A 54213-nucleotide genomic window follows, 5' to 3' on the forward strand; every position below is an offset into this window, starting at 1 on the left:
GCGCTTTTGCAAACCAATATTTTGCCGGCTAATTACACCAACAACACACAATACGTTGATAGAATTTATGCCAAGATTTTAAACGGCAGCGATTGTTACGGCATCAAGACGGTAGATTTGTATGTCAACAGCAATACGCCACCTAATTTCGGAGACGAAGAAGTGTTTATCTGCGACGGTGTTCCTTATCCGGTATCGATTGCCACCAACTTTTATTCCTACCTCTGGAGCAATGGCGATCTTGACAATGCCACGACCTTCAGTACGGCAGGATTATACACCGTAACCGTGACCAATCGCGATGGTTGCGAGGCTACGAAACAATATACCGTTACGGCTTCTCAGACGCCCATTATTACGAGTGTTGATGTGAATGACTTTCAGGGTGACACCAATTCCGTTTTTGTTAATGTGACTGGTTCGGGAGATTATGAATATTCTTTGGACAGCGTCCATTTTCAAAGCAGTCCGTTTTTTGCCAACGTGCGCTCAGGTGAGTATATGGTGCACGTTAAGCATCCGCTTTGTGGTGAAGATTTCTATAAAATTTACGTCTTGAATTATCCGCAGTATTTCACCCCAAATGATGACGGTTACAATGACTTATGGCAAATCAAAAATCTGGATTCCCATACGATGGCTACGGTACGGGTTTTCGACCGTTATGGCAAACTTTTGAAACAGTTCGATGCCCTGGAAAAAGGCTGGGACGGAACCTTCAACGAAATGCGACTGCCTGCCGATGATTACTGGTTTGTGCTTGAACTCGAAAACAACAGAACCATCAAAGGGCATTTTTCACTCAAACGATAATAATTGTATTTTATTTGCTAATTTTATCGAATGAAAAAACAATACCTACTATTTTTTCTACTTTTTACTATGGGTTGTTTCGCCCAATTTAGTAAGATTCATTACATTCCGCCATTATCGGGAACCAACGATAGTTCAGGCAGCGCGCAGGAACAATACCTTTACATTTCTACCCCAACGGTTACTCCGGTAAACTTCAGGATTATACAACTTGGGGGTGCCATCATCAATGCGACGGTTTCTAAAAGCACGCCTTATGTTTTTGATTGCGGATTTGGCACCAGCACCCAACTGATGGTTGAAAAAACCGATGTCAATGCTATACTTTCCAACAAAGGATATATGATTGATGCCGATGATTTAGTCTACGTATCGGTGCGTGTCATAGCAGGGAACGGCAACCAGTCTGGAGCGGTAATTTCCAAAGGATTGGCAGCCTTGGGAACGGAATTCAGGATTGGGTCGTTGCTCAATACCGATGTGGGACTTTCTTTCGGTTTAAGGCATTATACTTTTGTGTCCATTTTGGCTACGGAAAACAATACAAGGGTTGATTTCAGTGCTATCAAACCCGGTGTGATTTTAATCAACAATGCTGTTGCCGGCAATACCCCATCATCCATCAATTTAAATAGCGGCCAGAGTTTTGTGATGGCCGTCGAAGGCCCAAATAGTCCGTTCGATCCGGATCAACTGGTTCCCAACAGAGATGGACTTATAGGGGCATTAATAAAATCAGACAAACCCATTGCCGTCAATTGCGGCTCTTTCGCAGGAACTAATGCCGATAACAATCTTGACTTAGGGTTCGATCAGATTGTTTCTGTGGAAAAAACCGGAAAGAATTATATTTTCATCAAAAGTACCGGTGCCAATGTTGTCGAAAAAGTACTACTTGTAGGGCATACCAACGGAACCGAAGTCCGCCTCAACGGCAACACAGGAGCTTACGATTATTTACTGAATGCCGGTCAATACCTAGCGCTCGATGGCAGCCGTTTTAATGCGCAGGGCAATCTATACGTAGAAACTACCGAAAACGTATTTGCCTACCAGACCATAGGCGACGACAGCAGAGTTGATTACGCCAACCAGGAACTTTTCTTTGTTCCGCCACTGAGTTGTGAAACGCCAAGAATCATCGATAATATTCCGTTGATCAATAAAATCGGTAGCAGGACTTATTCGATAGGACGTGTCACAATGATTACGGAATCCGGGGCTACGGTCAATTTTGAAATTAATGGTGTTCCATACACTTTGGCCGCACTTAATTCGATTCCGGGTGTAATTGTCATTGGCCCTACGATTGTTCCTACAGCCTTACAGAATTATGATACTTATGTCATTACAGGATTGTCGGGAAATGTGAGCGCTTATTCTACGGGGGAACTTTACTTAGCGGCTTATGCTACTGACGGAGCTGCGACTTTTGGTGGGTTTTATTCCGGCTTTATATTCAAACCTGAAATCACGTTCAACCTGCTCAATGTCACGCAAAACAATTGTATTCCGAATGCGGAACTCAGAGTCAGTTCGTTGAGTTCTTTCGATTTATTTCAATGGTATTTCAACGGAAATCCTATAGCCGGAGCCAATCAGAATTTTTACAATCCGTTACAACCCGGTAAATATTTTGTCAAAGCAGCCATTTCCAATTGCGGGACTAATAATATTTCCTCCGATGAAATCCCAATCAGTTCCTGTCCAACCAACTCCGACAATGACCTCGCCAACGACAACGTTGATACGGATTTTGATAATGACGGCATCTCGAATTGTAATGAATCCTTAGGAGATCAACCCATAGATTTATCAAATGCAACTTCCATTACCGTTACTACATCCGGCAGTGTATCGCCACAACCCGTTCCTTTTTCAGGCGCGAGCAATGGCAATTTCATTACACGGACGCCTATCGGCAAGAATAACGCAGTTACTTTTCAAAAAACATTTTCAGTACCTACGAATATCTCTTTAGAATATGTAAATACTGCGCTGGCATCTGATTTACCAAACTCGAATGCAGAATTCATAGTCACTTCCGACATCAATAAAACGATCACGTTGCTCAATCCGAATGACCAATTGTTAGTCGATACGAATTATGATGATATCTATGAAAGTGGCGTCACGAGTTATTCATCTTATGAAATCCGTTTCAGGATGAACAGTGCGATACCTTTAGTACCCGGTGCGGGAACCTTCCGATTCAAATCAGCAGCGACCTCTAACATTACATTCACACACACGAATTTATCCGATGCCACAGACAATAATGCTACCTTCAGGATTGTAGAGACTTGCGTTTCAAAAGATTCCGACCTCGATGGCGTTGCGGATGCTTTTGATCTCGACAGCGACAACGACGGTATTCCGGATCAAGTCGAAGCTATTGGAAACAACACCATCATACTTTCAAATACCGACGCCAACCAAGACGGAATGGATGATGCTTTCGGGAGCGGAATAACGATAGCCGATTTCGATGGTGATGGTGTATCCAATTTCTTAGATCTGGACAGTGATAATGACGGAATATTCGATCTAACAGAATCTGGGAATACAAGTAGTGATGCCAATGTGGATGGAATTATCGACGGCCTTCCGTCATCGTTCGGAGCCAACGGATTGAACAATGCGCTTGAAACGGCACCGAATTCAGGAACTTTAAATTATTCCATCACCGATACTAATGCAGATGGTATTAGAAACTACCTCGCTTTAGACAGCGATGCAGACGGCTGTAACGATGTCATCGAAGCGGGTTACTTAGACCCCAATGGCGATGGCGTTTTAGGCAATACTCCAGCGGTCACCAATACGAAAGGTTTGGTGACTTCTGCTATAGGTTATACTGTGTTGCCTAATAATAACTACATCACCAGTGCGCCAATAACCATTACTGCTCAGCCAGCCGTAGCGACATTCTGTACTTTGCAAAGTTCGTCCATTGTCATTGAAAGTACACAGGTGGATTCTTATCAGTGGCAAATACTGACCACTAGCGGATGGACCAACATTGTCGACAATGCCAATTACGCCCAAAGCAACACGCATGAACTGCAGGTTATAGCGGCACCGGCCAGCTGGAATGGCAACAAATACCGGGTCATCCTTCAAAAAAATGGCAACAGCTGTAATTTGATTTCTGCCGATGTGACGCTTTCTTTGTATCCGCTTCCTGTGGTGGCTTCTCCTACTACTTTGGTGCAATGCGACGACAATAATGATGGTTTTACGAGAGTCAATTTAAGGGAAAAAGAAAGTGCCATCGCCAATGTAGCCAATCGTGTTTTTACTTATTACAAATCCTATAGCGCTGCCAATGCCGGAGATGAAACGAGTCCGGATTTCATCAACAATCCTCTAGGTTATTTTACCAATTCGACTGTAATTTGGGTAAGAGTTGTTGATCAGCTTCATGGCTGTTTCAATGTGGCGGAACTTCTTGTTTCCGTTTCTTCCACTCAGGTACCGTCGAATTTTAACCGAAAATTTTACAAATGCGATGATTATTTGGATCGGTTCGGAAACAACAATGCCAACAACGATGACCATGATGGCATTGCTACTTTCAATTTCAGCAGTGTCACCGCCGATATCATTGCGATACTTCCTGCTGCTACGGGTTACAGGGTCAAGTATTATAAAAACTATCAGGACGCCGCCATGGAAGTAGATGCTTTAGGCAACAATCTAGAAATATCCCAAAACCCTTCGAGTGCAGAAAATATCTATCATTACAGGAACATCGATTATCCGAGTCAGCAGCAGATTTGGGTGCGTATTGAAAGTATAGGAGATAACGCCTGCTACGGGCTTGGGCCGTTTGTGAATTTATATGTTGAGGCGCTTCCGATTGCCCATCCCTACAACGACGATAATATCATCAGAAAATGCGATGACGATCATGACGGTATTTTTGCGTTTGACACCTCGATACTCGAAGCCGTAATTTTGGACGGACAAACCAATGTGGTGGTGACCTATTTCGATGACGCCGGAAGCCCATTGCCTAGCCCATTGCCAAATCCTTTCGTTGTTAATACTACCAAAACCATCACGGTTAAGGTTTCTAACGCCTCAACTTTTGATCCCAACGGCCCTTGCTTTGACGAGGAAACCCTACAGTTCATTGTTGACGATTTGCCGCAGGCTTTCCCTGTAAACACGAGTTTATTTTCAGTTTGTGACGACGAAGCCGATCCGGTTTTGCAGGATGGCATGTACGGTTTTGATACAGCTACCATCGAATCGCAAATCCTCAATGGCCAGACGGGTATGGCAGTCAAATATTTTAACGGAAGCGGACAACCTCTGCAAAGCCCGTTGCCAAATCCTTTCATCACGAATTCACAAAATGTGACCGCGGTAGTCGAAAATCCGATCAACAAAACCTGTCCGGCGAGCCTTGTGCTTCCTTTTGTAGTCAAAGCGACGCCTAAAATAAAACTAATCGGGCGCGACCTCATTTGTTCGAATAATCCTGCCTTTTATACGGAAATCAATGCGGCCATAGTAGATGGAAGTTCGATTTCCAATTATACTTTCCAATGGTATCTTAATGGAGCGCTCATTCCCGGAGCTACAAACTATACCCTCGATGTGAATGTTGCCGGAACCTATACCGTAGACGTCACAACGGTTTTAGGTTGTATGAAAACACGAATCATCGATGTAGTCGCTTCAGATATCGCCCATATTGACGCTATTAATATTATTGATTTGACGGATTCCAATTCCGTGGAGATTATCGCTAGCGGTAGTGGGATTTTGGTGTATAGCCTTGATGATCCGGAAAATTTTCAAGGCTCGAATCTGTTTGCGGATGTGCCTTCGGGAATCCATCAGGTATACGTAAAAGACATTAACGGTTGTGGCGTTGTCGGACCTATAGAAATTTATGTGTTGGGCATTCCAACCTTCTTCACGCCCGATGGCAATGGCATCAACGATACTTGGAACCTGAGAGGCAGCAGCGACAATTTTAATAAGAATGCCAGAATACGCATATTTGACCGCAACGGAAAATTCATCAAAGAATTTTTCGGCGCTGACAATGGTTGGGACGGAACTTATCACGGGCGTCAATTGCCTTCGGAAGATTATTGGTATGAGATTGTGCTTGAAGATCAACGGGTGTTCCGAGGCCATTTCAGTTTAACGCGATAGGTTAGTTTTTATGAAAAAATATTTCGCCTTATTGCTCATGACCTTTACATCCATCAATGCACAAGAAGTGAAAGTGACTACCGGTAAAGTAGTGCGTTTCGCGAATTTCAAATCGCAATTTGTGGATGCCCGAAATGTGGATGTTTGGCTGCCCGACGGTTATTCTGAAAACAACAAATATGCGGTTTTGTATATGCATGACGGGCAAATGCTGTTTGATCCTGAAACCACCTGGAACAAACAAGCCTGGCAAGTGGATGCCATTGCCGGGAAATTGATTGCTGAAAAACAAATTCAAAAGTGTATTGTTGTCGGTATTTGGAATAATGATAAAAAAAGGCATCCGGAATATTTCCCGCAGAAGGTTTATGCTACTTTCTCCGTCGAACAGAAAAAATTCATCTCCGATGTGTTAATCAAAAGAAAAAAAATAGACAGCGAGTTCCATCCTATTTCCGATAACTATCTAAAATTTATTGTCACCGAACTCAAACCCTATATTGACAAAACCTACTCCACTTTCACCAGTCGCAAACACACTTTTATCGCGGGTTCAAGCATGGGCGGATTGCTTTCGTTTTACGCTATTTGCGAATATCCGGAAGTGTTCGGCGGGGCTGGTTGTCTTTCTACGCATTGGACCGGAATATACCAGAACAATGACAATCCGATTCCAGATTCGATTATTTCCTATTTGAAAGTTCACTTACCCAATCCAAAAAGCCACAAGATTTATTTTGACCACGGAGATAGAACCTTAGATAGTTTGTATCGCCCATGGCAGGAGAAAGTGGATGTTGTGATGAAGGCAAAAGGGTTTGCATCTAAAAATTGGTCGACACAATTCTTCTCTGGAAAAGACCATTCGGAGCAATCTTGGAGAGAACGTCTGGACATTCCTTTACAGTTTTTGTTAGGGAAGTCGCTGCCCTAGCCCGGATGGTAATAGCATCCTTGGTTTGCGGGGTTCGCAAACCAAGATATCATGGACAGCCGGAATAGCTTCTGAAAATAAAAAAACCCACTCTTTCGAATGGGTTTCTTGTTTACATGATGAAAGTTTCTAGTTCTTAATGATTTTAAAAGTTTCATTGGAATGGCCCACAAAAACTTTGACCAAATAGATTCCTGCAGTATAGCCTGACATATCGATGATGGCATCGGTGGAATTAATCGTTCGTTGTTGTATATGTTGCCCAACGATATTGGTAATTTCTATGCTTTTAATTACTTCAGTGTTGGTAATGTTTAACAGCGAAGATGTTGGATTTGGAAAAACCTGCAAACCTTCAATCTGGTTTTCATCTACCGAAAGTGCGGTGGTACATTTGACGGATTTGCTTCTGAAATTGTTGTCCGTTCCGCAAGTGGCATTTTTGTGCGCAAAGAAACGAACGGTTCCCGAATTGGTTCCCGAAGACCAGACCAGTGGCGTTACTCCGCTAGCTAAGACCGTCGTATTGGTAGCGTTGGCAATAGTGATGAAATCGGTCGCAATGGAACTTGTGAAAGTATATTGCTTATTGCTTTGAATGGCAACATTGGCGTATTGGGAAGCCCCGTTGAAATCATCAATCAATTGATTGGTGTTGTTGCAATTGGGCACGAAAGTATTATCCGGATACAATCCGAACGTGGCTTGGTTGCAACTGGTTACACTACTCGTCGTGAAACTACCTCCAACAGCCCAAGTACTTTTGGTACTGCCACAATTGCTTCTAACCCACCAATAGTAAGTCGCATTTGGTTGTGTATTGGGTGGTACTACCAAAATCGAAGTAGCGCTTTGGGTGCCACTTGGAATAGAAACCGCAGTAGGCGCTACGTTATTGGCTCTTACTAAATAATCAAAATCCTGAATAGGTAAAAAGGAAGGTGTCCAATTTAACCTTACCGTCAAGGGTGCTATTTGATCCACAAACAAATTAGTGGGCGCCGAACAAGTAGTAGTCGCAGCATTGCAAGTGATGGATCGGGTTCGTTCCAGTTGTTCGTTCCCACAGGAAGTATCGGTATGAAAGTAATACCGAATGACCCCAGCATTGGTTCCTGATAACCAAACCAAAGGCGAAATGCCACTCGTGTAAACCACGGTTGCGGCTTCATTAGTGATGGTGATATGATCAGTGGCTACAGCACTGGTAAAAGTGTATTGTTTGCCAGCCAGTATGTTGACCAATGAATATTCTCCCGCATAAGCATCGGTTACAATGGTTTCTGCAGTTCCTGAACAAGCAGGTGTGAAAGTGGTTGATGGATAAAGTCCGTAAACGGCATCGGTGCATTCGCCCTGAATAGTTGTAGTGAAACTGCCTCCCGAAACCCAAGCACTTTTGGTAGTCCCGCAATTGGAACGTACCCAAAAATAGTAAGTGGTGTTCGCAGTCAGGTTGATTAATGATGCCGAAGTTTGGGCGATACTGCCTACTGGAGTTGTAGATGCAGTTGGAGCTGTACTTGTAGTCGCAAAATAAACATCGTATTGCGAAGGAGCAGGCACCGCGGCAATCCAATAAAGGTCTGCAGAATTGTCGCCAATGTTAGAACTTGACGGACTAGAAGGAGGCGTACATGATGCCGCAAGCGTAGTAAAACTTCCTCCCGAGATCCAAACACTGTTGGAAGTCTCACAACTCGAACGCACCCAAACATAATAAGTCGTTGAAGCGCTCAAGCCGCTAATATTGACGTTGTTGCTCAGCGTACTTCCTGAGGGAGTAGTCGCATTGATCGGAGCCGTATTAAGGGTACTGTAATAATACTGATAGCCATAACTTGGCGTGGTACTCAACGCCTGCCAATTGATCTGAGCCGCATTACTACTGATGTTGGAAGTGGTCACATTCGATGGCGCATTGCATACCGCAACGGCCGTAGTCATGAAAGTAAATCCTCCAACCCAAGGGCTCTGCAATGATCCGCAATTAGAACGCACCCAAAAATAATAGGTCGTGTTGCTGTTCAACCCTGCTACATCAATGCTCGTAACTGCCGAATACTGAGTGGGTGCTGTTGTAGTTGATGGTTGTATACTACTAGTACTGTAATATACCTGATAACCATTGCTAGGTGCCGGATTGGCCGCAATCCAGGCTAAAGTAGCGGAGGAACTCGTCACTGAATTGACCGATAACGAATTCGGGGTGGAACAGGTCGGCGTTGGTGTGCAAGAAATCGATCTCGTCCTGCTGGTGATATCAAAACCACAATTGGAAGAAGTATGAAAATAGTATTTGATCTCTGTTGTATTCGCTCCCGAGGACCAAACCAAAGGCGTTAATCCGCTGGCATAAATAAAATCAGTAATATCGTCTTGAATGGTGATATAATCTGTGGCTACGGAACTTGAAAAAGTATAAGTTCGATTAGGCAAAATGGAAACAACGGAGAATTCGCCAGCACGACCAAGCGGCGTAATGACTTCCGGAGTGCCTGTGCAGTTCGGCGTAAAGGTCGCAGCAGGGTCTTGTCCGTAAATAGCAACAAAACAGCCCGTAGGATTTGAAGGTAAGGTGCTAAAACTACCGCCAAAGGTCCATTGACTTAAATTTACGTCGCATTGCTTTCTTAGCCAGTAATAGTAAGTCGTGTTTGCCGTTAAACCCGTAATAGTCGTATAAGTAAAACTTGTTCCTCCATTAGGAGCGGCGTTGATGCTTGGCGTAGCACTACTAGTACTGTAATAATATTGATAATTCCCATCAACCGATGGCGAACTATCGGTCCAACTCAAATTGATTTGATTGGCTTCTACGGATGAAGCAACTATTGAAACGGGAGCACCACAATCTGACGCCGGTAATCGCGCAGTTATCGAGCGAACACGATTGATCTGCTGCGTATCGCACGACGAATTCGAAGAAATATAATACCTGATTTCACCATTGTATCCGTTTGAATTCCATGTTAGTGGCGTGGGGCCATACGCTAATATCGTATTTAAGGATTGATTGGTAATCGTAATATAGTCAAAAGTAGCCGAGGTTGAAAAAACATATTCTCGATTGGCAAGCACATTGACTTTAGAATATTCGCCGGCAAAGGCATCCGAGTTGATGATTTCCGGATTCCCTGTATAAAGTGGTGTAAACGCAGTGGCCGGATACAATCCGTATGGCGCTACCGGACAACCGGTTCCGGGACTTAGCGTTCTAAAAGTCACAGAACTTCCCCATTGACTGTATAAATTTCCGGTGACCGTGCCGCATTTTGAACGAACATAGAAAAAATAAGTCACATTGGATTGGAGCCCGGGCAATGTGACCGAATTGCCATTGACAGATCCAGTCGGTGTCGTGCTTGCACTTGGCGGAAATACACTACCCGTTAGATAATACTCATAACCATACCATGGTCCCGGACTTGGTGAGGTCCAGGTGATTGTTGCGCTATTCGAAGACAAAGACTGAATCGCACGATTCGTCGGACCTCCGCATGGCGTTTGGGCATAAAGCGACACGTTTAAAAATAATATGAGCGCCCACAAAACTCGAAATTCAAATTTTGGCCTGCTGCTACTTGACTTTTGTAAATTGTATTTTTTTTTCATTTTAGTGTTTATTTAGTCATTTTTTATCCTAATTCATTAAACATTTGACCCTAAAATTAAAGAACAAATACAGCGTAAACTTATCGACTTGAAATGCGTAGCCGATTACTTTAAATGTGCGGCAAAATCAATGGTAACTGCAAGAAAAATATACCTGAACCCTTTTGTAAACATTTCTTAGTGTTCTGCTATTTCTTTTATTTTAAAAGCGTTCGCCAAGATTAAGGCGTTTTCAAAAAATGACTCGTAGGACACCTAAAATGCGCAAATTAGCAAATGAATAAAATCGTAGATATATTTGTCTGTCAATCAAAATAAAAATGAGTTTAAGACTATTTATATTTATTGTTTTAACATGCTCCTTCATCAGTTGTCAGAATAATACCGTTGTTTTGAATAACAAAAAAAATGACGATTTGAACCGGCTGTTTTTTCATAAAGGAAAATGTAGTACAGCATACTATCATAAAAAGGTAGCATCACTTTTATATCAATACAAAGGCAATGCGGATCCACTCATAAACGCCAAATTATATTACTACCAAGCAAAATATAATTATGAGAAAGGGAATGATTCGTTAGCAGCATGCTATCTAAAAAAGAGTATGCCAACGCTGTCACAATACGAAAGTGATAATTATCTGATGCTCATTGACGGTATTAGCATTCAAGGTTATTTAGAATACACTGCCGGTAATTATAATACCGCAAAACAATATTATAAACAAGCGGTTTATTTTGGCGAAAAGTACTTTACAACCGATACCACCAGTCAAAAATATTCATTGGCGGCTTTTGAAGGTTATGGTGCTGTAAATCGGATTTTGAATGATTATAAAACAGCAACAAAGTATATTCATAAAACCATTGAGCTAGCGGAAAAATACCATGATTACGAAAGAATCATTACGGCCAATTCAGACTTAGCGCTAGTGTATACAGACACCAAAAAGTATGACCTTGCTTTGTTTCATATTAAGAAAGCGGAAAGCCTGGCTTTGACCAAAAGAAAAGACTTATTACCCTTGGTTTACAATCATTTTGCTTCGGTGTATCATGCTAAAAAGGACCTCAACCAAACACTGTTTTATTTCAAAAAAGAACACGAGGCTGATCCTGAAACTTCTGAAACCGATAAAGCGATCAATCTTTCGTTAGTGTATTTGGAGCTTCACGAACTGGCACTTGCCAAACCGTTAGTGGTCTTTCTGGAAAAAGAATATTTGAACAATCATCTTTTAGACTATGATAGAATTCAAACTTTGGAGCGCTTAGTAAAATATTACACCCAAACAAGAGATTTTAAAAAAGTAGCTTTTTACTTTGATCTTTACGGTGAAGAACTTGATGCGTTTACGAGGGATGAGCAGCAGGCCACTACAGAAGATTTTATCAAAAAATATGATTTGAAAGCCAAGGAAGACCACATCAATCTTTTGAATCAAAAGAACCAATTGGCAGAAAATCAATTGTCGCAAAAAAATATTGCGATACTCATTATCGTGCTGGCTTTGCTGCTCATCGTGGCGATTGGACTATCCTTATATCTTCAGCAGCGCAATAAAAACCTGAAAGTAGAAAAACAGCTGCTGATTATGGAAGACACTTTGCTCAGAAGCCAGATGGAACCGCATTTTGTGTTCAATGCTTTGTCGTCGTTGCAGGGTTTGATTTATGAAAAACAGAACCAGCTCGCGGTGAAATATTTGTCGAAGTTTGCGCAGCTCTTGCGTTTGAGTTTGGAACACAGCCGCATGAAATTTGTGCCTTTCAAATCCGAAATCGAATCGGTTGAAAATTATCTGGAATTGCAAAGCTTGCGTTTCAGCAATCATTTCAACTATACCATTTCCGGCAATCTGGAAGCTGTAGGAAGTGTGTCAATTCCGCCGCTGATGATTCAGCCGTTTGTTGAGAATGCGATTTATCACGGTTTTGCCAATCTTGATTATCAGGGCGAATTAACAATAACTTTCGAAAAGCATTCGGATTACGTTAGTTTTACGATTGCCGACAATGGTTCTGGAATAGAAGCTTCTAAAAACAATACTGATAAAACCAAAACTTCGCTTTCTACGACCATCACGATGGAGCGTTTGAAATCGCTTGTTCATACAAAAAACAAAATCGATTTTCTCGAAATAAAAGACAATCCTGACGCGCCATCAGGAACCGTTGTCTTGCTGAGATTGCCTTATGTCCAAACCTTTTAACCCGAAATTATGCTAAGAACCATCGTCATAGAAGATGAAGATTTGATCCGGAAAATGATCGTCAACATGGTCAAAAACATAGACGCAGTCAATTTTATCGGCGAAGCGGGTTCGGTGCACGAAGGCGTCATTCTCGCCGAAGCCACACAACCTGATTTGATTTTATTAGACATTCAGCTCAGGGATGGCAGTGGTTTTACTTTACTCGAAAAACTCATGACCAAGCCCAAAGTCATTTTCATCACTGCTTACGATGAATATGCCATCAAAGCGATCCGATTGGGTGCGCTGGACTATCTCTTAAAACCGATTGATGAAGAAGAACTCGAAAAAGCCATCCGGAAAGTTTTTCAGCAAAGCCAATATGCCGAACCGTTTTCAGAAACCGCTGCAATGCTGAGTGAAAACGCCAATAAATTATTGCTCCGCACGCAGGAAGGATTGCATATCCTTCGAATGGAAACGATTTTGTATTGTCATGGCGAAGGTTCCTATACGCAGTTCCACCTCAAGGACGGCAGCAAAATCATGGTGTCAAAACCGCTAAAAGAATACGATTCTTTGTTGCCGGAAAATCAGTTTGCACGTTGCCATCAGAGTTATATCGTGAATCTGAATGAAGTGAACCGCATCGATAAATCGGACTTGATCATCATGACGAACCGTGATGAAATTCCGTTGTCGTCTCGCAAAAAAAAATGGTTTATCGATAGTTTCTTTTCGTCTTAAAGCAACTTTTGAATGCGAATGCCCTAACCCTGATAATTTGATATTAAGAGGAGGAAGTCCAGTGGACTTCAGGTATTATTTTAGCTTATTTGAAAACATAATGTCTTTATTTAACTAAACCCCAGCCCGGATGGTAATAGCATCCTTTGTTTGCGGGGTTCGCAAGCAAAGATATCATGAACAGCCGGAACAGCTTCTAAAAACAAAAAACCCACTCTTTCGAATGGGTTTCCTTATCAATATAACTTTCAAATTAGATTTTGAAACGTTTTCTGTCGTTCTCTGTCAAATAGATTTTTCTCAAACGAATCGATTTTGGTGTCACCTCAACATATTCGTCTTTTTGAATGTATTCTAAAGCTTCTTCCAAAGAGAAAATGATTGGCGGGATGATTCTGGCTTTTTCATCATTTCCTGACGAACGTACATTCGATTGTTTTTTGGCTTTCGTCACGTTGATGCTCATATCGTCGCTGCGGGAATTTTCTCCGATGACTTGTCCTTCGTAGATTTCATCATTTGGATTCACGAAGAATTTACCACGATCTTGTAATTTATCGATAGAATATGGGATTGCTTTTCCGTTTTCCATAGAGATTAACGAACCGTTGTTTCTTCCAGGAATTTCACCTTTGTAAGGTTCGTAACCGATGTAACGGTGCGACATGATCGCTTCTCCAGCAGTTGCAGTCAAAAGTTGATTTCTCAAACCGATAATTCCGCGTGACGGAATGTTGAATTTGACGATCATACGTTCTCCTTTGGCTTCCATGCTGAGCATTTCTCCTTTACGGATTGACACGAATTCTACGGCACGGCCTGAAAGGCTTTCTGGTAAATCGATGGTTAGTTCTTCAATCGGCTCACATTTTTTACCGTCAATTTCTTTGATGATTACTTGTGGTTGTCCGATTTGTAATTCGTAACCTTCTCTTCTCATCGTTTCAATAAGTACCGACAAGTGAAGAACACCACGACCGAATACCATGAATTTATCGGCTGAATCGGTTTCGCCCAATTTCATCGCGAGGTTTTTCTCGAGCTCTTTGGTCAGACGATCTCTAATATGACGAGACGTTACAAATTTCCCTTCTTTTCCGAAGAAAGGCGAATCGTTGATTGTAAACAACATACTCATCGTTGGTTCGTCGATGGCGATGGTTTGTAAGGCTTCTGGGTTTTCGAAGTCGGCGATCGTGTCTCCAATTTCAAAACCTTCAACACCTACAATCGCACAGATATCTCCGGCGATCACGCTTTCTACTTTTTTACGGCCTAAACCTTCAAAAGTGTGTAATTCTTTAATTCTTGATTTTATGATTTTGCCATCTCTTTTTACCAAAGAAATCGGCATACCTTCTTTTAATTCGCCTCTTTCCAAACGACCAATCGCGATACGACCGGTGAACGAAGAGAAATCTAAAGACGTGATTAACATTTGTGGTGTTCCTTCAGAAACTTTTGGCGCTGGTACGTTTTTGATGACCATGTCCAACAAAGGTTCGATGTTTTCGGTTTGGTTTTTCCAGTCGTCCGACATCCAGTTGTTTTTGGCAGAACCGTAAACTGTTGGGAAATCGAGTTGCCATTCTTCAGCACCCAATTCGAACATTAAGTCGAATACTTTTTCGTGCACTTCTTCCGGAGTACAGTTTTCCTTATCTACTTTATTAATAACCACGCAAGGCTTCAAACCCAAGTCAAGTGCTTTTTGCAGTACGAAACGGGTTTGTGGCATTGGCCCTTCAAAGGCATCTACTAGCAAACAAACGCCATCAGCCATGTTCAACACACGCTCTACTTCGCCCCCAAAATCGGCGTGACCCGGAGTATCGATGATGTTGATTTTGGTTCCTTTATAGACTACGGAAACGTTTTTGGAAGTAATCGTAATTCCTCTTTCGCGTTCGAGATCGTTGTTGTCTAGGATCAAATCTCCTGTGTTTTCGTTGTCGCGAAATAGCTGACAATGGTACATGATTTTATCCACCAAAGTTGTTTTACCGTGGTCGACGTGGGCAATAATTGCAATGTTTCTAATAGATTCCATCTGTGATTTTTAATGGGCGCAAAGGTACACTTTATTTTTAGATAAAAAATCTTTATTTCCCAGTTTACCTTTTGTTAACTTTCTGTGCAATAATTTGTTCAAAACTATAGCGAACTTTACCGGGACATTTTATAAATAATCAATAAATTATTTATATTTGAGTAATGAAAAATAAGGCCAATAAAATTACCCTGCTGTACATTCTTTTTTCCATGCTGTTGGCAGTAGTAAGTTATTACGGCTTCAATAGTTTTCATACTACACAAGATCAGGTTTTACTTGATTTCAGTTTCATCAAAGACATTGTTTTCATTATTATTTCCGGAATCATTTTTAAAGTCGTATTGACAAAAAACGATTACCGCAACAGCCGTACTTTTGAAAAACTTCAGGCGATTAACGAAGAAATCAAAGCTTCGAACGAACGCTATGATATTGTAGCCAAAGCGACAAGCGACACGATTTGGGACTGGAAAATTCAGGAAGATGATTTCATCTGGAACAAAGGAATTCAAGGCGTTTTTGGGTATAAGAAGGAAGACGTCGGCAAGACTTCGAAATGGTGGTTTGACCGAATTCATCCTGAAGACAGTATTAAGATGTCGATTAAGCTGTATTCATTCATCGAACAGAAAACCGAAAAATGGCAGGATGAATACCGTTTCAAATGCGCGGACGGAACTTATAAATATGTTTTTGACAGGGGATTTCTTGTGAAGGATGACGCTGGTAATGCGATTCGTATGATTGGAGCGATTCAGGATGTCACCAAACAGAAAGAGGAAGAACAGCGACTTAAATTGCTCGAAACCGTGATTACGCAAACCAAAGATGCCGTAATCATTACCGAATCGGAAAAACAAAGCAAGACGATTCCTAAAATTGTATTCGTCAATCCTGCTTTTTCGGAAATGACCGGCTACAAACCTGCGGAAGTGATTGGAAAAACGCCGACGGTTTTTATGGGACGGAAAGCAGTGAAAAATGATATCGCTAAATTATCCAAAGCTTTAAAAGGGAAGGAAGAATTTAAATTCGAGACTTTGAACCACACCAAAACTGGTGTTGAATATTGGGTCAATTTTTCAATGATTCCGATCACGAACCAGGAAGGCGAACATTCACACTGGATTTCGATACAGCGTGACATTACCGAAGAAAAGAAACAGGAAAAAGAGAAAGAACAGCTGATTCGGGAACTGACGCAGAACAATAAGGATTTGAAACAATTCTCATACATCACTTCGCACAACCTTAGAGCGCCATTATCGAATTTGACAGGCTTGTTGAATCTGATGCATGAAATTCCGGTTGAAAATCAGGAATTGCGCGAGATTATCAATGGTTTTTCGACCTCGACAAATTTGCTCAACGAGACCATTAATGACTTGGTGAAAGTGGTGATCATTAAGGACAATCCATCAATCAACAAGGAAGAAGTTTTAATAAAGGATGTGTTTGAGAATGTTTTCAACCAATTGAGTTACCTGATTAGCTTACACAAACCTATTCTGAAGATTGAGCTTGAAAGAGTGACCATCCTCAACATCAACAAGGCGTATCTGGAAAGCATCCTATTGAATCTGTTTACCAATGCCATCAAATACCGATCGCCCAAAAGAACTTTGCGAATTTTTGTTTCTTCGAAAGAAATCGACAACCAGATTGTTTTGATTTTTAAAGACAACGGAATTGGAATTGACCTGGAACGCAATGGCGATAAAATCTTCGGGCTTTACCAAAGATTTCACAATTATTCCGACAGTAAAGGTTTGGGATTGTATCTCGTAAAATCGCAGGTGGAATCGATGGGCGGAACCATCAGCGTGGAAAGCGAAGTGGACAAAGGCACTACATTCACCATAACATTTAAAAAATAAACCAGTATGCTTGATTTAATTTTGTGTGTAGACGACGACCCTATTACACTGATGCTTTGTAAAATGGTGATCAACCGGTCCGATTTTGCGAAGGAACTGATTACAGCGCAGGATGGCGAACAAGCATTGAATTATTTTGACGAATTGAAATTAAACAATTTAGGCACGGAAATAAAGCGTTATCCCGAATTGATTTTCCTTGACCTCAATATGCCGGTCATGGGCGGTTGGGAGTTTTTGGATTATTTTGCGAAACAAGAATATCGCACACAGTTTCCTAATTGCAAGGTGATTGTTTTGTCTTCAACCATAGATCCTGAAGACATCAGTAAAGCAAAGACTTATCCTATGGTTCTCGACTTTTTATCAAAGCCCATTTCAAAGGAAATGCTTGAGGATTTAAAGAAAACATTGGTATAAAAAAAACGCTCCAAATATTTGGAGCGTTTTTTTATAGATTCAAAATACGATTACAATTTTGCAACGTGTTTTGTTAGCTTAGATTTCAAGTTAGAAGCTTTGTTATCGTGGATCACATTTTTCTTAGCCAATTTGTCGATCATAGAAATTACGCCAGACAATTTAGCCGAAGCATCTGATTTATCGGTAGCCATACGCAAAGCTTTAATAGCGTTACGAGTGGTTTTATGCTGATAACGATTAAGAACTCTTCTTTTCTCGTTACTTCTGATTCTTTTTAAAGCTGACTTATGATTTGCCATTTTGTTTTTTTCTTAAAATTTATTTTTTTGTAGCCCGTAGGGGAATCGAACCCCTCTTACCAGGATGAAAACCTGGCGTCCTAACCGATAGACGAACGGGCCATACTTCTGTAATGCGGATGCAAAAATACAACTATTTTCTATTCGCACAATAGCTAAAGTAATTTTTTTTATTTTTTTTTAGTAGGCCTTGGCGAACAGTACTCTGCCTGAGGATTTTGCGCCTGAAAAAACACAATTCCCAGCCTCATTTTTTCCATTTAAAGGGATACAACGGATGGTTGCTTTGGTCAAATCCTTGATTTTTTCTTCGGTTTCTGCAGTTCCATCCCAATGTGCAGAGATGAATCCGCCTTTGTTTTCAAGAACGCTTTGAAATTCCTCAAACGAATTGACTTCGGTAATATGTGATTCTCTGTAATTTAAAGCCTTGTCAAAAAGGTCTGTTTGGATTTTTTCGAGCAATTCACTGACATAATTTACGATACTGTCTTTGGCAACGATTTCTTTGGACAGAGTATCACGGCGCGCGACTTCAAAAGTTCCGTTTTCCAAATCTTTTGGCCCTACGGCGATTCTGATCGGCACGCCTTTCAATTCCCATTCTGCAAATTTGAATCCTGGTTTTTGGGTCGTACGATCGTCGTATTTCACAGAAATCCTGAGCTTTTTCAATTGGACTGTCAGTTCATTGACTGCTGAAGTAATTTCATTGAGCTGTTCGTCAGATTTGTATATCGGGACAATAACCACCTGAATCGGCGCTAAATTTGGAGGCAATACCAATCCCTGATCATCAGAATGCGTCATTACTAAAGCGCCCATCAAACGCGTTGAAACGCCCCATGAAGTTCCCCATACATATTCTTGTTTCCCTTCCGCATTGGCAAATTTGACATCGAAGGCTTTGGCAAAATTCTGTCCTAAAAAGTGCGAGGTTCCGGCTTGTAATGCTTTTCCGTCCTGCATTAAAGCTTCAATACAATACGTTTCTTCGGCCCCTGCAAAACGTTCGGTTTCAGTTTTTAACCCTTTAATCACGGGAATAGCCATGAAGTTCTCTACGAACTCGGCGTATACATTCATCATTTTCTCCGATTCTTCAATGGCTTCTGACTTAGTGGCATGCGCGGTATGTCCTTCCTGCCATAGAAATTCAGCCGTACGCAAAAACAAACGTGTACGCATTTCCCAACGTACTACATTCGCCCATTGGTTGATTAGTAAAGGTAAATCTCTGTAAGACTGCACCCAGTTTTTATAGGTTGACCAGATAATTGCCTCACTTGTCGGACGCACAATCAGTTCTTCTTCTAATTTGGCATTCGGATCGACCATTAATTTACCTGGTTTGTCCGGATCGTTCTTCAATCTGTAATGTGTAACGATAGCGCACTCTTTAGCAAAACCTTCTGCATTTTTCTCTTCCGCTTCAAACATGCTCTTCGGAACAAACAAAGGAAAATAGGCATTGCTGTGTCCGGTTTCTTTAAACATACGGTCGAGTTCAGCCTGCATTTTTTCCCAAATGGCATAACCGTATGGCTTGATGACCATACAACCTCTGACGCCGGAATTTTCGGCAAGATCGGCTTTCACAACCAGTTCGTTGTACCATTTTGAATAATCTTCAGATCTTGTAGTAAGGTTCTTGCTCATAGCTGTGTATTGGCATAAAAATTGTTTAACTTTTTTTAACTAAATAGTTTGGCAAAACTAACTAATTTTGTGTTGTCCGACAATAAAAAAAACGGTTGACTATGAAAACTAAATATTTCTCAGCACAAAAAAATTCCGCCTATTTCATCCTTGGAATTTTGACCATATTAGCGACTTCCTGTGGGACTTACCAAAACACTTCCTATTATGACCGTGATGGTATATACGGAAGTTCAGAACCCCAAAACAGAACCGCTTCGGCTTCTAAAAATGATGTCGAGAACAGCCATTACAAAGATTATTTCAGTTCCTTACAAGATAATCAGGGAAAAGAGGAGATTTTCAGTGACGTAGAAAGTTACAGTTCCAATAATTATAATGATGACAACAGCAATCAGGGATACACCTCAAGCTATTCGGATTGGGGCTCTTCTGCTGACAATATAAATGTCAACATTTACGGTAATAATTGGGGATGGAACTTAGGCTGGGGATGGAACTTAGGCTGGGGATGGAATTCTTGGTATGGCCCAGCATATTACGGTTGGGGATATAACCCATGGTATAATCCTTATTATGGATGGGGTTACGGATGGAGCTCTTACGGAAATTATTATTCAGGATATCACAGCCCCTATTATCAGCCTTATTCTCATGGTATCAGAAATTACTCAGGACCGGGTCGGACTTATTCGACTAATCCACAAGGCGGTATCAGAACCAATAATTCGAACAGTAACGGCACTAGAAACTATAGCTCAGGCACCCGAAATTATAATTCCGGAGTGCGAACCAATACAGGTAATAACAGTAATACCCAATACGGAACCCGACCAACCAGAACCATCACAAGAAATCCGAATACTGTAAACAACAATAATTACAACAATGGCAATACCACGCGTTCATACAATAATGCCTCAACCAGAACACCGTCGAATCCGCCAAGAAACAATAATTACAATTCGACACCCACAAGGTCTTACAGTTCGCCATCGCCAAGTTACAGTGGAAGTTCCAGTCCTTCAAGATCTGCAGGTGGAAGAAGATAAAACCAATAATAATTTTACCTACGCTTTTGAGCACCATCAATCGCGTAGTTTTTTTTTGAAAAAATAATGATGAAAAAATATTTTGCCCTACTGATTGCCGGATTGAGTTTTGTTAATTTACAAGCCCAAACTATTGCAGACGCCTTGTTGTATTCTCAAGACCAACTGACCGGAACTGCCCGTTTCGGAGCTATGAGCGGTGCTTTTGGTGCTTTAGGGGGAGATTTTTCTTCCATCAATGTAAACCCTGCTGGAAGTGCCGTGTTCTCTAACAATCAAGCTGCCATTACTTTTACCAACTACAACAAAAAAAATAATTCGGAGTATTTCGGATCAAAAATAAGCACCAGTAATACTGCATTTGATATTAATCAAGCTGGTGGTGCGCTGGTTTTTATAAATTCCGATGAAAAAAATCCGTGGAAAAAATTTGTGCTTTCTGTAGATTATGAAAACACTTCCAATTTTGACAATGCTATCACAACCTTCGGAACCAATCCAAACCAATCCGTAACAGATTATTTTTTAAGTTATGCAAATCCGGGATTGTATAATTCAAATATTTCGGAAACTATGATTAGCGGCACCAATAACTTTTATGAATTTTTACCAGATTTCAGAACACAACAAGCTTTTTTAGGTTATCAAGCTTATGCGATCAATCCTATAACCCCAGATAACAATACCTATGAGGCGAATGTTACCGCAGGAAATTTTTATCAAGAAAACTACATTGACTCTAAAGGTTATAATGGTAAAGTGGCGTTTAATGTTGCAGCACAATATACCGACCGATTTTATTTCGGTTTAAACCTGAATAGCCATTTTACAGATTATGAAAAATCAACACTTTTCTTTGAAGAAAATGACAACAACCAAACTAGCGGAATCAGGAATTTACAATTTGAAAACTACACGCACACCTACGGAAATGGATTTTCATTCCAATTGGGTGCTTTAGCAAAACTGACTTCTTCTTTAAGAGCCGGTTTGGCTTATGAATCACCCACTTGGTATCAGTTGACCGATGAGCGAATACAAATTTTATCAAGTATACGATATACTCCTACTGCCATTGGTGCAACGATAAGTTCAGATCTTTTTAGCACTCCAACTTACAAACTCCAAACAGCAAGCAAATGGACTGGAAGTTTGGCTTATGTTTTTGGAAAGAAAGGATTAATCAGTGTTGATTACAATATCAAAAATTATAGTAACATTGCTTTTAAAACCCGTGGTTATTATTTTAATACTATCAATGCGAACGGTGATAATGTATTACACGCCGCAAGTGAACTGCGCATCGGTGGTGAATACCGCATCAAGGAATGGAGCTTGCGCGGCGGGTATCGTTACGAACAAAGCCCATATAAAGACAAGAGAATCATGGGCGACTTGGCCGGATTCTCTACCGGATTCGGGTATCATTTTGGCACCACAAGATTGGATTTATCGTACGCCTATTCCCAAAGAAAATCTCAGGAACCGTTTTTCACGCAAGGGTTTACAGCGGCTCCGAAAATAAAAACCGAAAACAACAATTTCGCCTTGACTTTGGTTTTTGAGTTGTAACTTTTCAAATCAGCCATAATAAAACGACCGTCACGATTTCATGATGGTCGTTTTTTTAGCCCTGATGGCAGCGGTTATCCTTTTGTGCCGGCTTTCGGCGCAAAAGATAGTAGCGGACAGCAGGTTCCCGGCTCCTTAAAATTTAACTTCATATTAGGCGATAAGGAATAAAAAAGCGTAATTTTGCACGCCTTCCGAACAATCAAGGTACAAATCCATGAGAACCAAGTCGTTAAAAAAGAATAAGATCAATGTCATCACTTTAGGATGTTCGAAAAATGTTTATGACAGCGAAGTGCTGATGGGGCAATTGCGCGCCAACGGAAAAGACGTCGAACATGAAGCGCCTGCCGAACGCGAAGGCAACATCATCGTGATCAACACTTGCGGATTTATTGACAACGCCAAAGCCGAATCGGTCAATATGATTTTGGAATATGCCGATAAGAAAGAACGCGGTTTGGTCGATAAAGTTTTTGTGACCGGATGTTTGTCGGAACGCTACAGACCTGATTTGGAGAAAGAAATTCCGAACGTAGACCAGTTTTTCGGAACGACCGAATTGCCTCAATTACTTAAAGCTTTGGGCGCCGATTATAAACATGAATTGTTGGGCGAACGCTTGACGACGACGCCGAAAAATTACGCTTACCTCAAAATTGCAGAAGGTTGCGACCGACCTTGCAGTTTCTGTGCAATTCCACTCATGCGAGGCAAACACGTTTCCCAACCGATTGAAAAACTGGTCAAAGAAGCCCAAGGTTTGGCGCGTGATGGCGTGAAAGAATTGATTTTGATTGCTCAGGATTTGACCTATTACGGTTTAGATATTTACAAAAAAAGAAACCTTGCCGAATTGCTCGAAAACTTAGTCAAAGTCGAAGGCATTGAATGGATTCGTTTGCATTACGCTTTTCCTACAGGTTTCCCAATGGATGTGTTGGAATTGATGAAACGCGAGCCTAAAATCTGTAATTACATCGATATTCCGTTACAGCATATTTCAGATTCTATTTTGAAATCGATGCGACGCGGAACCACACAAGCTAAAACGACTAAACTGCTCAAAGATTTCCGTGATGCCGTTCCGGGTATGGCAATCCGCACGACTTTGATTGTGGGTTATCCAGGAGAAACCGAAGAAGATTTCAACATTTTGAAGGACTTTGTTCAGGAAATGAAATTCGATCGAATGGGCTGTTTCGCTTATTCACATGAAGAAAACACACACGCCTATTTACTTGAAGACGATGTTCCCGATGCTGTGAAACAAGCCCGCGCCGAAGAAATCATGGAACTGCAATCGCAAATCTCATGGGATTTGAACCAAGAGAAAATCGGACAGACTTTTAAATGCATCATCGACAGGAAAGAAGGCGCTCATTTTGTAGGCCGCACCGAATTTGACAGTCCCGATGTGGATAATGAAGTACTAATCGATGCGTCGAAACACTATTTAAAAACTGGTGATTTTGCGATGATTAAAATTACCGAAGCTACTGAATTCGACTTATACGGCGAGCCTGTGTAATTATTCGTAATTGAAAGTAATTCCGGCCACCAGAAAATTTTTCCCAAAAACTTCCGTGTTTTTTGTCGTCGCATTGTGGATGTAATTCAACGATAAAGGCATCGAAATTCGCTTGTTCAACTGGAATTCGCGAATGGCTTTCAAACTCAGATTCACCAAAGAAGGTTTGTCATAATCGCCCGCCGTATAATATTCCGCCTGATTGTTCAGCACCGCTCCTGCTGTGGCTTCTAGGGTTATTTTACGATACAATTCTTCAAAACTGTATAGCGCTTCAAAATAAGTCGTGTAGTTCTGCTTTGGGTGTTCTCCGTTGTCGTCATAGCGATAATCATTTCCTGCAACCAAGGTACTTAACGTCAGATTCAAGGGTAATTTGTAATCCGTAAAATCAAACAACAACGTAGCATCGACGGTTTTGACGCCATCATTGCCATAATTGAAAAAGCCATTATCAATCCCTTCCACCCTTTCCACTGACGGCCAATAATAATCCCAAACCTGAACGGTCAAAAAGGAATTGATCTGGTAGCTTAAATTGAAATCGATTTCCTGATAGCCTTTGCCGGGAATTCCGTCATCGTAAAAAAAATCTTGCTTAAAATTGGTGGTTGCCCAAAAACCCGCCGTCCATTTACGCGTGAGTTTATAATTGATGGTTGGCTGCGCCACCACATAATCGCCACCCCAAGACTGACCGCGCCATAAATACCGGCTGGCCAGATCAAGATTGATTTCAAGTCTTTTGCTTTTGACAGGAATACTATCTTGCTTCGTTTTGGTTTCCTGACCCAATGCCTGAACACACATCAGTAATAACGCCATGCAAGACCCCAGTTTTACCATAAGACTAAGTTTTGTTTTTGATGAATTCGTCAATCGTCGCATAAAGATTTTCGCGGTTGATCGGTTTGGTCAGATAACCATAGAAACCGGCTTTCATAATTCTTTCCTCATCTTCTGCCGAGGCATAAGCGGTTTGCGCAATCACCACAAGTTCAGGGCGAATCGCCTTAATTTTTTCCATGGCTTCGAATCCATTCATCACCGGCATTTTGATGTCCATGAGTACGAGATCAATATTAGGATTGCTCAAGCTGATTTCAACCGCTTCCAGACCATTGACCGCGCGGATGATCTCGTAATGCTTCATCTGGATAATCTTCTGGAACAAAAGGAAATTGATGTTGTCATCCTCTGCAATCAAGATCGTAATGCCATGCGGCGCTTGCGGAATTGCATTGATTTTGACGGGCTGCACAGTAATTCTATGCACCTCGTCATATTGCAGCGGAATCGTAAAAGTGAATATTGATCCTTTCTCGACTTCCGATGATAATGAAATCGTGCCTCCGAGCATTTCAACGTAAGCTTTTGAAATCGCCAGACCTAAACCTAAACCGCCGGCTTTGATTGTCGCATCGTTCTCGACCCTTTTGAAACGATCAAAAATATAGGCCTGATTGGCTTTGTCAATGCCTGGCCCAGTGTCTTTAATGGTAAACAAAATTTGCTGCTTTTTGTCATCGACTTCGTAGCCAAAAGCCACAAGACCTTCGCTCGTAAACTTGATGGCATTGGTCACCAAATTGACAATGACCTGTTTGAGTTTGACTTCGTCGGTGATGATGTTGTATTCCGCAGGGTGTTGGTTTGGAATGATCTGGAAATCGATATTCTTGGTTTTCGGAATCGTGATTTTGATGGTTTCGTACAATTCATTGAGGCAAGATTCCAAATTGATATGCGTGTAATTCGGCGAAATCTGGTTTGAATCGATTTTGGACATTTCAATCAAATCATCAATAATAGAAACCAGGTTTTTCCCGCTTTTATCTACGACTTTGAGATATTCTAACTGCTCATCCTTCTCGAGTTTGGTATTCAGAAGCAAATCGGTAAACCCATTAATGGCGTTCATCGGTGTCCGGATTTCATGCGAAAGGTTCGCCAAAAATGATGCTTTGAGCCGCTCGCCTTCCTCCGCTTTGAGTTTCGATTTAACGAGTTCAATTTTCTGATTGCTGTTTTCTTCAAACAAAATCCCGATGTGGCTGAACTCGCCGGTAGTTTCTTTGAGCTTCTTGATGGCTTTCTTGTTTCCGGTTTCGAGCGCCCGCGTTATAAGGTCTAACGGTGCATACACTAATTTCCTCGTGTAAAATAAGTTGATGATCAGATTGACGAAAAAAGCAAAAAAGATGACATAGAGAATCGTCAGCATATTCTCAAAATAGACTTCAAACTTTCTTTTAAACAACAATTTCTCGACTGTTCTACCCTCAAAATCCTGTAAGGCGACCGTCGCAAAAATCTTATGGTTTGATTCCACATCATGATGCGCCTGATCTATAGTATGAATTCGTGATTCTGAAACTCTTTCCAGTTCTTTGATAAAATCATCATCGAGCAGCCGGGCCACAAAAAAATATCCGGAAGCTTTGGTTTTAATTTTTAAAGGATCGTTAGAAGGATGAATCGATGCTCCGGTGACTTCGACCAAACCTTCAGGAATTCTCATATAAAACTTATTCGACCCAAGACGATCCAGGGCAGCCATAGCCTTTTCAGGGATCATATCTTTCGATTTGATTTTAGGAGAAGCCGTCCGGATAATGAACTTTTTGTTGATATCATAAGCGCCCATATAATCGGCTTTGTAGATATTGAGTTCGTTGGCTATCGTCTCATTATACCAAGTCGAATCTTTTGTTTTGGTGAAAGTGACAAACTCATCCCAATTGGTGTCGTTGTTGATGGCCACCTGAATCGGCTTGTGGTCTAGATCAAGCAGCTTGTTGACTTCGCTGTTAAATTGGACTTTAGAATTGATACGCACCTGTCTTTCAACCTGTTTGGTGTAATAATATAAAAAGAAAAAGAGCAGCATGAAAAACATACTCGACGAAAAAATCAGCAGTAATATTTTAGGATACGTTTTTTTGACTTCCATTTTTGGTGGGTTCATTATTGATTTCTCGAAATTAAAACATTAAAAATGCAGTTTGTCGTGCGAAAGAAATATTAAACCAAAAGTTTTTAACAAATCAGCAATAATGATTGTAATTTACTTAAAATTCTTCAATAGTAAGACATAAAAAAACTCCAAACTTTCGCTTGGAGTTGATCACGCAACTAAGGCTTCAATTTATATCACCGTTCCTTTAAATGACAAAACTTTGGGAGCGTCTTCGGCATTGGTGGTTACGGTAACGGTTTTAGAAAAAGCCCCTTTTGCGGCCGCGTTGTAAGTTGCTTTTACGGTTGCCGTTTCTCCGGGCTGGATGGGCGTTTTGGTGTAATCTGTAGCGGTACAACCACAAGAAGCTTTTACATTAGTGATAATCACCGCAGTTTTTCCGGTGTTTTTGAATTCGAAATCGACTTCTTTGGGTTTGTTTTGTGGGATTTCGCCTAAATCAATCGATTCACTTTTCCAGGCGATTGGCGAAGTTGCAGTTGCGATGTGGTGGATTTTGCTTGTCGTCGGCAATACTGTAAATGACATTAACCCAAGGATGCTTGCTAAAATGGAGATTTTGATAGTTTTCATAATGAAAGATTTAATGGTTATTTTTTGGTTTGTTGTTTTTGAACATTCCAAAAGTAGTGGGCTTGTGCTTCGGGGCTTGTTAAGCGGTTTCTAATCTTTGTTAACGAGTTGTTAATGGTAAAATGGTTCCCGAATTTTGCCTAATATTGTACGGAGCGTTTCAGAAAATCTGTGGCCTAGCCCTGATAGCAGCGATATCCTTTTGTGACGGCGTTCGGCACAAAAGATTTAGCGTATAGCAGGTTCCCGGCTCCTAAAAAAGCAACCAAAAACAATGAACAAACTCAACAGCATCATCGTTCTAGGACTTCTCGCCATTATCGGTATTCTGGTCGCGCAACTGCTCTGGACCAAACAGGCGTTTACTTTAGAGGAGAAAAAGTTCAGCCAGAAAGTGCATATCGCGTTGCTCGAAGTGGCCAAGAAACTTTATGAAGGCACGAACCACGAGTTGCCTGCTGAGAATCCGGTGCAGAAGATTTCGAATGATTATTATATCGTCAACATCGACAATGATTTTGAACCGAAGATTTTGGAATTTTATTTGAAATCCGAATTTGAGAAAATGAACATTTCAACTGATTACGAATATGCGATGTACAACTGCCAAAGCGACGAAATGGTTTACGGCAATTACGTTTCGACTTCTTCAAATAATGATGCGCAGCGTTCGGTTTACTTTCCGAAACATAAAAATCTGGTGTATTATTTTGCGATCCGTTTTCCTAATGAAACGAGTTATTTGTTCAGTTCGCTGAAGTTCTGGTTTGTGCTTTCGTTTGCTTTGGTGATTATTCTTTTGGTGTATGTCTATTCGATTTTTACGATTCTGCAGCAGAAAAAATATTCGGAACTGCAGCGCGATTTCATCAACAATATGACGCATGAATTCAAGACGCCGCTGTCGTCGATCTTGATTGCGTCGAATTATCTCAAACAGCAGAACGTAATCAAAAACGATGAAAAACTCGAGAAATACACGAACATCATCATCAGCCAGAGCAACAAACTCAACACGCATATCGAAACGATTCTGAACAGCGCCAAATCGGACAATTCGCCTTTGACTTTGGATCAGAAGGAAATTTCGGTGATTCCGATTCTGAATGATGTGATTGAGAATATTCAGTTGAAATATCCTCAGAGTAAGATTCAGATTCAAAGTGTCGAAGCTGAGATTTTAATGAATGCTGATGCGTTCCATTTTACGAATATTGCCTACAATTTGCTTGACAACGCGATTAAGTATTGTGAAAACCAACCTGAAATCACGATTAGCATTTTCAAAAAATCGGACCAGATACAAATCGATTTTTCGGACAATGGCATTGGAATTTCAAGTAAAAATCTTCCGTTCATTTTTGATAAGTTTTACAGGATTCCTAGCACGAAAAGCAACGAAGTCAATGGTTTCGGCTTGGGTTTATATTATGTGAAGAAAATCTGCACTTTGCACCATTGGAAAATAGCCGCCAAAAACAACACAGAAAGTGGCATCACCATTTCGATCTTAATTCCGACAACTCATGACGCACTATAAAATCCTATACGCCGAAGACGACGAAACTTTAGCGTTCCTGACCAAAGACAATCTCGAGCAAAATGGTTATGAAGTGACGCATTGCGCCGATGGCAATATTTGTCTGGAACAATTCAAAACTACAAACTTCGACATTTGCATCTTCGATATCATGCTGCCAAAAATGGATGGTTTCGATCTCGCCACGGAAGTCAGAAAACGCAACGCCGACATTCCGATCATTTTCCTTTCGGCCAAAACGCTCAAGGAAGACCGCATTAAAGGATTGCGTCTGGGCGCCGATGATTACCTAGTGAAACCTTTCAGCATTGAGGAATTGCTGTTGAAAATCGAAATCTTTTTAAAGCGTTCGCAGAAAAACAAAGCGCTTGAAAAACCGATGTATCATGTCGGAAAATATACGTTCGATCCTGCGAATTTTATCGTATCGACTGCAGCGGAAAAAATCAGCTTAACGCAACGCGAATCGGAACTGCTCAAGCTTTTCCTTGACAATAAGAATGTCGTGCTCAAACGCGAGGAAATCCTCAAATCGCTTTGGGGCGATGACGATTATTTTATGGGAAGGAGTCTTGATGTTTTCATCTCAAGATTGCGCAAAATCCTAGCGAACGAATCAGGCATCAGCATTGAAAATTTGCATGGAATTGGGTTTAGGTTTAAATGTGAGTGATTTATGGCACGCGGATAAGACGGATTTCGCAGATCAGCACGGATAAAAGAAAAGCACAAAGTCATTCAATCACTATATCTTCTGGCAATTTTAAATCCTGAGGATATTTTAAAATCAGCGGAAATCCGTCAAATCAGTGTCATCCGCGTGCCATTTTTCAATCTGAAATTTTTCAAATCCATCAAATTCTAAATCAAACCTACCGAATTCTAATTGCGGTTATGGGTTTGTACAATCTTCAAGTATATTTGTGCTGTTAATGATAACCGATTCATTTTGAAAAATACAAGCATTCACCCCAACATCTTTTTACTGCTGTTTTTCTTTGGTGTCGTTTCATGGTCGCAAAATGTAGTGGTGGATAGTTTAAAAAAAGAACTCAAAACCACCCGAATAGATTCCGCAAAAGTCAACCTACTTAATGCTTTAGCGAACGAATTTAAAGAAGTCGATCCTGATTCTACCGCTCATTACGCAGACAAAGCCACAGCCATTGCCAGAAAAATCAATTTTGGTTTCGGTCTGGCCAATGCGGCGATGAACAAAGGAAACGCCAACATCATCTTCAGCAATTACAAACAAGCCCTCAAGCACTTTAATGAAGCTGAAACCTATTACAGCAACCTGTTAAAAGCGGCCCCCGGTGCCGATCTGAAGAAAGTCAAGAACGGACTTGCGCGTGCTTATGCCAGTGCCGGCGTGGTATATTCAGAAGTCAACAACTACTCGATCGCTTTGCATTATTACCTCAAAGCGTTGAAAATCTATCAGGAAATCGACAACAAGAACAGCATTTCCAAAGCCTACAACAACATTGCGGTCGTTTACAAATCGGAAGGCAACCTCAGCAAAGCTTTGTTCTATCTACAGAAAGCCTTACAAATCCAGAAACAGATTAAAGAGCCGACTTTCGGCGTCACGTTGATGAATATTGGCGTGGTTTATTTTGAACAAGGCAACGCGAATCAGGCGTTCAGCTATTATTCGCAGGCGCAAAAAGAATTCGACAAAACCACGAACGAAAGAAATAATGCGCTACTGCAAAGTTATTGGGGCGATTATTTCAAAAAGCAACACGACATTGAAAAGGCTTTTGCTTACTACCAAAAATCCCTGACCGCTTACGAAGCTTTAGACAATCAGTTTGGGGCTTCGCTGGCTTTGTTCAATATGGGGCAATTGTATTTCGATCTTAAAAAATATAGCGACGCACTCACCTACACTAAAAAATCACTTGATTTGGCCAAAGCGATTGGCGTCATCGATCAGATGATCCATTCAGAGAAATTGCTGAGTGACATTTACAGCGCGCTCAACAATCCTACGGAATCGCTTGTTCATTATAAAGAATACATCATCGCGAAAGATTCGTTGAACAACGAGGAAAACAACAAAAAATTCCTGCGCGCCGAAATGAATTTTGAATTCCAGAAACGCGAAGCCTTACTGCTGGAACAAAACAAAAGACAAAGCCAGTTTACCTGGTTTGCAATCATTGGCGGTTTGCTTTTCTTGGGATTGGTTTTCGTGACTTACAACAGACTTCAAATCAAACGCCGGTTGACGTTGCAGAAAGAAGTGGCTGAATACGAACAGAAAGCGTTACACTTGCAGATGAATCCGCATTTTGTGTTTAACTGTTTAGGTTCGATTTCTAGTTTTATCGTGCAGAATGGAACGGATTCGGCAATCAAATATTTGTCGAAGTTCTCGAAACTGATGCGGCTTACTTTGGAATATTCAAAAGGTTCGCTGATTCCGATTGATAAGGAAATCGAAAGCCTGCAAAATTATTTGGAATTGGAACAGCTTAGATTCAACAACAAGTTCGAGTTCCGCATTCATACGAGTTCCGCGATTGAAGATGACATGGCGCTGCCGCCTTTGCTCGTGCAGCCTTTTGTGGAAAATGCGATCTTGCATGGCATCGTACCTAAAGAAGGCGATGGCAGGATTGAAGTCAATTTTAATGTCATCAACAACCAACTGATTTGCACGATTACCGATGACGGTATTGGCTTTACAAAATCGCAAGCCATTAAGGAAAATTCCGTCAAGGCGCACCAATCGATGGCTTTGGAAATCACCAAGAAAAGACTCGAAATGATGGAAAGCAGCACGCAGCAAAAAGCGCATGTGACGATGGAAGAAGTATACAACATCGACAACCATATCATAGGAACCAAAATTGTTATTACCTTACCGATCCAATATACCCTAGAGACCAAACCAAGAATATGACCACAGCCTTACTCATAGACGACGACAAACATTTGCGCGAAGGCATGAAAAGCCTGTTGGAACGGCATGCCCCGGAAATACTGATTGTGGGCGAAGCTGAAAGCGTAAAAACCGGCATTGAAGCCATCGAAAAACACAACCCGCAAGTAGTGTTTCTGGACATTCACCTGACCGACGGCACTGGCTTTGACATTCTGGAACAAGTGGCGAAAACAAACGGAAAACTGACTTCGCACATCGTTTTCATCACGGCGCACGAACAATATGCTTTGAAAGCGTTTAAGTTTAGCGCGTTGGATTTTTTATTAAAACCCGTCGATCCGGAAGATTTAAAAAAATCGATTGCCAAGATTAAAGAAGCGCTTGAAAAAAACACGTCGTTCGAACATATCGATTTGTTGCTCGAGAACATCCGCAAGAAAGTCGATCATTTCAAACGCATTGCCTTATCGACCACGGACGGCATTCATTTGTTTGAAATTAATGACATTATTCGTTGCGAATCGCATGACAATTACACGCAGTTTTTCATCAAAAACCATAAGCCTTTGCTGATTTCTAAAACGCTCAAGGAATATGAAGAATTGTTGTCAGAGCACGGATTTGAACGCATTCATCAGTCGCATCTGATTAATTTGTCGTATCTCAAATCCTACATCAAAACCGATGGCGGCTATGTGATCATGGGCGACAACGCGAAATTGCCGATTGCCCAGCGAAAGAAGGAACGCTTGCAGGAACTCATTAAATCCTTATAGCCAACTCCAAAACAAAACAAACAAAACAAACTCAATGATAAAAAATATACTCATATTGTTATTGCTTTTTACAGGAATTGTAAATGGGCAAATTGTGAATATACCCGATGCGAATTTTAAGGCAAACTTGATTGCCTTAGGATATGACACGAACAGCGATGGACAGATTCAACTCACTGAATCTCAAGCTCAATACACGATGTTTATCAATGATAATACAATTGTAGATTTTACTGGATTAGAAGCGTTCTCTAATCTTAGCACCTTAAATATTAGAAGCTCACAAGCAACCTCAATCGATTTATCGAGTAACATAAACGTAATTTATTTAGGTCTGGATTTACCTGCTGTATCTACACTAAATTTAAATGCAATGCCTAACCTCATTAATCTTTCCTTGAATATGTCGCCAACAACGACTTCCATCAATTTTTCAAACTGCCTTTCTCTGAGAGAGATAAGGATTGAAAACTCAGGTATATCATCTATAAATTTTACAGGATTTAACCAATTGCGAAATATTACTTTAGGAAACAACAGTAACCTAACAACCATAATCGGAGATAGCTTACCGCAACTAAATGATATAAGTATACAATATATATTTTCAGCAAGTCAACCGGTCACATCTATTTCGATTACTAATTGCCCTCTTCTATTATTCTTTGATACTGCATTCTCTACTTTTTTGCAGTCACTGAATTTAGCTAATTGCCCCAACATTTCATCCCTAGATGTATCAAGTTATCCTAATTTGACTAATTTAAATATTAGCGGCTGTACTGCGTTACAAACTCTTAATTGCTCTTCTACCCAAATTACCTCACTTGATTTAAGTAGTAATATCAATCTTGAGAGTCTTGCATGCTTTAATACGCCACTAAGTGCTCTAGATGTATCGAACAATGTAAAAATCAAAAACTTATATTGTAGTTCTACCCCTATAACCACACTCGATCTTTCTTCTAATACGCTACTATTGGATTTGGATTGCAGACAATGCAACAGCCTTGAAATGCTCTTCATGAAAAACGGAACTAACGAGCAATTGCTTGTGTCAGAATGCCCTGCATTACTATACGTATGTGCAGATTCAAATGAGTTTGCTTATGTTAATGATCGAATTACTCTTGCAGGATTAACCGCCACAATAGGTGATTACTGCTCCTTCACACCCGGCGGCGACTACAACACCATCAACGGAAAGCTGCGCTACGACAACGACAATAATGGCTGTGATTTAAATGATCAGGCCAACCCTTATCTAAAAATCAATATCAACGACAACACCAATACAGGAAGCACTTTTACTAATAACTCAGGGAATTACACTTTTTACACCCAAGCCGGAAACTTTACCTTAACGCCTGATGTGGAAAACCTGAGTTATTTTATTTTTACACCACCGAATGCCATTATTAATTTTCCAGCTGTGGACAATTCGATACAAACACAGGATTTTTGTATCAGCGCCAATGGTGTGCATCCGGATCTCGAAGTGATTTTCGTTCCTTTGGGGAATGCGCGTCCGGGATTTAATGCCGATTATAAAATCGTTTTCAAAAACAAAGGCAATCAAATACTTTCCGGAAATGTCAAACTGGATTTAGACACTAATAAACTAGACTTTATTTCCACCTTTCCTGAAGACAATTTTGAATTAAATCCGGGCAATATCATCTGGAATTACAACAACTTACAACCGTTCGAAACCAGAAACATCGATCTTACTTTGCAAGTCAATGAGTCGCCCACAGTCAATAATGGCGATATCTTGGATTTTACAGCCACCATCAACCCGATTGATCCTGACGAAACGCCTTTGGATAATGTTTCGAACTACCATCAAACGGTCATCAATTCGTACGATCCTAACAAGATGGAATGTCTTGAAGGGCATACGATTGCTCCCGAAGACGTTGGAAATTACCTGCATTACAACATCAATTTTGAAAATATCGGTACTGCGGACGCAGTCAATATTGTGGTCAAAGACACGATCAATACGGCCAAATACAATATGAATTCATTGCGGTTACAATATGCGTCGCATGATGTGGAAACTAATGTTACAGGTAACGTTGTGGAATTTATTTTCAAAAATATTCACCTGCAACCTTCCAACGGCAATCCGATTGGCGGTCATGGCAATGTGTTGTTTAAAATCAAAACACTCTCGAATTTAGAGGTCGGCGATGAAATACTGGGCAGTGCCAATATCTTCTTCGATTATAATGCGCCGATTGCCACCAACGAAGAACGTACGGTGATTGCCTATTTAAGTAATGATCAGTTTGTCAAGGATGAAACCGTTTCAATAGTGCCCAATCCGACACAAAACAACATGACCGTAGCTTCAAAAAACAATATCCGCTCGATCCTGCTTTTCGATGCTCAGGGGCGATTATTGCAAACTGTTTTGGAGAATAGCAAGTCGAAAACTTTAGACATTTCGAATCATTCCAATGGGATTTATTTCCTCAAAGTGATTACGGAGCTTGGTAGTAGTGTATCAAAAATCGTTAAGGAATAAAACAATAAAACCGATTCATTATGAAAAAATTATTGTTCCTCTTACTTTTTTTTACAGCAGTTGCGCACGGGCAAATCGTCAATATTCCGAACACGCTTCTTAAAGATGCCTTGACCAATAATGCCTGCGTAGATCTTAACAGTGATGGTATTGGAGATGCCGATGCCGACACGGACAACGACGGCGAAATTCAAGTCGGTGAAGCCGAGGCGGTAAACGGATTATATCTTGGAATACTGCTTTCCGGAAGTATGACAGGCCTTGAAGCCTTTATAAATCTGCAGGATTTACAAATAAGTTTTATCTCTTTTACAGGAGTACTCGATTTTACGGTTTTACCTCAACTTAAAACCCTCGATTGCGCCGGAACCTTTGCGTCCGGAATCAATGTTACCGGTCTTACCCAACTCGAAACACTTGTATGCAACGGTTGCTTATTAGCAAGTTTGGATGTTTCCACCTTAACAAGCCTCAAAAGATTAAACTGCGAGGACAACAGCCTGACAACGCTTGACGTGACCGGATTAAATAGTTTAGAATACTTAAATTGCAGCCATAATAATTTGCTAAGTCTTAGTGTAAGCAACTTTACACTACTGACGCAACTGCTTTGCAACAACAACGAACTCAACAATCTAAATGTTCAGGGTTGTTCCGCTTTAACAAGCATCGATTGTTATCAGAACAACTTAACCAATATTAATTTCTCAGGATTGACTAACCTGCAGACAGCTCAGATTATGACTTCCGCAGCGTTTGACCAATTACTGACCAGCGTCAATTTTTCAGGTTGTGCTGCGCTGAGTAATCCTCAGATTTATACAAGCGCCAACATGACTGCGCTGAACTTTTCTGGTTGTGCCTCGCTGACCCAAATCAGCAACAGTTTCAGTACTATTGAAAGTATTGATCTTAGTGGTTGTACCGCATTGAAAAGTTTAAATATCGGCAGAAGTAATTTCACCGCTATTGATTTGAGCAGTTGTATCGGTTTGGATAATGTAAGTCTTCAATTCAACAATTTAACGGCTTTAGACTTGTCGGGTTATGCTTTATTGACGAGTGTTGATGTTTCACATGGTACTTTAACCTCAATTGATGTCACTGGATGTGCTGCTTTGAATGACATTAATATCGCTTTCAATGCGTTGCTGCCTACTTTGGATGTATCGACTTGCACGAGCCTGAATCAAATCATCATGCCATCGACGAACCTGACCTCGCTGTACATTAAAAACGGGCGTAATGAAACGATTAATTTTTCAGCCAATCCTAACCTGCTTTACATTTGTGCCGATGAAAGTCAGTTCGATATCCTGCAACAGCAAATGCAGGTTTTCTCTCCCGATGTGGTGATCAATTCTTATTGCACGTTCTTACCCGGAGGAAGCTTCAACACCATCACTGGCCGAACACCTTATGATGCTTTGGGCGATGGTTGTGACTTGTCCGACAGCAGCAATCCGTACATCAAAATAAGACTGAATGACGGAACCAACAACGAAAGTACGTTTACCAATCCGAGTGGCAATTATCGTTTTTATACCCAAGCCGGAAATTTTACTTTGACTCCGGAATTTGAAAACCCGACTTATTTTAATGTTACTCCTGTGAATGCCATCATGAATTTCCCGCTGCTCGACAATTCGACGCAAACGCAGGACTTTTGCATCTCAGGCAACGGCGTTCATCCCGATCTCGAAATCATTATTGTTCCGATTGATCGTGCGCGTCCGGGATTCGATACCAAATATAAAATTATCTACAAAAACAAAGGCAATCAGGTGCATTCCGGAAGTATTGATTTCACTTTTGATGACAGCATCGCCGACTTGACCACGACCACACCAACGGTAGATTCCCAAACCGTCAATCATCTGTTTTGGAATTTCTCGAATTTGCTTCCATTAGAAACCCGGGAAATCAATTTTGTGCTGAACCTCAACACGCCGCTTGAAACGCCACCATTGGTTCAGGGTGATGTGCTCCATTTTACTGCTGATATCATTACCGTTCAAACCGATGAAACGCCTGGTGACAATACTTTCAATTGTCATCAAACCGTAATCAATGCACACGATCCAAACCACAAAATTTGCCTCGAAGGCAATACGATTACAACCTCCGAAGTTGGGAAATACGTGCATTACAACATCAATTTTGAAAATATCGGTACCGCAGATGCCGTCAATATTGTGGTGAAAGACAGCATTAATCTGGCAAAACTTGACATCAATTCGTTACAATTGTTATACACTTCCCACGCAGTCACGACGAAAATAAGAGGGAATGCGGTAGAATTTATATTTCAAAAAATCAATTTACCGCCAAGTGATATACAACCCATTGGCGGCCATGGCAATGTATTGTTCAAAATCAAGACGGTTGATACTTTGGTTGTAGGTGACGAAATTACCAATACAGGCAATATCTTCTTCGATTATAATGCGCCTATTATTACCAATGAAGCCAAAACAACCGTCGCCAGTCTGAGTAATGGAACTTTTATTAAAGATGAAACCATTGTCATCGCACCCAATCCGGCCAAGCAAAGCATTACGGTTTCGGCAAAAAACAATATCCAGTCGATAGGTCTTTTTGATGCGCAGGGAAGATTGTTACAAACGGTTTTGGAACATAAGAATACCTCCTTTTTAGATATTTCGAAATATTCCAAAGGCGTTTATTTCATTAAAATCAATACCGAAAAAGGGAGCGCCGTACAGAAAATCATCAAAGAGTAAAACCCAAATCAAAACAAAACAAACTCAAAGTCAAAGTCATGAAAAAAACCTTCCTACTCTTATTGCTTTTTACAGGGATTGTGAAAGCACAAGTTGTGGCTATTCCGGATGTGAATTTTAAAAACAAGCTGATTGCTTTGGGTGTCGATACCAATCTCGACGGGGAAATTCAGAATAGCGAGGCATTAGCCGTTACTATCCTCAATGTCGATAATGCTTCCATTTCAGATCTAACTGGTATTGAGGCCTTTATCAACCTTACGAGTTTAACGTGTTCGCACAACAATTTGACGGCATTAAACTTAACCACGCTACAGCAACTAACAATCTTTTATTGTTCGTCTAATCAGCTCAGTACTTTAAATGTCAGTGGCTGTCGACTTTTGGATAAAGCGATCGTTGACTTTAATAACTTCAGTGCTCTGGATTTTTCAAATTCAGGAGTCAGGGAAATGGCTTGTGAAAACAATCCGAACCTAGAATATGTCAATATTAAAAACGGCACCTTATCACAAGGACCTACTATTCCTTCACCACCGGTTTTATCATTTACGAACACCCCACTGCTGAAATTCATTTGTGTGGATGAAGGAGAAACGGAACTTGTGACGCAAGGGGGTGTGAATCCGAATCTAGTTGCTATTTCTACTTATTGTTCTTTTGTGCCCGGCGGAAACTTCAACACCATCACAGGAACCCTCAAATTTGACGACGAGAACAACGGTTGTGATGCGGGTGATTTGGCGCAACCTTTTACGAAAGTGAAAATTACGGACGCCACCAATAGCGGTAGTTTTTATACCAATACCGAAGGAAATTATAGTTTTTACACACAAGCAGGCAATTATACCATCACGCCAGAAGTGCAAAATCCGACTTACTTTACCATTACACCTGTATCCCAAGTTATTAATTTCGCGAGTGTAGACAACTCTACCCAAATTCAGGATTTCTGTATCGTCGCCAATGGCGTTCATCCTGATTTAGAAATCGTATTGGTTCCTATAGGCGGCGCCACTTCAGGTGCCGATGCTGACTATAAATTGGTTTATAAAAACAAAGGAAATCAGGTACAAAGCGGTTCGATCAATCTATCTTTCGACGATTCGAAAAGTGATTTTGTTTCGGCCACGCCGGCAGTTGCCAATCAGGGATTCAATTCATTGCTTTGGTTTTACAGTAGTTTGCAACCTTTTGAAACCAGAGAGATTACATTCAAATTAAACATCAATTCCGCGGTGGAAACGCCGCCAGTGAACGTTGGAGATGTTTTAAGTTTTACAGCCAACATCAATTTTTCTGAAGGAGATGAAACGCCTCTCGATAATTTTTTCAACTTGAGTCAAGTAGTGGTCAATACCCTAAATTTGAACAGTAAAATCTGTTTGCAAGGAACCGTTTTAACGGCTGAACGCGTGGGTGATTACTTGCATTACAACATCAATTTTGAAAATACCGGAACTAGTGATGTCACTAATATCGTGGTGGAAGATCTTATAGATGCTACCAAATTAGATGTTAGCACTTTGCAGGTATTGTATGGTTCGGATGCGTTAGAAACAAAAATCACGAACAACAAAGTCGAATTTATCTTCAAAGACATCAACCTTCCGCGTGCGAGTGTCAATCCGATTGGCGGTCACGGGAATGTGCTTTTCAAAATCAAAACATTGCCGACTTTAATGGGTGGCGATATCGTCAGGAACTCAGGAAACATTTACTTTGATTATAATCTACCGATGCGAACCAACGAAGCAAGAACCGATGTTTCGTTGAGCAATATGAGCTTCACCAAAGATGAAAGTATTACTGTGGCACCAAATCCTGCCCAAAACCTCATCAAGATTGCTGCGAAAACCAATCTCCGGTCGATGCAGCTTTTTGATGCGCAGGGAAGATTGTTGCAGACGGTTTTAGAGCAAAAGAACAACACCATTCTAGATATTTCGAAGCATGCCAATGGGATTTATTTCCTAAAAATCAATACCGACCAAGGCAGCGACGTCAGAAAAATCATCAAAGAGTAAGTTAGGTTAAGTTGGTTTATATTGAAGAGAACGCCTGTCATTGACGGGCGTTTTTTTGTCCGTAAGTTTTACATTTTCGATTATAAAGAAAATCCCGTTTCGATTGGAAACGGGATTTAATATTTAAGACAGCATATTTACAGTCTACAAAGGAATGTTGCCATGCTTGCGTTTCGGCGTTTCCACCACTTTATTTTCAAGCATGCTAAACGCTTTGATCAATTTTTTTCTGGTATCTTCTGGTAAAATCACTTCATCGACAAAACCGCGTTGCGCTGCTGTGTATGGGTTGGCGAACAAATCAGCATACTCGGCTTCTTTCTCGAGCAATTTGGCTTCCGGATTTGCGGCTTCGCTGATTTCTTTCTTGAAAATAATTTCGCTCGCGCCTTTAGCTCCCATGACTGCAATTTCTGCGGTCGGCCACGCAAAGTTCATATCGGCTCCGATGTGTTTGGAATTCATCACATCATACGCACCACCATAAGCTTTTCGCGTGATTACGGTTACTCTCGGAACTGTGGCTTCGCTGAGTGCGTAAAGCAATTTGGCACCATGAACGATGATTCCATTCCATTCCTGATCGGTTCCCGGCAAGAATCCAGGAACATCCACAAGCACCAATAAAGGAATGTTGAAACAATCGCAGAAACGCGTAAATCGTGCCGCTTTAATAGAACTTTTTACATCGAGACAACCTGCTAAAAACATAGGATTGTTGGCTACAATTCCGATACTTCTTCCGGCAATTCTGGCAAAACCGACAATGATATTTTCCGCGTAATCTTTATGGATTTCAAAAAACGATTCCTCATCGATAATGCCTTTGATCACATCGTGCATGTCGTAAGGTTTGTTGGCGTTTTCCGGTACGATGGAATTCAGTTGTGTCCTGATTTCATCGCCTAATTCAAATGGCAATTTTGGCGTAGTTTCCCTATTATTTTGTGGAATATAGCCTAATAATGTTTTGATATCTTCAAGACATGCAACACCATTTGGTGAAGTCGTATGCGCCACACCCGATTTGGTCGAATGGGTTTCCGCACCGCCCAAAGCTTCCGAAGTCACTTCTTCGTTGGTTACGGTTTTCACGACGTTGGGGCCGGTCACAAACATATAACTGTTGTTTTCAACCATCATAGTAAAATCGGTCATGGCAGGAGAATATACGGCACCACCGGCACAAGGACCCATAATCGCTGAAATTTGCGGAATCACACCGGACGATTGTACGTTCCTGAAAAAGATATCGGCATAACCGCCCAACGAGCGCACGCCTTCCTGAATTCTGGCACCACCGGAATCATTGAGCCCAATCATCGGAGCACCGACTTTGAGCGCCATGTCCATGACTTTGCAGATTTTCTCCGCGTGGGTTTCGGATAAAGCACCGCCGAAAACTGTAAAATCTTGGGCAAAAATATACACCAATCTTCCGTTAATCGTTCCATAACCTGTGATTACACCATCGCCGAAGTAGATTTCTTTTTCCATGCCGAAATCGGTGGTTCGGTGCGTGACAAGCATGCCGATTTCCTCGAACGAACCTTCATCCATAAGATATTCGACGCGTTCCCTTGCGGTCAGTTTTTTCTTTTCGTGCTGTTTGGCTATTCGTTTCGCGCCACCACCCAATTGGGCTTGGGCAATTTTATCGTTTAATATGTTGATTTTAGATTCCATAAATTATTGTATTGGTAAGCGAACGATTTTCTGATCTTCTAAATATTGTTTCAAGGCTACGAAGGCCGCAATCTCGGCTTCCTCTTCCATTTGCTTTTTGAGCATCGCCGCATCGTAATATTTCTTGACGAAATGTGTATCGAAATGCCCCGAACGGAACGCTTCGTGTTCGAACACAAATTTCCCGAATGGCAAGGTCGTTTGTACGCCTTCAATCTTATAATCATCAATCGCTTTTAGCATCAGTTGCATCGCTTCTTCGCGGGTTTTTCCGTAAGTGATCAGTTTGGACAACATCGGATCGTAATAGATCGGAATGTCCATACCTTGTTCGAAACCGTTGTCTACACGTACGCCTTCACCGGTGGGCAATTGATACACATCCAAATGTCCGACGCTTGGTAAGAAATCATTGAGTGGATCTTCTGCATAAACACGCAATTCGAGCGCATGGCCGTGGATGTGCAAATCTTCTTGTTTCATCGGTAATGCTTCTCCTCGAGCGACTTTAATCTGCAATTCGACCAAATCAACGCCAGAAATCAATTCGGTGACCGGATGTTCCACCTGCAAACGTGTATTCATTTCAAGGAAGTAGAAATTGTGTTTGTCGTCCAATAAAAACTCGACAGTTCCGGCTCCTAAATAATCGCAGGATTTGGCAACCAGTACTGCGGCTTCTCCCATTTTCTTGCGAAGTTCCGGCGATAACACTGCTGACGGTGCTTCTTCCACAACCTTTTGATGGCGTCTTTGGATGCTGCATTCGCGTTCGAAGAAATACAGAATATTGCCATGACTATCAGCCATAACTTGAATTTCTATATGGCGCGGTGAAGTCACATATTTTTCAATAAAAACGGAACCATCGCCAAAGGCAGCCACGGCTTCACTAATGGCACGGTTCATCTGCGCTTCGAAATCCGTTTCTTTTTCTACGACGCGCATGCCTTTTCCACCGCCACCAGCCGAAGCTTTAATCAGGATAGGAAATCCTATGGCATTGGCGGTTTTTTTAGCTTCATCAATATCGATGATCGCATGGTCTACGCCCGGAACCATTGGAATATTGTAATGCATCACGGCTTCTTTTGCAGCAAGTTTACTACCCATGACACGGATCGCTTTGGATTTCGGGCCGATGAAAATGATGTTGTTCTTTTCAGCTTCTTCTGCGAATTCGGCATTTTCACTAAGGAATCCGTAACCCGGATGAATCGCGTCTACGTTTAGCGCTTTGGCGACTTCTATGATTTTGCTTCCTAGCAAATACGATTGATTTGAAGGCGCTTCTCCGATCCAGACGGCTTCGTCAGCAAATTTTACGTGTGGTGCATTGCGGTCAACAGTCGAATAAACAGCGACGGTTTTGATGCCCATTTTCTGTGCGGTTTTCATCACCCGTATGGCGATTTCCCCGCGATTGGCTACTAATATTTTTTTCATTTTGGTTTACTCGAATTCAATTAATAACTGGTTTTTCTCCACAGCATCGCCCACGGCTACGGCAATCGATTTGATCACGCCATCGCGCGGCGAAAGGAAACTGTTTTCCATTTTCATCGCACTGAGAATGATCAGGTTGTCATTTTCCTTAACCGTTTGGCCAACCACGACGCCAATTTCAATGATGAGTCCGGGCATCGGAGCTTTGATCGCGTTGATGTGTTTAGTCGCACTGATATCAAATCCCATGGCTTGAATCCGTTGGTCGAGCGCATTGGAAATTACTACCGAATAGGTATTGTTATTGACTTTAACCGAGTATTTTTTTTGGTTGAAATTTGCTTGCAGGATTTCTGCTTTGTGGGGAAGATTTTGCCTCAGGATATGGAATTTGTTGGCTTCCACGCTTACGGCATCGAGTTGTGACAGGCTGTCTTTGTCGAGATTGAACTCTAAAGACCCGTTCACTTTTACTTTATAGTCAGTGGTCATAGATTGGATTTTAATGAATGTAAATTTAGATATAATTTTATTTTGATTCGCGTTAAAAAATCATATAAATGCAAAATAAATATACATAAATTGTAAAATCTACAAACTTAACAGGCCAAAATTGTGTAAAGTCGTCATCGGTTTGGAAAACCAGAAAAGTTCGAAATCCTCAAGTTCGTTTTCAAAATCTTTTTTAATTTCCTGTAAAGTGAGCAGCTTCAAATTGAAAATGGAAATTTTTTCCAACATCGCCATCAGCCACTCGCCTTCGGTTTTATTGGTTTGAATCGTGAAGCTTTCTTTCTTATCGTGAAAAGTCAGCGCCATCATGTCCCACGCATTTCCTTTTTTGGTTTTAGTGAAAAGTTCGACCCCAGGTTTTCCGCCAAGCCAAACGATTTTTGACGTTGGTTTTAACTGAAAATCCTGCTCATCGACTAAGGCGTTTCCAATAAAATCGTACGGAATCCTGGTCTTTGGAATTTTAAACTCGAACCAATCCTGCAGCGGAAAATCGAAACAGATGCCGTGCATGAAATTGAATAAGGATTTTTTCAAACCGAAACTGAACTGGTCATGGTCGATTCCGGTTTGATCTTCATAAAACAAATCATTATTGGCAAACGAACCGATGGTTTCAGAGGTTTTAGTCACACCAAATTTTTCGGGATACAACCCAACCGGGCTGTGAGCCGTCATCGCAAACTGATGCCAAAATCCCGATTGCAAAACGCCGGCTTCAAACAACTGACGCACCATTTCGAGGCTATCGATGGTTTCCTGAACGGTTTGTGTTGGATAACCGTACATTAAATACGCGTGAACCATGATTCCGGCTTCGGTAAAATTGCGCGTCACTTTGGCGACTTGTTCAACCGTAACGCCTTTATCAATCAATTTTAATAAGCGATCCGATGCCACTTCCAATCCGCCGGAAACAGCAATACAACCTGAAGCTTTCAATAACAAACACAAATCGCGGGTGAAACTTTTCTCAAAACGGATGTTCGTCCACCAAGTCACAACGATTTTTCTTCTCAGGATTTCGAGCGCCACTTCACGCATCAATGCCGGCGGTGCCGCTTCATCGACAAAATGAAAACCGCTTTCGCCTGTTTGCGCCATGAGTTCCTCAATTCTGTCAACAATAAGCTTTGCAGCAACCGGTTCGTAGATTTTGATGTAATCGAGCGAAATGTCACAAAAAGTGCATTTTCCCCAATAACAACCGTGCGCCATCGTGAGTTTGTTCCAGCGGCCGTCGCTCCACATTTTGTGCATCGGGTTAACAATCTCGATTACGGAAATATAGCGGTCTAACGGTAAACCTGAATAATCGGGCGTTCCGACTTCACTTTGTTTGTAGTCCGATCGAATGGAATTGTTTTTATAAACGACTTTTGCGTTTTCAAGCAGAAAGGTGCGTTTGTATTCTACGTTGGTTTTCAATTCACAATAGTCAATCAGCAATTCGACAGGAAGTTCGCCATCATCGAGCGTGATAAAGTCGAAAAACTCAAACACGCGTGCCTCGGAAAGCGAACGCAATTCGGTGTTGGGAAAACCGCCGCCCATAGCGATTTTAATTTGCGGATGATGTTGCTTTACCCACTGTGCACAACGGAAAGCTGCATACAAATTGCCCGGAAAAGGAACGGAAATCAAGAATAAATTGGGTTCGATGGTCTCGAATTTTTCTTTTAATATCGAGCATAAAACGCCGTCAATATATGTCGGTTTGCTGTGTAATGTCTCGTATAATTCATCAAAAGAATTGGCACTTCTGCCCAAGCGTTCGGCATAACGGCTGAAACCGAAATTTTCATCGACGCATTCGACTATAAAATCTGAAATATCTTCAAGGTATAGTGTCGCAAGGTGTTTGGCTTTGTCTTGTGTTCCCATGTTGCCGAAAGCCCAGTCGAGTTCTTCCAAAGTTGCAAAACGTGAGGCTTCCGGTAAAAAATCTTCCTGACAGATTTGTAAAGCCAACGTTGGATTTTTGCCCTGAAGAAAAGCAATTACTGCATCAATGGTTTTGATGTATTCGTGTTGCAGTGCGAGAATCCTATTGGAATTATCTGAAATTGGTTTTTCTGGAAAGGATGAAAAAAGCGCCGTCAATCCGTCTTTGGAGAACAACTTCAGAATAACTTCAATGCCCAAATCAGCCTGCTCCGAATCGATGCTTTTGGTATTCAGAAACCCTTTGATGTAGGCTGTTGCCGGATACGGAGTATTCAGTTGGGTGAAAGGCGGCGTAACGAGGAAGGCTTTGGTTTTCAAAACGCAAAATGATTTGTGCAAAATAACGGTAAATAAATGATTTCAAGAATCGTATTGAAGATTTTTAAAGCAAAAAATATAGGCTCCAAACTTTTTATTAAGCAAATTTTAACTATGTTTGAAGCCCTTAAACGCCAGTCATGAGAATAATCGCGATTTTATTGTTTTGCTTTGGAGCTATCATGGCTACTGCCCAGAATAATATTATTAAAGACAACCACAAGATAAAATTTGAAGACCAATACGGGCGGTTGATTACCGACCCTGTCAAACGCCTTGTTTATATTGAAAAAAAGCAGCGCCAGAACGATTCTATCGTCAAACTATTAAGTCGATCTTCGCTGGCTCAGGTCATGGTACCCTTGTGCAGCAACGGGAGTTTTGAAGAATTTGAAACCATCGGCGCTTCTAATGTATTGAAAAACTTTGCTTACACCATTGGTAGTCCGGACAATCCGACGCAATGCAAATCAATTTTTTCTTCGGGAAACTTAGGAATCAAACAATATGATCCGGCCGATACAAATCTGATGGCCTCGACCGTTCCAGCCAATTTCCTTGATCCATACATGGGTAACATCAATGCTTTTGATCAGTTTTGTCTGAAAATAAATTATGCCGAAAGTTCTTCAACACTTGGGTTAATTCAGGGCAAACGATTTAAGACAGACAACGAAACGCGCTTAAAATTCAATTATAAAGCAGTGTTGCAGGCCATTTATGATCACGATCATGATAATGAACAGCCCTATTTTAAGGCACGCGTGGTCAATAGTAGCGGAGCTGTCGTCAGCGAGCTATGTGTTACTGGCGATGCGCAGAATTGCATATTCAAACAGGCACCGTTCATGTCCAGCGGAAGTGTCATTTTATATACCCCGAATTGGCAATCGGGAATATTAGACATTTCGAGTATCCCGAATAATGAAGAATTTACGGTGGAATTCATTACAGCCCGATGCGGCCTCGGAGGACACTTCGGTTATGGCTACGTGGATGACATCTGTCTTTTACATTCGAATGAGAACGTGCAGGGAAGTATTGATCTTGATCCGTTGTATAAAAACTGCCCGACTTTCCCGTTTCAGATCTGCGGCGATTTTACGATTCCCAACTCAGGGGGAATTTCCGCTACGATCACTTCTGTCGTATTGGAAGTGCGTGATGCCGCCAACACGGTAGTCTACACCTCAAGCACCCCGACCTTAGATATGGTCAATAAAAGATTCTGTTATGACATCCAAGCAACCAATTTGCCTAATGCTACAGCCGCGGATTATAATGCTTCAGTCACTATTAATTATGGTTTGGCTCAGACCAATTGCGCTGGAACTAATTTTAGCACGGCGAGTTGTAGTGATGCCAATCCGGGCTCGGACATTTCATTCCTGAACTGTGTGAATTGCGATCTCGATATTCACACTGCCAAGCTAACACTTTGCGATCCGGACCATAATGGAAAAGAATTTTTTAATCTGACGAGTGCGGAACCCTTGATCATCGCCAATACGACCGGCTTGACTTTTAGTTATTTCGCTGCATTAACAGATGCCACAGCCAACACCAATCCGATAACGGCCTTTACAAACTACGAAAGCAGTAGTAAACCCGTTTTTGTTAGAATTCAAAAAGATGCAGCCTGTTTTAAAATTATCGCCATCAGCCTGATTGTAAAAAACCCTTCGGCTTCCATTACCGGAATTTTGAATGTCTGCAGTGGTAGTACGACCTTGACAGCCTCACCGGGAACAGCCTATTTGTGGATGAACGGACTGACCACGCCAAGCATTGTTGCCAGCGCTGTCGGAACCTATAGCGTAACGGTAACCGATTCTTTTGGGTGTCAAGCTGCAGGAACCGTAAACATACTCAACAGTCTTGTCGCTGTTCAGCCAACCATTGCGGTCTTGCAGCCTACATGTTTCTCCAACACAGGAACCATTAGCATCACCTCGCCTGCCTCACAGTATAGTTATGATAATGGTATGACGTGGAGTACCGATGCATCGAGAAGCAATTTGCCGATTGGGATTTATAATATCAAAGTCAAAACCGTAGCCGGGTGTACTTCTTATAGTACCGAAATAAATTTGGTTCCTTTTTTATTGTCCTTTCCGGATTTTTCAGCAGTGCAACCCACTTTTTGCGGCGATTTAGGTAGCCTCACCATAACAACTGCCAGCGATGCATACAGTTTTGATGATGGCCTGACCTGGACCTCCAACAATACGCAATCCAATTTGCCATCGGGCACCTACCTCCTCAGGGTAAAGGATGCGTTTGGCTGTATTTCGAGTTCCAATAGCGCTGTTTTAAACGGTGAATTTCTCGATGATCCGCTTTATACTATCGAGAACCCGTACTGTGGTAATCCCGGAAGCATTACCATCACTACACCGGCCGCGCAGTATAGTTTTGATGGTGGAACCACGTGGCAGACTTCGAACGTCGGAACCAATTTAACCAGTGGCAATACCCTCATTAAAATCAAAAATGCTCAGGGTTGTACCTCTTCAAACGTGTATGTTTATCTGAGCAATTTCGAAAGCTCTTATCCTCAATACATACTCAATGATGCCGGGTGCGGGGTTTATGCGAGCATCACCATAACAACTCCTGGTGATGCCTATAGTTTTGATGATGGCCTGACCTGGACAACCGACCCTACGAAACCAAATTTATCTACAGGAAGTACTTACCGTTTAAAAGTCCGTAAAGGGGCAACCTGTAAAACCTATACAGCCTATGTTACTGTTTACAGCAGTTATTATCCGATTCCAACACCTAATGATTTTGAAGTGATTCTTTGTGATGATTTGAATGATGGCTCTGAAAATGTTGACTTGACGGTATACAACACGAATCTGATTGCCAATGCTGCTAATTATACATTCCAGTACTTTAAAACCCGGATTGCTGCTGAGAATGCTGATGGATCGCAGCAGATTACAAACCAATATTCCTGCAATCTGAGCAATAGCAACAACACCGTATATGTCAGAGTGATTTCAGACCACAATTGTTATGCAGTGGTCGGACTTCAATTCACTTTCCTCGATGCACCGCGAATTACCATGCTCGATCGCTATCCGTTATGCCAATTCAAAAGTGTTTTGATTGATGCCAGTCCGGGTTACGACAGCTATTTATGGTCGACCACTGAAACCACTCAGAAAATCACCGTCATACAACCAGATCAATACTGGGTGACTGTTACAGAAAACCACGGTACACTGATTTGCAATACGCGCAAGACTTTCGAAGTTTTCTTATCCAATCCGGCTTACATCGTGCGGATTGATACTTTCGACTGGTCGGTTGACGAGAACAGCATCATGATAACCGCGAGCGGGTATGGAAACTATGAATATTCAATTGATGGGGAAAACTATCAGGATGAAAATGTTTTCTCAAACCTAAAACACGGGGAATACAAAGTATATGTCCGCGACAAAAATGGTTGCGGCATGGTAGACCAAGACGTTTTTCTATTGATGTATCCGAATTTTTTCACGCCTAATGAAGATGGTTATAACGATACCTGGAAGATCAAACTTTCTGAAAACGAACCGGGGCTCACCATCAGAATATTCGACCGCAACGGAAAGTTTTTGAAAGAACTCGGCAACAGCAAAGGTTGGGATGGAACGATCAACGACAAACCACTGCCGGCTTCTGATTATTGGTTTCTAGTAACCCGCGGTGACGGAAAAGAATTCCGAGGCCATTTCAGCCTCAAGCGATAATTGCTTTTCCCAACCGAATGTTAAAGCCAAAAAGTGTATTTTTACTTTTTGTTACTTTTACCAAAAAATTCGACTATGCCCACCGATTGTATCAGCTACCAGGATTCCGGTTATTTTATTCCCTTGATGAATGATTATTTAAATCAAAAACCGGAGCTGAAGACGCTATACCATCGGTTTCCCACACTTGAGAATTTTGAAAAGCAGTTTCAGGAAAAGCAATCCCAATTTACGCAGGAACATCGGTCAGTACTGGTCGCGGCTTTAAAAAAACAATACGCGAACATAGAAACCAGTAAACGTACAGCTCAAAATATTGACGCTTTATTGCAACCTGATACGTTTACGGTAACCACCGGGCATCAATTGAATTTGTTTACAGGGCCGTTGTATTTTTTATACAAAATCATTTCGACCATCAACCTTACCAACGAATTAAAAGCAAAATATCCCAACCAGCATTTTGTGCCGGTCTATTGGATGGCTACCGAAGACCATGATTTTGACGAAATCAATTACTTTACTTTTAAAGGAAAAAAAATACGTTGGAATGTCAGTAGCTCCGGTCCGGTCGGCAGGCATTCCACGCAAGGACTGGATCAGGTCTTTAAGGTTTTTGAAAAAGAAATCGGAAACAGCACCAACGCACAATTCATTAAAAACCTTTTCGAATCGGCTTACCTAAAGCATAACACCTTAACGGAAGCCACTCGTTATCTGGCGAATGTCCTTTTTGGTGCATCCGGTTTGGTGATTCTTGATGCTGATGATGCGGCTTTGAAAAGAGCATTTATACCGTTTGTGAAGCAAGAATTATTGCAACAGACTTCGCATCGTGAGGTTCTGACCACGATTGAAAAGTTGAAAAATTACAGCATACAAGTCAATCCGCGCGATATCAACCTTTTTTATATTGAAGACAACCTGCGCGAACGCATCATTTTGGAAAATGGAAAATATAAAGTCAATGCGACTTCGCTTGAATTTTCGGAAGCTGAGATTATCGAAATTTTAGAACAGCACCCTGAAAAATTCAGCCCGAACGTGATGCTTCGCCCTTTATATCAGGAAGTTATTTTGCCTAATCTGTGTTATATTGGTGGCGGCGGCGAATTGGCGTACTGGCTCGAATTGAAATCGTTTTTTGAAGCTGTCGCGGTACCTTTTCCTATACTTTTACTGCGAAATTCTGCCTTGCTCGCTACACAAAAACAGGCGGAGAAAGCGGATAAATTAGGATTAACCTGGAAAGATTTGTTTTCAAAACAGGCAGATTTAACCAATCGCAGGGCGGCTTTACTTTCAGAGTTTCCGATCGATCTGTCGATTCAGAAAGACCATCTGAAGAACCAATTTCATTACCTGCATATATTGGCCAACCAAACCGACAAATCCTTTTCCGGCGCGGTAAAAGCTCAAGAAGCCAAACAAATCAAGGGCTTGGAGCATTTAGAAAAAAGGTTGCTCAAAGCCCAAAAAAGAAAATACGAACACGAACTAGAACGCATCCTAGATTTGCAGCATTCACTATTTCCGAATGGTGGTTTGCAGGAACGCCAGGCTAATTTTTCTGAATTCTATATTGAAAACGGCGATGCTTTGTTGAAAAAAATGTTTTCAGAACTCAAACCACTTGAGCATGAATTTACTATTTTGGTCTTTTAATTAAAATGGATGAAAACAAAATTACTATACCTTTTTACAATCCTCGCGGGATTTTTCGCCAACGCGCAGGTATCTATTGTTGGAACCGGTGTGAATGGTTGGCCTGAAACTCAAACCACTCCCGAAATTATGCTCTCCACTACAGATAACATTTCGTATTTTATTCCTAATTTGGTGATCACGAATGGTTTTGTCAAATTCAGGAAAGATGCATCATGGTTGTATAATTGGGGTGGAAGTACTTTCCCGAGTGGAACTTCATATCAAAATGGTCCGGATATTCCCACTATTGCGGGAACTTATGATGTTACTTTTAACATTTCGAACGGTACTTATACTTTTATTACTTCAGCCAATTTTCCAAGTATTGGTATTTGGGGTCCGGCCGTTGATTCTCAAAATGGATTTGCAGGGCAAGATGTTGACATGACTACAACGGATGGCATTCATTATACCTTATCAGGATTTTATTTTAGTAGTGGTCAAGCGTATTTCAGACAAGACAATGCCACTAATTTTGTTTGGGGAAGCACAAGTTATCCGACAGGAACAGCAGTTCAGAACGGTCCGAGTATTTTTATTCCGGGCGGAGAACATTTCGTTACCTTCAATAGAATTACCCATGAATATACTTTTAACTTTCCCAGTGTGGGTATTTTAGGAACAGCCATTGGTGGTTTTGATGTGGATGATACTGATTTGTGGACAACCGATGGGTTTTCTTATCAATTGGATTTGCATTTGAATATCGGTGAAGTTAAATTCCGAAAAGACAACAGTTGGACTGTCAATTGGGGATCTAATGCTTTTCCTTCTGGAACTGGTATTCAAAATGGGGCGAATATTCCAATCGGGATTGATAGCGATTATAATGTTGCGTTCGATCGATTGTCCGGACAATATACTTTCACCGGATTGTTGGCAGCACAAAATTTTGAATCAGAAAGTTATAGCGTATATCCAAATCCTACAACAACTTTGTGGAATTTTGAAACTGTAAACAAAACTATTGAGAAAATAGAATTGCTCGATATTTTAGGAAAAACTATTTTAAGCATAGAAAAAAATACTACGGTTATAAATGCATCTTCACTAAATAGTGGAATTTATTTTGCAAAAATTTACACTGATAAAGGTTTTAAAATGATTCGATTGATCAAGATGTAGCGATTAAAACTATAGGCTTTCTTTTTTAATGTTAATTTTTTAATTATCTAATGTGCAATATTTCTCTCTTCTAATTATCAAAATGAAATTATTTGAAAGTTAAATTAATGTATCCCCAATTATAAGTTAAAAAATAATCTTATCAACACGAAAACGTTTTCGTGGTTAATTTTAATAAGTGTTTATCGCAGGCTAGCCTTTTTTACTCTAAATTAGCGACATATAAATTATTTAACTAAAAAATCATGAAAACAAAATTACTTTTATTACTTACAATTTGTTTGATGTCATTCGGCATGAATGCTCAAGTAAACTCAGTTGCCTTAGTTGGTGAAGCAGTCGGAGGTTGGCCTCCTTTTCCTGGAGATGACCCTAACCAATTGACACGAGTTGATGCAGACAACTGGATTATTGAAAATGTACCCGTTGCTGTAGGTAAATGTAAACTACGTGCTAATAACACTTGGGGTGGTGCTGGTGGAGAATGGGCTGGTGCTTTCCCAACTGCCGTTGGAACCAGTTCTGGTGATATTAATGTTACTATTGCTGGAGTTTATACAGTAACTTTAAACACGGCTACTGGTGTGTATAACTTCGACAGTGGCACAGCGATTCCTGTTGTTAAATTAGTAGGAACTGCCGTTACTGAAGCGGGTGGTCTGACAATGGCGCCAACAAGCGCTACCACTTTTCAACTTACGAATGTTACTTTGGTAGATGGTACGGCACAATTTGATGTTGACGGAGCATTATATGGTGACGACACTGCTGTGACTTCCCCTGAAGGTAATATTACAGGTGGTATAGTAGATTCGGCATTAACTCCGGTTCAGGCTAGAACCTATTCTTCTATTACGCTAGATACTGATTCTGGATTGTTTGTATTCACTGCGGCTCCTGTTTTTCCTTCGATAGCCCTTGTTGGTGCTGGTGCTGGTGGATGGCCAACTGGCGCGCCGGGAGAAATAGATGCTAACGCATTAACAACTACTGATGGTGTTATCTATACTTTGAATGGCTTAACATTGACAACTGGTGATGTTAAATTCCGTCAAGATAATGCTTGGGCAGTAAATTGGGGTGGTACTGCTTTCCCAGCTGGAACTGCAGTATTTAATTCTCCTGATAATATTCCTGCTGTAGCAGGTACTTACGATGTTACTTTCAACCGAACTACTTTAGAATATTCTTTCACTGTACCGACCATTGCTATCGTTGGTTCTGGTGCTGGTGGATGGCCAACAGGAGCTGCGGGAGAAATTGATGTTAATCAAATGACTACAACTGACGGTGTAAATTACACTATATCAGGTCTTACATTGACAGATGGAGAAATCAAATTCAGACAAAATAATGCTTGGGGAGTAAATTGGGGTGGCACTAGTTTCCCAGCAGGAACTGCAGTATTTAATTCTCCTGACAACATTCCTAGTGTAGCCGGAATTTATGATATCACTTTCAATAAATCAACATTAGCATATAGTGCTCAATTGTTAAGTACTAAAGGATTCCTATCTTCTAACTTCAAAATTCATCCTAATCCAACTCAAAACGTTTGGAACTTTACTTCAGCGAAACAAGCGATTCTATCGATCCAAATCGTAGACGTTTTAGGAAAAACGGTAATGACTATTGCTCCTAAAGATATGACTGCTACTGTAGATGCTTCTAGCTTAAACAGCGGATTGTATTTTGCAAAAATCACAACTGC

32 protein-coding genes and 1 tRNA gene (1 of these 33 cut by a window edge) are annotated in these 54213 nt (G+C 41.1%); 21 read left to right on the top strand and 12 right to left on the bottom strand.

Annotated elements, in window-relative coordinates; genetic code table 11:
- The 3 genes in view from Q0058_RS05745 to Q0058_RS05755 are tightly spaced (at most 30 nt apart) and all read left to right on the top strand, a layout consistent with a single transcriptional unit that may run on beyond the window.
- A protein-coding gene (locus Q0058_RS05745) for a T9SS type B sorting domain-containing protein (RefSeq protein WP_298221803.1) crosses the window boundary here: on the top strand, window positions 1–813 show its 3' end. It extends 1470 nt beyond the left edge of the window; only the last 813 of its 2283 coding nucleotides appear in the window; its start codon lies off the left edge, out of view; its stop codon occupies window positions 811–813.
- 30 nt (window positions 814–843) lie between these two features.
- Window positions 844–5988: a T9SS type B sorting domain-containing protein gene (locus Q0058_RS05750; RefSeq protein WP_298221805.1), complete on the top strand. Its 5145-nt coding sequence runs from the start codon at window positions 844–846 to the stop codon at window positions 5986–5988.
- 10 nt (window positions 5989–5998) lie between these two features.
- Entirely contained in the window at window positions 5999–6922 is a 924-nt protein-coding gene (locus Q0058_RS05755) for an alpha/beta hydrolase-fold protein (RefSeq protein WP_298221807.1), read from the top strand.
- Window positions 6923–7051: 129 nt separating this feature from the next.
- Here Q0058_RS05755 and Q0058_RS05760 read toward each other — a convergent pair whose 3' ends face one another.
- Window positions 7052–10537, bottom strand: coding sequence for a fibronectin type III domain-containing protein (locus Q0058_RS05760; RefSeq protein ID WP_298221809.1), 3486 nt, complete (start codon window positions 10535–10537; stop codon window positions 7052–7054).
- 605 nt (window positions 10538–11142) lie between these two features.
- Here Q0058_RS05760 and Q0058_RS05765 point away from each other — a divergent pair.
- Together Q0058_RS05765 and Q0058_RS05770 are read left to right on the top strand one after the other, a co-directional pair.
- The gene (locus Q0058_RS05765; protein WP_298221811.1) at window positions 11143–12750 is read left to right on the top strand and encodes a histidine kinase; all 1608 of its coding nucleotides are present in this window, start codon (window positions 11143–11145) and stop codon (window positions 12748–12750) included.
- Window positions 12751–12759: 9 nt separating this feature from the next.
- Window positions 12760–13479 (top strand): LytTR family DNA-binding domain-containing protein, encoded by a 720-nt coding sequence (locus tag Q0058_RS05770; RefSeq protein WP_298221813.1) that lies wholly within the window; start codon window positions 12760–12762, stop codon window positions 13477–13479.
- A gap of 253 nt (window positions 13480–13732) precedes the next feature.
- Here Q0058_RS05770 and typA read toward each other — a convergent pair whose 3' ends face one another.
- Window positions 13733–15529: a translational GTPase TypA gene (typA, locus tag Q0058_RS05775; RefSeq protein ID WP_298221815.1), complete on the bottom strand. Its 1797-nt coding sequence runs from the start codon at window positions 15527–15529 to the stop codon at window positions 13733–13735.
- Between the two features lie 164 nt (window positions 15530–15693).
- On the opposite strand from typA, the gene Q0058_RS05780 reads away from it, so the two are divergent.
- Window positions 15694–17409: a PAS domain-containing sensor histidine kinase gene (locus tag Q0058_RS05780; RefSeq protein ID WP_298221817.1), complete on the top strand. Its 1716-nt coding sequence runs from the start codon at window positions 15694–15696 to the stop codon at window positions 17407–17409.
- Between the two features lie 6 nt (window positions 17410–17415).
- On the top strand, window positions 17416–17829 hold the full coding sequence (locus tag Q0058_RS05785) for a response regulator (protein WP_298221818.1): 414 nt from the start codon (window positions 17416–17418) through the stop codon (window positions 17827–17829).
- A 50-nt stretch (window positions 17830–17879) separates the two neighbouring features.
- Here the strand turns inward: Q0058_RS05785 and rpsT are convergent, their stop codons facing one another.
- The 3 genes from rpsT to proS form a co-directional block, all read right to left on the bottom strand.
- A complete protein-coding gene (rpsT, locus tag Q0058_RS05790; RefSeq protein ID WP_298221821.1) occupies window positions 17880–18131 on the bottom strand; it encodes a 30S ribosomal protein S20 in 252 nt (83 codons plus the stop codon).
- Between the two features lie 30 nt (window positions 18132–18161).
- Window positions 18162–18233 (bottom strand) — tRNA-Glu (locus tag Q0058_RS05795).
- 78 nt (window positions 18234–18311) lie between these two features.
- Window positions 18312–19790: a proline--tRNA ligase gene (gene proS / locus Q0058_RS05800; RefSeq protein WP_298221823.1), complete on the bottom strand. Its 1479-nt coding sequence runs from the start codon at window positions 19788–19790 to the stop codon at window positions 18312–18314.
- Window positions 19791–19891: 101 nt separating this feature from the next.
- On the opposite strand from proS, the gene Q0058_RS05805 reads away from it, so the two are divergent.
- From Q0058_RS05805 to rimO, 3 genes are all read left to right on the top strand, one after another.
- Entirely contained in the window at window positions 19892–20842 is a 951-nt protein-coding gene (locus Q0058_RS05805) for a hypothetical protein (protein WP_298221825.1), read from the top strand.
- A gap of 69 nt (window positions 20843–20911) precedes the next feature.
- Complete coding sequence (locus tag Q0058_RS05810; protein ID WP_298221828.1) at window positions 20912–22414, top strand: outer membrane protein transport protein; 1503 nt, start codon at window positions 20912–20914, stop codon at window positions 22412–22414.
- 217 nt (window positions 22415–22631) lie between these two features.
- The gene (rimO, locus tag Q0058_RS05815) at window positions 22632–23945 is read left to right on the top strand and encodes a 30S ribosomal protein S12 methylthiotransferase RimO (RefSeq protein ID WP_298221829.1); all 1314 of its coding nucleotides are present in this window, start codon (window positions 22632–22634) and stop codon (window positions 23943–23945) included.
- Here rimO and Q0058_RS05820 read toward each other — a convergent pair whose 3' ends face one another.
- From Q0058_RS05820 to Q0058_RS05830, 3 genes are all read right to left on the bottom strand, one after another.
- Window positions 23946–24791, bottom strand: coding sequence for a hypothetical protein (locus Q0058_RS05820; protein ID WP_298221831.1), 846 nt, complete (start codon window positions 24789–24791; stop codon window positions 23946–23948).
- Between the two features lie 4 nt (window positions 24792–24795).
- Entirely contained in the window at window positions 24796–26913 is a 2118-nt protein-coding gene (locus Q0058_RS05825; protein ID WP_298221833.1) for an ATP-binding protein, read from the bottom strand.
- Between the two features lie 180 nt (window positions 26914–27093).
- Complete coding sequence (locus Q0058_RS05830; protein WP_298221835.1) at window positions 27094–27498, bottom strand: DUF1573 domain-containing protein; 405 nt, start codon at window positions 27496–27498, stop codon at window positions 27094–27096.
- A gap of 274 nt (window positions 27499–27772) precedes the next feature.
- Here Q0058_RS05830 and Q0058_RS05835 point away from each other — a divergent pair, with 274 nt between their 5' ends.
- The 7 genes from Q0058_RS05835 to Q0058_RS05865 all read left to right on the top strand — a co-directional run bounded on the left by Q0058_RS05835 (window position 27773) and on the right by Q0058_RS05865 (window position 40014).
- Window positions 27773–29038, top strand: a complete 1266-nt coding sequence (locus tag Q0058_RS05835; RefSeq protein ID WP_298221837.1) for a HAMP domain-containing sensor histidine kinase — start codon at window positions 27773–27775, stop codon at window positions 29036–29038.
- On the top strand, window positions 29025–29711 hold the full coding sequence (locus Q0058_RS05840) for a response regulator transcription factor (protein ID WP_298221839.1): 687 nt from the start codon (window positions 29025–29027) through the stop codon (window positions 29709–29711). Before Q0058_RS05835 ends, Q0058_RS05840 begins: the two co-directional genes overlap by 14 nt.
- Window positions 29712–29987: 276 nt before the next feature.
- On the top strand, window positions 29988–31952 hold the full coding sequence (locus Q0058_RS05845; protein ID WP_298221841.1) for a tetratricopeptide repeat protein: 1965 nt from the start codon (window positions 29988–29990) through the stop codon (window positions 31950–31952).
- Window positions 31949–32710 carry a LytTR family DNA-binding domain-containing protein gene (locus Q0058_RS05850; RefSeq protein ID WP_298221843.1) on the top strand — a complete coding sequence of 254 codons (762 nt, stop codon included), beginning with the start codon at window positions 31949–31951 and terminating at the stop codon, window positions 32708–32710. Before Q0058_RS05845 ends, Q0058_RS05850 begins: the two co-directional genes overlap by 4 nt.
- 1024 nt (window positions 32711–33734) lie before the next feature.
- Entirely contained in the window at window positions 33735–35243 is a 1509-nt protein-coding gene (locus Q0058_RS05855; RefSeq protein ID WP_298221845.1) for a T9SS type A sorting domain-containing protein, read from the top strand.
- Window positions 35244–35263: 20 nt separating this feature from the next.
- The gene (locus Q0058_RS05860) at window positions 35264–37987 is read left to right on the top strand and encodes a T9SS type A sorting domain-containing protein (RefSeq protein WP_298221847.1); all 2724 of its coding nucleotides are present in this window, start codon (window positions 35264–35266) and stop codon (window positions 37985–37987) included.
- Window positions 37988–38025: 38 nt separating this feature from the next.
- Window positions 38026–40014 (top strand): T9SS type A sorting domain-containing protein, encoded by a 1989-nt coding sequence (locus Q0058_RS05865; RefSeq protein WP_298221849.1) that lies wholly within the window; start codon window positions 38026–38028, stop codon window positions 40012–40014.
- Between the two features lie 144 nt (window positions 40015–40158).
- Here Q0058_RS05865 and Q0058_RS05870 read toward each other — a convergent pair whose 3' ends face one another.
- The 4 genes from Q0058_RS05870 to Q0058_RS05885 form a co-directional block, all read right to left on the bottom strand.
- Window positions 40159–41700 carry an acyl-CoA carboxylase subunit beta gene (locus Q0058_RS05870; RefSeq protein WP_298221851.1) on the bottom strand — a complete coding sequence of 514 codons (1542 nt, stop codon included), beginning with the start codon at window positions 41698–41700 and terminating at the stop codon, window positions 40159–40161.
- A gap of 3 nt (window positions 41701–41703) precedes the next feature.
- Complete coding sequence (gene accC / locus Q0058_RS05875; protein WP_298221853.1) at window positions 41704–43146, bottom strand: acetyl-CoA carboxylase biotin carboxylase subunit; 1443 nt, start codon at window positions 43144–43146, stop codon at window positions 41704–41706.
- 6 nt (window positions 43147–43152) lie between these two features.
- Window positions 43153–43638, bottom strand: coding sequence for an acetyl-CoA carboxylase biotin carboxyl carrier protein subunit (locus Q0058_RS05880; protein WP_298221855.1), 486 nt, complete (start codon window positions 43636–43638; stop codon window positions 43153–43155).
- A gap of 99 nt (window positions 43639–43737) precedes the next feature.
- Entirely contained in the window at window positions 43738–45924 is a 2187-nt protein-coding gene (locus tag Q0058_RS05885; protein ID WP_298221857.1) for a radical SAM protein, read from the bottom strand.
- A 140-nt stretch (window positions 45925–46064) separates the two neighbouring features.
- On the opposite strand from Q0058_RS05885, the gene Q0058_RS05890 reads away from it, so the two are divergent.
- The 4 genes from Q0058_RS05890 to Q0058_RS05905 form a co-directional block, all read left to right on the top strand.
- The gene (locus Q0058_RS05890) at window positions 46065–49670 is read left to right on the top strand and encodes a T9SS type B sorting domain-containing protein (protein ID WP_298221859.1); all 3606 of its coding nucleotides are present in this window, start codon (window positions 46065–46067) and stop codon (window positions 49668–49670) included.
- Between the two features lie 75 nt (window positions 49671–49745).
- Window positions 49746–51335, top strand: coding sequence for a bacillithiol biosynthesis cysteine-adding enzyme BshC (bshC, locus tag Q0058_RS05895; RefSeq protein ID WP_298221861.1), 1590 nt, complete (start codon window positions 49746–49748; stop codon window positions 51333–51335).
- A 9-nt stretch (window positions 51336–51344) separates the two neighbouring features.
- A complete protein-coding gene (locus Q0058_RS05900; protein ID WP_298221862.1) occupies window positions 51345–52502 on the top strand; it encodes a T9SS type A sorting domain-containing protein in 1158 nt (385 codons plus the stop codon).
- Window positions 52503–52747: 245 nt separating this feature from the next.
- A partial coding sequence (locus Q0058_RS05905; protein WP_298221864.1) for a T9SS type A sorting domain-containing protein occupies window positions 52748–54213 on the top strand: 1466 nt, incomplete at its 3' end.

It is taken from the genome of Flavobacterium sp. (genome assembly GCF_027484705.1).
Lineage (GTDB): Bacteria > Bacteroidota > Bacteroidia > Flavobacteriales > Flavobacteriaceae > Flavobacterium.

Excerpts from the sequence above, each read along its gene's own strand:
- Q0058_RS05765 (WP_298221811.1), top strand. The coding sequence starts at position 11,143 with ATGCCAACGCTGTCACAATACGAAAGTGATAATTATCTGATGCTCATT.
- Q0058_RS05805 (WP_298221825.1), top strand. The coding sequence starts at position 19,892 with ATGAAAACTAAATATTTCTCAGCACAAAAAAATTCCGCCTATTTCATC.
- rimO (WP_298221829.1), top strand. The coding sequence starts at position 22,632 with ATGAGAACCAAGTCGTTAAAAAAGAATAAGATCAATGTCATCACTTTA.
- Q0058_RS05890 (WP_298221859.1), top strand. The coding sequence starts at position 46,065 with ATGAGAATAATCGCGATTTTATTGTTTTGCTTTGGAGCTATCATGGCT.
- accC (WP_298221853.1), bottom strand. The coding sequence starts at position 43,146 with ATGAAAAAAATATTAGTAGCCAATCGCGGGGAAATCGCCATACGGGTG.
- Q0058_RS05860 (WP_298221847.1), top strand. The coding sequence starts at position 35,264 with ATGAAAAAATTATTGTTCCTCTTACTTTTTTTTACAGCAGTTGCGCAC.
- Q0058_RS05855 (WP_298221845.1), top strand. The coding sequence starts at position 33,735 with ATGAAAAACGGAACTAACGAGCAATTGCTTGTGTCAGAATGCCCTGCA.
- Q0058_RS05870 (WP_298221851.1), bottom strand. The coding sequence starts at position 41,700 with ATGGAATCTAAAATCAACATATTAAACGATAAAATTGCCCAAGCCCAA.
- Q0058_RS05755 (WP_298221807.1), top strand. The coding sequence starts at position 5,999 with ATGAAAAAATATTTCGCCTTATTGCTCATGACCTTTACATCCATCAAT.
- typA (WP_298221815.1), bottom strand. The coding sequence starts at position 15,529 with ATGGAATCTATTAGAAACATTGCAATTATTGCCCACGTCGACCACGGT.
- Q0058_RS05840 (WP_298221839.1), top strand. The coding sequence starts at position 29,025 with ATGACGCACTATAAAATCCTATACGCCGAAGACGACGAAACTTTAGCG.
- Q0058_RS05880 (WP_298221855.1), bottom strand. The coding sequence starts at position 43,638 with ATGACCACTGACTATAAAGTAAAAGTGAACGGGTCTTTAGAGTTCAAT.
- Q0058_RS05785 (WP_298221818.1), top strand. The coding sequence starts at position 17,416 with ATGCTTGATTTAATTTTGTGTGTAGACGACGACCCTATTACACTGATG.
- Q0058_RS05750 (WP_298221805.1), top strand. The coding sequence starts at position 844 with ATGAAAAAACAATACCTACTATTTTTTCTACTTTTTACTATGGGTTGT.
- Q0058_RS05900 (WP_298221862.1), top strand. The coding sequence starts at position 51,345 with ATGAAAACAAAATTACTATACCTTTTTACAATCCTCGCGGGATTTTTC.
- rpsT (WP_298221821.1), bottom strand. The coding sequence starts at position 18,131 with ATGGCAAATCATAAGTCAGCTTTAAAAAGAATCAGAAGTAACGAGAAA.
- Q0058_RS05810 (WP_298221828.1), top strand. The coding sequence starts at position 20,912 with ATGAAAAAATATTTTGCCCTACTGATTGCCGGATTGAGTTTTGTTAAT.
- Q0058_RS05825 (WP_298221833.1), bottom strand. The coding sequence starts at position 26,913 with ATGAACCCACCAAAAATGGAAGTCAAAAAAACGTATCCTAAAATATTA.
- Q0058_RS05820 (WP_298221831.1), bottom strand. The coding sequence starts at position 24,791 with ATGGTAAAACTGGGGTCTTGCATGGCGTTATTACTGATGTGTGTTCAG.
- Q0058_RS05830 (WP_298221835.1), bottom strand. The coding sequence starts at position 27,498 with ATGAAAACTATCAAAATCTCCATTTTAGCAAGCATCCTTGGGTTAATG.
- bshC (WP_298221861.1), top strand. The coding sequence starts at position 49,746 with ATGCCCACCGATTGTATCAGCTACCAGGATTCCGGTTATTTTATTCCC.
- Q0058_RS05835 (WP_298221837.1), top strand. The coding sequence starts at position 27,773 with ATGAACAAACTCAACAGCATCATCGTTCTAGGACTTCTCGCCATTATC.
- Q0058_RS05865 (WP_298221849.1), top strand. The coding sequence starts at position 38,026 with ATGAAAAAAACCTTCCTACTCTTATTGCTTTTTACAGGGATTGTGAAA.
- Q0058_RS05780 (WP_298221817.1), top strand. The coding sequence starts at position 15,694 with ATGAAAAATAAGGCCAATAAAATTACCCTGCTGTACATTCTTTTTTCC.
- Q0058_RS05850 (WP_298221843.1), top strand. The coding sequence starts at position 31,949 with ATGACCACAGCCTTACTCATAGACGACGACAAACATTTGCGCGAAGGC.
- proS (WP_298221823.1), bottom strand. The coding sequence starts at position 19,790 with ATGAGCAAGAACCTTACTACAAGATCTGAAGATTATTCAAAATGGTAC.
- Q0058_RS05770 (WP_298221813.1), top strand. The coding sequence starts at position 12,760 with ATGCTAAGAACCATCGTCATAGAAGATGAAGATTTGATCCGGAAAATG.
- Q0058_RS05760 (WP_298221809.1), bottom strand. The coding sequence starts at position 10,537 with ATGAAAAAAAAATACAATTTACAAAAGTCAAGTAGCAGCAGGCCAAAA.